The sequence below is a fragment of the Serratia proteamaculans genome, from assembly GCF_004684015.1.
Classification (GTDB): domain Bacteria; phylum Pseudomonadota; class Gammaproteobacteria; order Enterobacterales; family Enterobacteriaceae; genus Serratia; species Serratia proteamaculans_F.
In genome coordinates, this window is record NZ_SRIA01000018.1 from 1 (window position 1) to 56,825 (window position 56,825).

Annotated in this window: 55 protein-coding genes, 2 tRNA genes, 2 other RNA genes and 1 pseudogene (1 of these 60 running past the window's edge); 31 read left to right on the forward strand and 29 right to left on the reverse strand. The window is 51.8% G+C overall.

What is annotated here, in order from left to right; all coding sequences use genetic code 11:
- Window positions 1–135 precede the first annotated feature (135 nt).
- On the reverse strand, window positions 136–720 hold the full coding sequence (locus E5C26_RS13780; RefSeq protein WP_135316825.1) for a thymidine kinase: 585 nt from the start codon (window positions 718–720) through the stop codon (window positions 136–138).
- A 700-nt stretch (window positions 721–1,420) separates the two neighbouring features.
- Between E5C26_RS13780 and hns the strand changes: the two genes are divergently transcribed.
- Window positions 1,421–1,828 carry a histone-like nucleoid-structuring protein H-NS gene (gene hns / locus E5C26_RS13785; protein ID WP_135316826.1) on the forward strand — a complete coding sequence of 136 codons (408 nt, stop codon included), beginning with the start codon at window positions 1,421–1,423 and terminating at the stop codon, window positions 1,826–1,828.
- A 207-nt stretch (window positions 1,829–2,035) separates the two neighbouring features.
- Here hns and E5C26_RS13790 read toward each other — a convergent pair whose 3' ends face one another.
- The 5 genes from E5C26_RS13790 to rssA all read right to left on the reverse strand — a co-directional run bounded on the left by E5C26_RS13790 (window position 2,036) and on the right by rssA (window position 7,583).
- Window positions 2,036–3,046: an NAD-dependent epimerase gene (locus tag E5C26_RS13790; RefSeq protein WP_135316827.1), complete on the reverse strand. Its 1,011-nt coding sequence runs from the start codon at window positions 3,044–3,046 to the stop codon at window positions 2,036–2,038.
- Window positions 3,047–3,055: 9 nt separating this feature from the next.
- On the reverse strand, window positions 3,056–4,399 hold the full coding sequence (locus E5C26_RS13795; protein WP_135316828.1) for a UDP-glucose dehydrogenase family protein: 1,344 nt from the start codon (window positions 4,397–4,399) through the stop codon (window positions 3,056–3,058).
- A 43-nt stretch (window positions 4,400–4,442) separates the two neighbouring features.
- The gene (gene galU, locus E5C26_RS13800) at window positions 4,443–5,360 is read right to left on the reverse strand and encodes a UTP--glucose-1-phosphate uridylyltransferase GalU (protein WP_135316829.1); all 918 of its coding nucleotides are present in this window, start codon (window positions 5,358–5,360) and stop codon (window positions 4,443–4,445) included.
- A gap of 198 nt (window positions 5,361–5,558) precedes the next feature.
- Window positions 5,559–6,572, reverse strand: a complete 1,014-nt coding sequence (rssB, locus tag E5C26_RS13805) for a two-component system response regulator RssB (protein WP_135316830.1) — start codon at window positions 6,570–6,572, stop codon at window positions 5,559–5,561.
- Between the two features lie 105 nt (window positions 6,573–6,677).
- On the reverse strand, window positions 6,678–7,583 hold the full coding sequence (gene rssA, locus E5C26_RS13810; RefSeq protein ID WP_135316831.1) for a patatin-like phospholipase RssA: 906 nt from the start codon (window positions 7,581–7,583) through the stop codon (window positions 6,678–6,680).
- 142 nt (window positions 7,584–7,725) lie between these two features.
- On the opposite strand from rssA, the gene E5C26_RS13815 reads away from it, so the two are divergent.
- The 9 genes from E5C26_RS13815 (at window position 7,726) to E5C26_RS13855 (ending at window position 11,983) form a co-directional block, all read left to right on the forward strand.
- Entirely contained in the window at window positions 7,726–8,190 is a 465-nt protein-coding gene (locus tag E5C26_RS13815; RefSeq protein ID WP_135316832.1) for a YchJ family protein, read from the forward strand.
- Window positions 8,191–8,315: 125 nt separating this feature from the next.
- A complete protein-coding gene (gene purU / locus E5C26_RS13820; protein WP_012145438.1) occupies window positions 8,316–9,164 on the forward strand; it encodes a formyltetrahydrofolate deformylase in 849 nt (282 codons plus the stop codon).
- A gap of 158 nt (window positions 9,165–9,322) precedes the next feature.
- Window positions 9,323–9,407, forward strand: a tRNA-Tyr gene (locus tag E5C26_RS13825).
- A gap of 41 nt (window positions 9,408–9,448) precedes the next feature.
- A non-coding RNA gene (locus tag E5C26_RS13830) (RtT sRNA) lies at window positions 9,449–9,575 on the forward strand.
- Window positions 9,576–9,671: 96 nt separating this feature from the next.
- A tRNA-Tyr gene (locus E5C26_RS13835) sits at window positions 9,672–9,756 on the forward strand.
- A 44-nt stretch (window positions 9,757–9,800) separates the two neighbouring features.
- A non-coding RNA gene (locus E5C26_RS13840) (RtT sRNA) lies at window positions 9,801–9,927 on the forward strand.
- A gap of 126 nt (window positions 9,928–10,053) precedes the next feature.
- The gene (locus E5C26_RS13845; protein ID WP_012145439.1) at window positions 10,054–10,626 is read left to right on the forward strand and encodes a TIGR00730 family Rossman fold protein; all 573 of its coding nucleotides are present in this window, start codon (window positions 10,054–10,056) and stop codon (window positions 10,624–10,626) included.
- Between the two features lie 103 nt (window positions 10,627–10,729).
- Entirely contained in the window at window positions 10,730–11,536 is an 807-nt protein-coding gene (gene xthA / locus E5C26_RS13850) for an exodeoxyribonuclease III (protein WP_115184531.1), read from the forward strand.
- 45 nt (window positions 11,537–11,581) lie between these two features.
- On the forward strand, window positions 11,582–11,983 hold the full coding sequence (locus E5C26_RS13855) for a pyrimidine (deoxy)nucleoside triphosphate diphosphatase (protein ID WP_135316833.1): 402 nt from the start codon (window positions 11,582–11,584) through the stop codon (window positions 11,981–11,983).
- A gap of 9 nt (window positions 11,984–11,992) precedes the next feature.
- On the opposite strand, the gene E5C26_RS13860 is transcribed toward E5C26_RS13855, so the two are convergent.
- The 5 genes from E5C26_RS13860 to E5C26_RS13880 all read right to left on the reverse strand — a co-directional run bounded on the left by E5C26_RS13860 (window position 11,993) and on the right by E5C26_RS13880 (window position 17,078).
- Window positions 11,993–12,286: a DUF1496 domain-containing protein gene (locus E5C26_RS13860; protein ID WP_135316834.1), complete on the reverse strand. Its 294-nt coding sequence runs from the start codon at window positions 12,284–12,286 to the stop codon at window positions 11,993–11,995.
- On the reverse strand, window positions 12,283–14,208 hold the full coding sequence (locus E5C26_RS13865; RefSeq protein ID WP_167796653.1) for a DNA topoisomerase III: 1,926 nt from the start codon (window positions 14,206–14,208) through the stop codon (window positions 12,283–12,285). Before E5C26_RS13865 ends, E5C26_RS13860 begins: the two co-directional genes overlap by 4 nt.
- Window positions 14,208–15,326, reverse strand: a complete 1,119-nt coding sequence (gene mnmH / locus E5C26_RS13870; RefSeq protein WP_135316836.1) for a tRNA 2-selenouridine(34) synthase MnmH — start codon at window positions 15,324–15,326, stop codon at window positions 14,208–14,210. Before mnmH ends, E5C26_RS13865 begins: the two co-directional genes overlap by 1 nt.
- Window positions 15,326–16,369, reverse strand: a complete 1,044-nt coding sequence (gene selD, locus E5C26_RS13875) for a selenide, water dikinase SelD (protein WP_135316837.1) — start codon at window positions 16,367–16,369, stop codon at window positions 15,326–15,328. The genes mnmH and selD overlap by 1 nt, the downstream gene beginning before the upstream one ends.
- A 157-nt stretch (window positions 16,370–16,526) precedes the next feature.
- Entirely contained in the window at window positions 16,527–17,078 is a 552-nt protein-coding gene (locus E5C26_RS13880; protein ID WP_135316838.1) for an NAD(P)H nitroreductase, read from the reverse strand.
- A gap of 160 nt (window positions 17,079–17,238) precedes the next feature.
- On the opposite strand from E5C26_RS13880, the gene sppA reads away from it, so the two are divergent.
- From sppA to E5C26_RS13900, 4 genes are all read left to right on the forward strand, one after another.
- Window positions 17,239–19,095, forward strand: a complete 1,857-nt coding sequence (gene sppA / locus E5C26_RS13885) for a signal peptide peptidase SppA (RefSeq protein WP_012145447.1) — start codon at window positions 17,239–17,241, stop codon at window positions 19,093–19,095.
- Window positions 19,096–19,188: 93 nt separating this feature from the next.
- Window positions 19,189–20,205 carry an asparaginase gene (gene ansA, locus E5C26_RS13890; protein WP_135316839.1) on the forward strand — a complete coding sequence of 339 codons (1,017 nt, stop codon included), beginning with the start codon at window positions 19,189–19,191 and terminating at the stop codon, window positions 20,203–20,205.
- Window positions 20,206–20,227: 22 nt separating this feature from the next.
- Window positions 20,228–20,860, forward strand: a complete 633-nt coding sequence (pncA, locus tag E5C26_RS13895; RefSeq protein ID WP_135316840.1) for a bifunctional nicotinamidase/pyrazinamidase — start codon at window positions 20,228–20,230, stop codon at window positions 20,858–20,860.
- 230 nt (window positions 20,861–21,090) lie between these two features.
- Window positions 21,091–22,371 (forward strand): glycoside hydrolase family 18 protein, encoded by a 1,281-nt coding sequence (locus E5C26_RS13900; RefSeq protein WP_135316841.1) that lies wholly within the window; start codon window positions 21,091–21,093, stop codon window positions 22,369–22,371.
- Between the two features lie 37 nt (window positions 22,372–22,408).
- On the opposite strand, the gene E5C26_RS13905 is transcribed toward E5C26_RS13900, so the two are convergent.
- Both E5C26_RS13905 and msrB read right to left on the reverse strand, forming a co-directional pair.
- Entirely contained in the window at window positions 22,409–22,681 is a 273-nt protein-coding gene (locus tag E5C26_RS13905) for a YeaC family protein (RefSeq protein WP_012145451.1), read from the reverse strand.
- 64 nt (window positions 22,682–22,745) lie between these two features.
- The gene (gene msrB, locus E5C26_RS13910) at window positions 22,746–23,159 is read right to left on the reverse strand and encodes a peptide-methionine (R)-S-oxide reductase MsrB (protein ID WP_135316842.1); all 414 of its coding nucleotides are present in this window, start codon (window positions 23,157–23,159) and stop codon (window positions 22,746–22,748) included.
- 348 nt (window positions 23,160–23,507) lie between these two features.
- Here msrB and gapA point away from each other — a divergent pair, with 348 nt between their 5' ends.
- Together gapA and E5C26_RS13920 are read left to right on the forward strand one after the other, a co-directional pair.
- Window positions 23,508–24,503, forward strand: coding sequence for a glyceraldehyde-3-phosphate dehydrogenase (gene gapA, locus E5C26_RS13915; RefSeq protein ID WP_012145453.1), 996 nt, complete (start codon window positions 23,508–23,510; stop codon window positions 24,501–24,503).
- 80 nt (window positions 24,504–24,583) lie between these two features.
- Complete coding sequence (locus E5C26_RS13920) at window positions 24,584–25,459, forward strand: D-hexose-6-phosphate mutarotase (RefSeq protein WP_135316843.1); 876 nt, start codon at window positions 24,584–24,586, stop codon at window positions 25,457–25,459.
- A gap of 115 nt (window positions 25,460–25,574) precedes the next feature.
- Here the strand turns inward: E5C26_RS13920 and E5C26_RS13925 are convergent, their stop codons facing one another.
- Window positions 25,575–26,339, reverse strand: coding sequence for a MipA/OmpV family protein (locus tag E5C26_RS13925; RefSeq protein ID WP_135316844.1), 765 nt, complete (start codon window positions 26,337–26,339; stop codon window positions 25,575–25,577).
- Between the two features lie 429 nt (window positions 26,340–26,768).
- On the opposite strand from E5C26_RS13925, the gene yeaG reads away from it, so the two are divergent.
- From yeaG to E5C26_RS13940, 3 genes are all read left to right on the forward strand, one after another.
- Window positions 26,769–28,703 (forward strand): protein kinase YeaG, encoded by a 1,935-nt coding sequence (yeaG, locus tag E5C26_RS13930; protein ID WP_135316845.1) that lies wholly within the window; start codon window positions 26,769–26,771, stop codon window positions 28,701–28,703.
- A 64-nt stretch (window positions 28,704–28,767) separates the two neighbouring features.
- Window positions 28,768–30,036, forward strand: a complete 1,269-nt coding sequence (locus E5C26_RS13935; RefSeq protein ID WP_135316846.1) for a YeaH/YhbH family protein — start codon at window positions 28,768–28,770, stop codon at window positions 30,034–30,036.
- Window positions 30,037–30,868: 832 nt separating this feature from the next.
- Complete coding sequence (locus tag E5C26_RS13940) at window positions 30,869–31,441, forward strand: type 1 glutamine amidotransferase family protein (RefSeq protein WP_135316847.1); 573 nt, start codon at window positions 30,869–30,871, stop codon at window positions 31,439–31,441.
- Window positions 31,442–31,453: 12 nt separating this feature from the next.
- Here the strand turns inward: E5C26_RS13940 and E5C26_RS13945 are convergent, their stop codons facing one another.
- The 5 genes from E5C26_RS13945 to E5C26_RS13965 form a co-directional block, all read right to left on the reverse strand.
- Entirely contained in the window at window positions 31,454–32,116 is a 663-nt protein-coding gene (locus E5C26_RS13945) for an anti-sigma factor (RefSeq protein ID WP_135316848.1), read from the reverse strand.
- Window positions 32,113–32,667: an RNA polymerase sigma factor gene (locus E5C26_RS13950; RefSeq protein ID WP_135316849.1), complete on the reverse strand. Its 555-nt coding sequence runs from the start codon at window positions 32,665–32,667 to the stop codon at window positions 32,113–32,115. Before E5C26_RS13950 ends, E5C26_RS13945 begins: the two co-directional genes overlap by 4 nt.
- 65 nt (window positions 32,668–32,732) lie before the next feature.
- The gene (locus tag E5C26_RS13955; RefSeq protein WP_135316850.1) at window positions 32,733–33,293 is read right to left on the reverse strand and encodes a fasciclin domain-containing protein; all 561 of its coding nucleotides are present in this window, start codon (window positions 33,291–33,293) and stop codon (window positions 32,733–32,735) included.
- A 180-nt stretch (window positions 33,294–33,473) separates the two neighbouring features.
- Complete coding sequence (locus E5C26_RS13960; RefSeq protein WP_135316851.1) at window positions 33,474–34,022, reverse strand: GNAT family N-acetyltransferase; 549 nt, start codon at window positions 34,020–34,022, stop codon at window positions 33,474–33,476.
- 335 nt (window positions 34,023–34,357) lie between these two features.
- Entirely contained in the window at window positions 34,358–34,516 is a 159-nt protein-coding gene (locus tag E5C26_RS13965; protein ID WP_006322621.1) for a YqaE/Pmp3 family membrane protein, read from the reverse strand.
- A gap of 222 nt (window positions 34,517–34,738) precedes the next feature.
- On the opposite strand from E5C26_RS13965, the gene E5C26_RS13970 reads away from it, so the two are divergent.
- A complete protein-coding gene (locus tag E5C26_RS13970; protein ID WP_012145459.1) occupies window positions 34,739–34,915 on the forward strand; it encodes a GhoT/OrtT family toxin in 177 nt (58 codons plus the stop codon).
- Window positions 34,916–34,967: 52 nt separating this feature from the next.
- Here the strand turns inward: E5C26_RS13970 and E5C26_RS13975 are convergent, their stop codons facing one another.
- A complete protein-coding gene (locus tag E5C26_RS13975) occupies window positions 34,968–37,085 on the reverse strand; it encodes a TonB-dependent siderophore receptor (protein ID WP_135316852.1) in 2,118 nt (705 codons plus the stop codon).
- A 311-nt stretch (window positions 37,086–37,396) separates the two neighbouring features.
- A complete protein-coding gene (locus tag E5C26_RS13980) occupies window positions 37,397–37,690 on the reverse strand; it encodes a hypothetical protein (protein WP_135316853.1) in 294 nt (97 codons plus the stop codon).
- A gap of 171 nt (window positions 37,691–37,861) precedes the next feature.
- On the opposite strand from E5C26_RS13980, the gene E5C26_RS13985 reads away from it, so the two are divergent.
- Complete coding sequence (locus tag E5C26_RS13985; protein WP_135316854.1) at window positions 37,862–38,344, forward strand: hypothetical protein; 483 nt, start codon at window positions 37,862–37,864, stop codon at window positions 38,342–38,344.
- Between the two features lie 9 nt (window positions 38,345–38,353).
- Here the strand turns inward: E5C26_RS13985 and E5C26_RS24635 are convergent, their stop codons facing one another.
- Window positions 38,354–38,509, reverse strand: coding sequence for a hypothetical protein (locus E5C26_RS24635; RefSeq protein WP_167796654.1), 156 nt, complete (start codon window positions 38,507–38,509; stop codon window positions 38,354–38,356).
- A 331-nt stretch (window positions 38,510–38,840) separates the two neighbouring features.
- Between E5C26_RS24635 and E5C26_RS13995 the strand changes: the two genes are divergently transcribed.
- Together E5C26_RS13995 and E5C26_RS14000 are read left to right on the forward strand one after the other, a co-directional pair.
- Window positions 38,841–39,401 (forward strand): 3'-5' exonuclease, encoded by a 561-nt coding sequence (locus tag E5C26_RS13995; RefSeq protein ID WP_135316855.1) that lies wholly within the window; start codon window positions 38,841–38,843, stop codon window positions 39,399–39,401.
- Window positions 39,402–39,510: 109 nt separating this feature from the next.
- Window positions 39,511–40,704 (forward strand): multidrug effflux MFS transporter, encoded by a 1,194-nt coding sequence (locus tag E5C26_RS14000; RefSeq protein WP_135316856.1) that lies wholly within the window; start codon window positions 39,511–39,513, stop codon window positions 40,702–40,704.
- Between the two features lie 3 nt (window positions 40,705–40,707).
- Here E5C26_RS14000 and dadX read toward each other — a convergent pair whose 3' ends face one another.
- Together dadX and E5C26_RS14010 are read right to left on the reverse strand one after the other, a co-directional pair.
- Complete coding sequence (gene dadX, locus E5C26_RS14005; protein WP_135316857.1) at window positions 40,708–41,781, reverse strand: catabolic alanine racemase DadX; 1,074 nt, start codon at window positions 41,779–41,781, stop codon at window positions 40,708–40,710.
- A 72-nt stretch (window positions 41,782–41,853) separates the two neighbouring features.
- Window positions 41,854–43,158, reverse strand: coding sequence for a D-amino acid dehydrogenase (locus E5C26_RS14010; RefSeq protein WP_135316858.1), 1,305 nt, complete (start codon window positions 43,156–43,158; stop codon window positions 41,854–41,856).
- 538 nt (window positions 43,159–43,696) lie between these two features.
- Between E5C26_RS14010 and E5C26_RS14015 the strand changes: the two genes are divergently transcribed.
- The 3 genes and pseudogenes from E5C26_RS14015 to E5C26_RS14025 all read left to right on the forward strand — a co-directional run.
- Complete coding sequence (locus E5C26_RS14015; protein WP_135316859.1) at window positions 43,697–45,232, forward strand: SpoVR family protein; 1,536 nt, start codon at window positions 43,697–43,699, stop codon at window positions 45,230–45,232.
- A gap of 262 nt (window positions 45,233–45,494) precedes the next feature.
- Window positions 45,495–47,459, forward strand: coding sequence for an acyltransferase family protein (locus E5C26_RS14020; protein WP_135316860.1), 1,965 nt, complete (start codon window positions 45,495–45,497; stop codon window positions 47,457–47,459).
- 247 nt (window positions 47,460–47,706) lie between these two features.
- Window positions 47,707–48,108: pseudogene (locus E5C26_RS14025) on the forward strand (transposase); the annotation flags it as partial.
- Between the two features lie 80 nt (window positions 48,109–48,188).
- Here the strand turns inward: E5C26_RS14025 and fadR are convergent.
- Window positions 48,189–48,908 carry a fatty acid metabolism transcriptional regulator FadR gene (gene fadR, locus E5C26_RS14030; RefSeq protein WP_012145472.1) on the reverse strand — a complete coding sequence of 240 codons (720 nt, stop codon included), beginning with the start codon at window positions 48,906–48,908 and terminating at the stop codon, window positions 48,189–48,191.
- A 242-nt stretch (window positions 48,909–49,150) separates the two neighbouring features.
- Here fadR and nhaB point away from each other — a divergent pair, with 242 nt between their 5' ends.
- From nhaB to E5C26_RS14045, 3 genes are all read left to right on the forward strand, one after another.
- Window positions 49,151–50,722, forward strand: coding sequence for a sodium/proton antiporter NhaB (gene nhaB, locus E5C26_RS14035; protein WP_135316861.1), 1,572 nt, complete (start codon window positions 49,151–49,153; stop codon window positions 50,720–50,722).
- Window positions 50,723–50,846: 124 nt separating this feature from the next.
- On the forward strand, window positions 50,847–51,377 hold the full coding sequence (gene dsbB, locus E5C26_RS14040; protein WP_135316862.1) for a disulfide bond formation protein DsbB: 531 nt from the start codon (window positions 50,847–50,849) through the stop codon (window positions 51,375–51,377).
- Between the two features lie 103 nt (window positions 51,378–51,480).
- Window positions 51,481–52,700, forward strand: a protein-coding gene (locus E5C26_RS14045; RefSeq protein ID WP_206194278.1) for an IS3 family transposase whose coding sequence is annotated in 2 segments (ribosomal slippage) — window positions 51,481–51,823 and window positions 51,823–52,700 — 1,221 coding nt in all. Because the reading frame shifts where the segments join, the coding sequence is not laid out codon by codon here.
- A 488-nt stretch (window positions 52,701–53,188) separates the two neighbouring features.
- Here the strand turns inward: E5C26_RS14045 and E5C26_RS14050 are convergent.
- On the reverse strand, window positions 53,189–53,635 hold the full coding sequence (locus E5C26_RS14050; protein WP_012145475.1) for a YcgN family cysteine cluster protein: 447 nt from the start codon (window positions 53,633–53,635) through the stop codon (window positions 53,189–53,191).
- A 410-nt stretch (window positions 53,636–54,045) separates the two neighbouring features.
- Here E5C26_RS14050 and E5C26_RS14055 point away from each other — a divergent pair, with 410 nt between their 5' ends.
- Complete coding sequence (locus tag E5C26_RS14055) at window positions 54,046–54,294, forward strand: CsbD family protein (RefSeq protein ID WP_012145476.1); 249 nt, start codon at window positions 54,046–54,048, stop codon at window positions 54,292–54,294.
- 75 nt (window positions 54,295–54,369) lie between these two features.
- On the opposite strand, the gene E5C26_RS14060 is transcribed toward E5C26_RS14055, so the two are convergent.
- From E5C26_RS14060 to E5C26_RS14070, 3 genes are all read right to left on the reverse strand, one after another.
- Window positions 54,370–55,026 (reverse strand): fumarylacetoacetate hydrolase family protein, encoded by a 657-nt coding sequence (locus tag E5C26_RS14060; protein ID WP_012145477.1) that lies wholly within the window; start codon window positions 55,024–55,026, stop codon window positions 54,370–54,372.
- Window positions 55,027–55,109: 83 nt separating this feature from the next.
- Window positions 55,110–56,156 carry a lytic murein transglycosylase gene (locus E5C26_RS14065; RefSeq protein WP_135316863.1) on the reverse strand — a complete coding sequence of 349 codons (1,047 nt, stop codon included), beginning with the start codon at window positions 56,154–56,156 and terminating at the stop codon, window positions 55,110–55,112.
- A 63-nt stretch (window positions 56,157–56,219) separates the two neighbouring features.
- Window positions 56,220–56,492: a YcgL domain-containing protein gene (locus E5C26_RS14070; RefSeq protein ID WP_135316864.1), complete on the reverse strand. Its 273-nt coding sequence runs from the start codon at window positions 56,490–56,492 to the stop codon at window positions 56,220–56,222.
- A 136-nt stretch (window positions 56,493–56,628) separates the two neighbouring features.
- On the opposite strand from E5C26_RS14070, the gene minC reads away from it, so the two are divergent.
- Window positions 56,629–56,825: the start of a septum site-determining protein MinC gene (minC, locus tag E5C26_RS14075; protein WP_135316865.1), read on the forward strand. It continues 505 nt past the right edge of the window; the window shows 197 of its 702 coding nt (coding positions 1–197); the start codon lies at window positions 56,629–56,631; its stop codon lies beyond the right edge, outside the window.

A 56,825-nucleotide genomic window follows, 5' to 3' on the forward strand; every position in this document is an offset into this window, starting at 1 on the left:
CCGCCAGGCAAAGTGTCCAATAAACGGGGTTCACTTCAGAAAGGCGGTTTTTTTATGCGGCACGTTGACCAGTACATCCCTGAGTGCGCAATAGCGCTCAAACACGCCATAGGGCTCCCTGTGGCGTTCTAAACGCTACTCCAGTGCCTGTATGGCTTCTTTGTAATGCTTACGGCAAACGGAAACGTAGCTCTCGTTGCCGCCTATCACTACCTGCTCACCAGCATGCATCGCCTGCCCGCTCTCATCCAGCCGTAACACCATATTGGCCTTGCGACCGCAATGGCAGATAGTTTTCAGCTCTACCAGTTTATCTGCCCAGGCCAGCAAGTATTGGCTGCCAATGAACAGTTCTCCCAGGAAGTCAGTGCGCAAGCCGTAACACAAAACCGGAATATCCAGTTGGTCGACGACATCACACAATTGCTCAACCTGCTGCTTCGTCAGGAACTGGCTTTCATCCAACAACACGCAATGTATTGGTTGCTGTTGATGTTCCTGTGCAATCATCGCATAGAGCATCGAGTCATTATTATAGAGCTGTGCCTGCGACGACAGCCCGATTCGCGAGCTGACCTTACCGACACCAAACCGATGATCTATTTCGGCAGTAAACACCAGCGTACGCATACCACGCTCTTGATAATTATATGAAGATTGCAACAACGCGGTAGATTTCCCTGCGTTCATCGCAGAGTAATAAAAATAAAGTTGAGCCATGGGCCCGCAACTCCAATGGTATAAGAAATATTCAAAGGTTGATTCAGACGCAAAGTGTACCATAACCTGCCGGCCTGCTCACGCCTCGGACGTTAATCAACATTGCGCAAAACGAATGCCAACTTTCAAGTGAAACATTCCGTTTTCTACATCTCATACCTTTACATCTATTTACAGGATAATTTCTGTCTGACATCACATTTAATTACTGCTAATGATTAGCGTCCGGCATTAATGGTTATGCCAACACAGGAAAGCCCCGCAGCCCCCGAGGTAGGGGTGGAATTAAATCTATTAACACTACTCAGCGCTACGCCCAAGTATTTAATGACACCAAACAGCCAAAGGTACAGTTCTTGACGTTATCTTTACTCGTATACCCCCATTGTTTACAGTGTTTGCATACTAAGTCGCGTGATTTAACCCACAGAATTCAGCGTAATATTGATATAAAACACAATTATAACTTAGCCATGAATGTCTTCCCGGCATAGCAAACATACCGTCGCTGTTGAAAATTTGACTTAAAAATGACAGTTGTAATACTTACCTCCCCCACCTATATTAGCCAGAGTGTTCTGGTTTAGTGTTTTAAAAGGTAAATTTGAGCCTTCCTTTTCAATTTGGCTATTGCAGAAAAGAAAAGAGCACTCTATTATTATCCAGACGCCCCCCACCAATATAATTTGAGACTAGGACAATGAGCGAAGCATTAAAGATTTTGAACAACATCCGTACTCTACGCGCCCAGGCAAGAGAATGCACACTGGAAACGCTGGAAGAAATGCTTGAAAAACTGGAAGTTGTTGTGAACGAACGTCGCGAAGAAGACAGCCAGGCTCAAGCAGAAGTTGAAGAACGCACCCGTAAACTGCAGCAATATCGTGAAATGCTGATTGCTGACGGTATTGATCCTAATGAACTGCTGCAAACTATGGCTGCAACTAAAGCCGCTGGTAAAGCTAAACGTGCTGCACGTCCGGCTAAATACCAATATAAAGACGAAAACGGTGAACTGAAAACCTGGACTGGCCAGGGCCGTACCCCAGCAGTGATTAAGAAAGCTATCGAAGAGCAAGGTAAATCTCTGGACGATTTCCTGCTGTAATAGCATTCCGCTGCAAGTTAAAAAGGCTCCCTTGGGAGCCTTTTTGTTATGCTTATTTTCAGAGGTAGTAGAATCCAAGCCAAGCTTTGCGTAATTATCCTATGTAGGTAACCTTCTACCTCATTGGCCTTGTCTCTTGGCTACCTGACCTTTCCTGAAGCATAAAAAAGGGGCCATGGCCCCTTATAGCATTTACACGCTGCTCAATTACTGAACTTTATAAAAAGACTTATACCATTCAACAAAGCGTTTCACACCTTCTTCAACGCTGGTTTCTGGCTTGAAGCCAATCACACGATAAAGCTCCGCAGTATCGGCACTGGTATCTAACACGTCGCCAGGTTGCATCGGCAACATATTCTTGTGTGCCTCAATCCCCAGCGCCTGTTCCAATGCGCTGATATATTCCATCAACTTAACCGGATTGCTGTTGCCGATATTATAGACATGGTACGGCGCAGAACTGCTTGCCGGAGAACCCTGTTCCACCGTCCAGGCTGCATTCGGCTGTGGAATAATCGCCTGCAACCGCACAATAGCCTCAGCGATGTCGTCGATGTAAGTAAAGTCACGGTGCATCTCCCCGTGGTTATATACATCGATGTTCTCACCCGCCAATATGGCCTTGGTAAATTTAAACAGCGCCATATCCGGACGCCCCCACGGGCCATAAACGGTAAAGAAACGCAGACCGGTGGTTGGAAGACCATATAAATGGGAGTAGCTGTGTGACATCAGCTCATTGGCTTTCTTGGTCGCTGCATACAAAGATATCGGGTGATCAACAGAATCTTCAGTCGCAAAGGGTAACTTACGATTCAGGCCATATACCGAACTGGAAGAAGCATATAACAAATGCTCAACTTTATTGTGTCGGCACCCTTCCAGCACATTTATATGCCCGATGAGATTTGAGTCAGCATACGCCAGCGGGTTCTCCAATGAATAACGCACCCCGGCTTGTGCGCCAAGGTGAATCACCCGTTGGAACTTATGCTCGGCAAACAGCTGCGCCATGCCCTCACGATCGGCCAAATCCAGCTTAATAAACTGGAAAGCCGGTTTATCCGCCAGCAGATCAAGACGAGCCATTTTCAGGCCCACATCGTAATAATCATTCAGGTTGTCAATACCGACAACCTGATGCCCAGCGGCCAACAGACGCTCAGCGGTGTAGTAACCAATAAACCCTGCCGCGCCTGTAACCAGGAATTTCATATTTATCCCTTAAATAACCGGCTGAATGGACGCACCGCGACCAATCGCATAATAGGTAAAGCCACGATTTTCCAAACGTTCAGGATCAAACAGGTTGCGACCATCAAAGATTACCGGTTGCTTTAACGAACCTTTAATCACGTCGAAATCCGGTGCACGGAAGTTCTGCCATTCGGTACAAATAACCAACGCGTCAGCACCCTGCAGCGCCGCTTCTTTGGTACCGACCAGCTTCAGATCGTCGCGCTGACCGTAGATGCGCTGTACTTCGTTCATGGCCTCAGGATCGTACGCCTGAACGGTAGCGCCCGCTTCCCACAGTTGCTCCATCAACACCCGGCTGGAAGCCTCACGCATGTCGTCGGTATTCGGCTTGAATGCCAATCCCCACAGCGCAAAGGTTTTGCCTTTCAGATCTTCACCAAAGTGATGTTTGATGAACTTGGTCAGCTTATATTTCTGCTGATAGTTAACCTGCTCTACCGCTTGCAACAGTTTTGGCTGGTAGCCAATATGTTCAGCAGTGCGGATCAGGGCCTGAACGTCCTTCGGGAAACAGGAGCCACCATAACCACAGCCTGGGTAGATAAAGTGGTAACCGATACGGGAATCAGAACCGATACCCTGACGCACTTTCTCAATGTCTGCACCCAGCATTTCGGCCAGATTAGACATTTCATTCATAAAGCTGATTTTGGTCGCCAGCATACAGTTGGCAGCATACTTGGTCAGTTCAGCACTGCGAATATCCATCATGATCATGCGATCGTGATTGCGGTTGAACGGCTCATACAGCTCGCGAATAGGTTCAATCACATCTTTGTTATCGGTACCGATAACGATGCGCTCAGGACGCATACAGTCCGCTACTGCCGCACCTTCCTTCAGGAACTCGGGGTTGGAAACCACATCGAAAGGAATCTGGCTGCCGCGTTTGCGCAGCGTTTCTTCCATAACCTGACGGACTTTATCTGCAGTACCTACCGGCACGGTAGATTTATCGATCACCACTTTATGGTCGGTCATGTGTTCCGCAATGGTACGGGCCACAGCCGTTACATACTTCAAGTCGGCAGAGCCGTCTTCATCTGGTGGCGTCCCCACGGCGATGAACTGAATGGTGCCATGTTCAACCCCGGCTTTAGCATCGGTGGTGAACTGCAGGCGACCTGCTTCATAGTTTTGCTGCACCAACGGCGTCAAGCCTGGCTCAAAAATAGGGATATTCCCTTTCTTCAGGTTTTCGACTTTACGCTCGTCTATATCAATACACATAACGTCGTGGCCGACTTCAGCCAACACCGCAGCCTGCACCAGGCCAACATAGCCAATACCAAAAACTGTTACTTTCATGGGAAAATCCTAGTTTTTCAAATTAAGACGAAAGATGAATAAATTATTTCTTGTCAGCGGCCAATAACTGTTTCAGCCACTGAGTAAACTCTTGGCCCAGCCCGGCATGACGCATGCCATATTCGACAAATGCCTGCATATAACCCAGCTTGTTGCCGCAATCGTGGCTGATCCCTTTCAGGTGATACGCCTCTACCGTCTCTTGCTGCATCAGCATTTCAATGCTGTCAGTCAACTGGATTTCACCACCGGCGCCCGGAGGGGTTTTCGACAGCAGCGGCCAGATATCGGCAGAGAGTACATAGCGGCCTACAATGGCCAGGTTGGAAGGGGCTTCATCCGGCGAAGGTTTCTCGACTACGCTGACCATCGGGGCGCTTTCACCCGGCTTCAGCTCATACCCTTTGCAATCGGCCACGCCATAGTTGCCAACATCTTTATGTGGCACAGGTTCAACCATAATCTGACTGATACCCGTTTGTTCAAAACGCTGCAGCATTTCGTGCAGATTGTCTTTTTTCAGATCGGAGCTGTACTCATCGAGGATCACGTCCGGCAAAATCACCGCCACCGGTTCGTCACCGACCAGTGGATAGGCACACATAATCGCGTGCCCCAGCCCTTTAGCCACGCCTTGACGCACCTGCATCACGGTAACGCCCTTGGGACAGATAGACTGCACTTCATCGAGCAACTGACGCTTAACGCGTTTTTCCAGCATCGCTTCCAGTTCAAAACTGGTATCGAAATGGTTTTCGATCGAATTCTTGGAGGAATGGGTAACCAGCACAATTTCGTTAATCCCTGCTGCAATACACTCATTCACAACGTATTGGATCAAGGGCTTGTCAACCAGCGGCAGCATTTCTTTAGGAATGGCTTTTGTCGCCGGTAACATCCGTGTTCCCAAGCCTGCAACCGGGATCACCGCCTTTCTGACTTTACGATTTACAGCAGGCATTATTTCCTCTCTTAATAGCGCTCAGTTTATGAGCTTTATCCGCCATACAAAACCCTCGGAGTATACCAGCTTATGACTGACTGGCATTAACCGCAGCACAAATAGAAAAACTTTAGGACAATTACCCAATGGACTAACTGAGGTAAAAATAAGCATCTCAAATATATAAATTTCAAATACTATTTTGACCCAGGAGGATTATTCAGCACTGAGCATCAAGCGTAGCCTGCCACCCGAGCCCCAAACCTGGCACTGCCAGGCAGCACAGTGCTGACTGATTTGATTCATGTAAGTCGCACCCAGCGTGCCCAATGGCACACCGTTGCTCAGTTGAATTTGATTATCACCGGTATTCACATTGGCATGCAGACCGGCGGAGACCAGGATCAGGTTCTTATATTCGGCGTGATAATAACCAACCAGCAGCGGAAATTGCCCTTCCAGCTTGCCTTGTCGTAATAATTGATTAACTTGCTTTAACAATGCACTCATTTGCGGCAGCCGATGGCGCTGATTAGCTAAATGATCTTGCAGCAATCCATTAAATAATGCGCGCAGCAGCAGTGCCGCCAATACGCCATTATCTCCTGCGCGGGTCACATCCAGACAATAGAACGCCAGATCCTTATCCGAGAGTGCCGCAATATCCAACACCAATCCCGGGTTCTCGCCAGTGGTTAATTGGCGATAATTAATTCGGCAATTAGCAACGGTCTGCTGCACCGGCGGCTGTAGCTGTTTGAGCAACTTCACCGCTTCGGAAGGATTTTTACTTAGCGCGTCCCAGTCCTGGAACAGTTCCACTTCCTCAATGGCCTGTGAAGTGAACATATTGGGATACAGACACCCCAGCACCGCTTCACGCAGACGATTAAGGTCGGTCACCGGCTTTAACAACACGTCCTGGACGCCTAATCGCAACATTTTGGCGATATCCGCCATTTTATCGGTAGCCGAGATCACCAACACCGGGGTTTGCACGCCTTGTAACCGCAGGTGTTCGACAAACTCAATCCCATCCATTTCCGGCATCGCCAGATCGCACAGGATTAAATCGGGATGAACATCATCCACCAGACTCAACGCCTGCAAACCATTGGGAGCCTCACTGGTTTCTGCTCCCAACGATTTCAAATAGCCAACAAGCACGGAACGAAAAACCAGTTCGTCCTCAACGACCAAAATGCGCTTGTGAGTCAATGGTAATGCCATCAGTCGAGCCTCTTCCCTTTTCATAGTGTAATAGTGGCTCAAAAAGACCTTTTATGCCTGTCGGAAATTGCTCCCATCGCAGGTTATGCAGTCAAGAACCGTAAATTATTTGTTTTTTATCAAGGGCAACAGTTTATCCAGCTGTTTTTCAACCGCCAATCTGCCGGCTTCAATCGCCTCTTCGGCGCGATGAAAATCCAACGTCGAAATCTGTGGGCAATAGGGTTGGATCAACACATCTGGCGGATCGCCAGCCATGCGGTTGCGTTTCAGGCGATTTTCCAGCACCTGAATAGAAGTTCCCATGATTTCCATCGCCGTCGGTGTGAGATTAGGCTTTCTGGTGGTCATTTTGCTGATGCGTTCCCTTAAACGACCTCGCCAGTTACGGGCGGCGAGATCTTTTGGCACATCCATCTCAGGGCTTTGCACCGAGAACAAATCCTGCTGCATCAGATGAGCATCGTGTTGCAAGTCAACGGCGATAACAATGTCGGCACCCAGGGCCCGGGTCAATGAGATAGGTACCGGATTCACCACAGCGCCATCCACCAGCCAATAACCGTCAAACCACACCGGTGCCAACAGACCGGGCATGCTGCACGACGCTCGCACCGCCTGATGAATATCACCTTCGGTCAGCCACAGTTCCCGCCCGGTACTCAGATTGGTCGCCACAGCACCAAACTTCAATGAACACTCGGCGATATCATCGATCTTCAGCAACTGCCCTACCGCATTAAACACCCGTTCACCACGCAGCAGCCCACCGCGCTGCCAGGACAAATCCATCAAACGGATCACATCCCAATAACTGAATGATCGCACCCAGGTTTCCATGGCCGGCAGACGATGGCTGGCAAAAGCAGCCCCCACCAGTGCGCCAACCGAACAACCGGCTACTATATCGACTTCAACCCCCAACTTCTTTAGTGCATTGATCACACCAATATGTGCCCAGCCTTTAGCCGACCCTGCACCCAATGCCAATCCAACCTTGATTTTCCGCATAATTACCGCCTTTTTCCGGTGAATTGTTTCGATCCTGCCGTCAGCGTAGATTGTCAGGGTCGAATGATGTTAGGTAACATATGCGCTAAATCACTTTCGGCATCGGCCCGTTCATTTCGTTCCGGCCATTTTAGGAGTCACCTTGCCCGAATTATGCCCCTGCGGTAGCGGACTGGAGTATAGCGCATGCTGCGAACCCTACGTCAACGGCACCCAAACACCGGCCACACCCGGACAATTAATGCGTTCGCGCTTTAGCGCATACGTAAAACACAACGTGGATTATCTGATTGCCACCTGGCATCCCGACTGTCATGCCACGGAATGGCGCAACGCGATCGCCGAAAGTTTCAAGAATACCGAATGGCTGGGTCTGACGGTGGTTGAAGAAAAACAGGGCCATGAAGCCGGGGAAGGTTTTGTCGAGTTCATTGCCCGATTTATCGACGGCAACACCGGTGAACATCAGGCGATGCACGAGCGTTCTCGCTTCCTTCAACTTGACCAACGCTGGTATTATATAGACGGCACCAAACCCCAACCCGGCAGAAATGCAATTTGCCCCTGCGGCTCAGGGAAAAAATATAAAAAATGCTGTGGGCGTTAGCCAACAGTCAGGGTACCCATAAACGTCAAGTCGCTGCCCATCGTGCTGCCGCTTGAAAATACAGATGATAAAAACTTTCGCCTGCCATGACAGGGCGTTCAGTATCAGACAGGATCCTCACTCCCATGCCACACCAAAATGTACAAAGAAAAGTTTTGCGCACCATTTGCCCGGATGCCAAAGGCCTGATCGCCAAGATCACCAACATTTGCTACAAGCATGAGCTCAACATTGTTCAAAACAATGAATTTGTTGATCACCGTACCGGCCGTTTCTTTATGCGTACTGAATTGGAAGGCATTTTCAACGACACGACGCTGCTGGCAGATCTCGATAGCGCACTGCCGGTGGGTTCGGTTCGCGAACTGCATAACTCCGGCCGTCGTCGTATTGTGGTGTTGGTGACCAAAGAAGCGCATTGCCTGGGTGACTTGCTGATGAAAAGCGCCTACGGCGGTCTGGATGTAGAAATTGCGGCAGTTATCGGTAATCACGATACGCTGCAAACGCTGGTAGAGCGTTTCGATATCCCGTTCCACCTGGTTAGCCATGAAGGCCTGACACGCGATCAACACGATCAGAAAATGATGGCCCAGATCGATCAGTATCAGCCGGATTACGTGGTGCTGGCCAAATATATGCGCGTGCTGACACCAGCATTCGTGCAGCACTATCCAAACCAGGTGATCAATATCCACCACTCATTCCTGCCGGCCTTTATCGGTGCCCGCCCTTACCACCAGGCTTACGAACGCGGAGTGAAAATCATCGGTGCTACGGCCCATTACGTTAACGATAATCTGGACGAAGGCCCAATCATCATGCAGGACGTGATCCATGTTGATCACACCTATTCGGCTGAAGATATGATGCGTGCCGGACGAGACGTTGAGAAAAATGCCCTTAGCCGCGCACTGTACCATGTGTTGGCGCAACGGGTATTTGTCTACGGCAACCGGACAGTTATCCTGTAATTGCTCAATAAAGCGGTGCCTTTCGTTCAGGGATGCGCCGCCACGAGTAAAAAATCGGCAAACGATTCATTTTCTGCATTTCAATGCTTTACACGCCCGTTTCATTTGATATGATGCGCCCCGCTTACCGAGACAGACGTTTCGCAAGCAAGGCCAGTGGTGGGGTTCCCGAGCGGCCAAAGGGAGCAGACTGTAAATCTGCCGTCACAGACTTCGAAGGTTCGAATCCTTCCCCCACCACCATCTTCTCTCTGTTGATGAGAGCACAGCGAAAGCTGAAGCTACATAAAACACTGAGGGGGAGGATGAGAAGCTTCGCCAAGGTTCGAGTCTCACGCAGTGAGACAACGCGCTTTAGCGCGGCCCGCAGGGTGAGGAACGAAGAGACGAATAATCCTTCCCCCACCACCATCTTCTCTCTGCAACGAGTGAAGACGCAGTAAAGAAACCGGCCAGGTTTCTTCCGGATAAAACCGGAACTACAATTTGTAAAACCATGAATACCATGGTGGGGTTCCCGAGCGGCCAAAGGGAGCAGACTGTAAATCTGCCGTCACAGACTTCGAAGGTTCGAATCCTTCCCCCACCACCATCCTTGTATACCCTTCAGAATCAAATCAAACCTGACAGCCCCCAGATCACTCCTTACCGGGAGGGATGAGAAGCTTCGACAAGGTTCGAGTCTCACGCAGTGAGACAACGCACTTCAGCGCGGCCCGCAGGGTGAGTCGCACAGCGACGAATAATCCTTCCCCCACCACCATCCTTGTATACCTCTCAGATAGACCATTTATCAATTCCCTTAACCATTCAGTGCATCCTCAACTTGAACTCCGGTCAACAATTCGCTATACCACTGACTTCTTTAATGCAGTAAGGAAGAAAGTGCATGCGTAACAATATCTGCGTTTTTTGTGGTGCCAGCGAAGGCGTTAATCCTGCTTATGCCGAGAACGCGCGGCAATTGGGGCAAACGCTTGCCGCTCAGGGCCGACGCCTAATCTATGGCGGCGGCAAAAAAGGGTTGATGGGCATTGTGGCTGATGCCGTGCTTGCCGCCGGTGGTGAGGCCGTGGGCATTATTCCCGAGCGGCTGGTAGAAGCAGAAACCGCACACCGTGGCCTGACTGAACTGGAAGTGGTTCCGGACATGCACACCCGCAAGGCGCGCATGGCGGCTCTGGCAGACGGTTTTATCGCGCTGCCTGGCGGCATAGGTACCCTCGAGGAGTTGTTTGAAATCTGGACCTGGGGTCAGATCGGTTATCACAGCAAACCGGTTGGCTTGCTGGACGTGAATGGGTTCTATCGCCCACTGAACAGTTTCCTGCAGCACGTGGCCGATCAGGGCTTTATGCGCCATGACTATCTGGGCACCATGCACATCAGTGAGTCAGCGCAAACCTTGCTGCAACAATTTGACGACTACCAGCCCAAGACTTACGACCGCTGGGCAAAATAATTCAGCTTGCCGCCGGCGGCCTGATGCCGCTGGCCTGCGTTACATTTCTGGCCAAACTCTGCTACTATCTCAACACATTTTTCTTGTAAAAACGGCACCGCTCATGAAGTTTGTCTCTTTTAATATCAATGGACTGCGTGCGCGTCCGCACCAACTGGCCGCGATCATCGAACAGCACCAGCCCGACGTGATCGGCCTGCAGGAAACGAAAGTTCACGATGACATGTTCCCGCTGGAAGAAGTCAGCCAGCATGGTTATCACGTGTTCTATCATGGCCAAAAAGGTCACTATGGCGTGGCACTGCTAACCAAAGAGAAGCCGCTTGCCGTACGCCGTGGTTTCCCTACCGATGATGAAGACGCACAGCGCCGCATCATCATGGCTGACCTGGCGACGCCACAAGGCACGCTGACGGTGATCAATGGCTACTTCCCGCAGGGGGAAAGCCGTGACCATCCGATCAAATTCCCCGCCAAGACCCGCTTCTATCAGGATTTGCAAAATTACCTGGAGCAGCAAATGTCGGTGGACTCACCGGTATTGGTGATGGGTGACGTGAATATCAGCCCAAGCGATTACGATATCGGCATCGGCGAGGAAAGCCGTAAACGCTGGCTGCGTACCGGTAAGTGTTCCTTCCTGCCGGAAGAGCGCGAATGGATGGATCGCCTGATGAACTGGGGCCTGGTCGATACCTACCGCCACGCCAACCCGGAACGTAACGATCAATTCTCGTGGTTCGACTACCGTTCACGTGGCTTCGATGAAAACCGGGGTCTGCGAATCGATCTGCTGCTGGCCAGCACGCCATTGGCCGCACGCTGCACCGCCACCGGCATCGATTATCAGATCCGCGGGATGGAAAAGCCGTCGGATCACGCGCCAGTCTGGGCGGAATTCTCACTGTAATTGTCCCAACCCCGGCCATCGCCGGGGTTACTTTATGTGGTACCTATGAAAATTATCGATGTCGTCGCCGCCATCATTGAAAGAAATGGTCAGATCCTTTTGGCGCAGCGCGATGCAGGCAGCGATCAGGCCGGACTGTGGGAGTTCCCCGGCGGCAAGGTAGAGGCAGGCGAGAGCCAGCCGCAAGCACTGGCACGTGAACTGGACGAAGAGTTGGGAATTGTAGCCAGTGTCGGTCGCTATGTCGCCAGCAACCAGTGGCAGCAAAGTGAGCGTATCATCCGGCTGCATGCCTGGCAGGTTGAAACCTTCAGCGGCGAATTACAAAACCGCTGCCATTCAGATTTTGTCTGGTTGGCGCCGGAGCAGGCTTTTGACTATCCCCTGGCTCCGGCGGATGTCCCGCTATTAACCGCCTATATTAGCGCACTGCAGGCGCAAGGCTAAGTGACAGCGTCACTTCTTCAGACGCACCCAAATTAACGGATTGGTCCCCACCACGTTGGGGTCGCGTACGCACTGCAACGCTTCCCCTTCCACCTTGAGTATCGCCCCTTCAGAATAGTTTTGATCCTGATAGATACAGCAGCGACTGCAAGGTTGTGCTGTCGGCTGAGCAGCAGCATTTTTGGCCGCCCCCCAGATTTCCGGTGACACTGGCACCACCACATCGACATCGCCACGGTTGGCCATCGCCGTGGAACAAAACAGCAGTGCGCTACCGGCCAGCAACAGTAAGCAGTGATTCATTCGCTCTTCTCCCGCGCCTTACCGGCGCTTTTCTTGCGTTTTTTCGCCCCGCCAGAAGGTGACGGCGGCAACCCGCGAAACGCCATACTCGCCCGGCTCTGCTTGGCCTGATAAATCAGTTCCTGCAGAGTGCCTACCAGAGGTTGCATAAAGTCCTGATAACGGCAGGATTTCTCACTGATTTGCGTCAGCGTGGCTTCCCAGTTGGCGGTCATATCAGGACGGGCAGCAATATCCGGCAGCGAATGGATCAACGCCCGGCCAGTTTCACTGGAGTGAATATAGCGCCCTTTCTTATACAAAAACGCCCGCTTGAACAGCAACTCAATGATGCCCGCGCGCGTAGCCTCGGTCCCTAAACCATCGGTCGCTCGCAGGATTTTCTTTAGTGCTTTATCCTGAACGAAACGTGCAATCCCGGTCATGGCGGAAAGCAGGCTGGCATCGGTAAACGGACGTGGCGGTTGGGTCTGGCGTTCTACCACCTCCCCACGCTCACAAAGTAGCTCATCATCCTTCGCCACTACAGGCAGCGGAGCGCCTTCGTTTTCTTCATCGCGCTCTTTACTGCCCAACAGTGTCCGCCATCCTGCCTCAGCAAGAAAACGTGCCTTGGCGATAAACTTGCCGCCGGCGATATCCAGCTCAATCACGCATTTGCGGAACATGGCGTCCGGGCAAAACTGCATCAGGTATTGCCGTGCAACCAAGCCATAAACGTTTAGCTCGTCCTGACTGAGACTAACCTTACTGGCTCGGGCGGTAGGAATAATGGCGTGGTGGGCATCCACCTTTTTATCGTCCCAGCAACGGTTACGACGATCGCTGTCGATCACCGGCTGCGGATAAAGATCCGGCTGGTGAACGCTAATGGCGTTCAACACCGAATGCCGCCCGGCAAAATGCTCTTCCGGCAGATAGCGACAGTCGGAACGCGGATAGGTAATCAATTTATGGGTTTCATACAGCCGCTGGCACACGTCCAGCACCTGTTGCGCGCTCAGGTTAAAACGCTTGGAAGCCTCAATCTGTAAGGTCGACAGTGAAAACGGCAAGGGGGCAGTATCTGATTCCCGTTTATCATTATAAGAGGTGACCAGCGCCGGCTGCCCCTCGATGCGCTTGAGCACGTGTTCTGCCAACGATCGGTGCAGCAAGCGCCCTTCTTCGTCCTGATAAGGCTCGCAGGAGTCACTCGGTTGCCACAGGGCGACAAAACGCTCATCTTTGGGCGTCACGATGTGCGCTTTAACTTCGAAAAAGTCCTTCGAGACAAAATTTTCAATATCTTCGTCACGCCTGACTACCAACCCCAACACCGGCGTTTGCACCCGGCCCACCGACAGCACGCCATCATAACCGGCATTACGCCCCAAAATGGTGTAGGCGCGGGTCATATTGATGCCATACAGCCAGTCGGCACGGGAGCGCGCCAGGGCGGAAACACAAAGTGGGATAAAGTCGCGGTTGTCACGCAGCCGTTCAATCGCGCGTTCCACCGCCTGCGGGTTGAGATCGTTGATCAGGCAACGGCGGACGCTGTGACGTTTTTCCGGCGATAACGCCAGATAGTCCAGCACCTCGTCCACCAGCAATTGGCCTTCCCTGTCCGGGTCACCGGCATGCACCACTTCATCGGCCTCGTGCAGCAGCTTTTTAATGGCATTAAGCTGTTTGCTGACCGAAGGCCGTGGCTGCAATTGCCACTTTTCAGGGATGATCGGCAGGTCTGCCAGCGACCAGCGTGCATAACGGCTGTCGTAGGCATCCGGCTGCGCCTGTTCTAACAGGTGACCCACACACCAGGTCACCACATCATTGTTACCGCAGGCAATAAACCCGTCGCCACGGCGATGCGGCTTGGGAAGTACGTCGGCAATGGCGCGCGCCAAACTCGGTTTCTCGGCAATAAACAGTCGCATTATTCACCGTTATTCTGGCTGTACGTCATCAGGAATTCTCTTACTTCAGCATAATTCCCGCGGAACACAATCCGCTGGGATTTCTTTTCCAATTGGTAGTGATACATCGGATCGTAGTAGTGCTGCAACAACGGCACCAGCCACTGCTGATGCTCGTCACTATTTCCACTGGCCTGCTGATACTGCAGTGCCCATTCCAGGTGCTGCGTCAGCTGTTGGAAACGCTCCAGACCCAAGCGGCGGCGAATGGCAAACAGGCCGTGATGCAGATATTCATCGTACTTCTGCCAGCCCAGCTGCGCACCGTAGGCCTGTTCAAACTCAATACGCATCCGGTCGATATATTCATGCTGCAGCCGTGCCAGACGCACTTCAAAAGGATCGTCTATCACCGCCACCGGTGCCTGCTGCATGCGGTTGAAGATCGGTAATGGCAAATTGTTGCTGCCGATAATCCGCCCTTCATCTTCCAGTACCCAGCGGCGGCAGCCACCATGCTGTTTTTTCAGCAATAACACAGCCAGACGATTCTCAAAATCAATCTGGCCGCTTTGACTCACCAGCGTTCGACCAAAAGATGACCCGCGGTGGTGCGCCGCCCCCTCCAGATCAACGCCGTCGACCCGCTCATTGACCAACAGAGTTTTACCGCTGCCGGTATTGCCGCCGATCAGCACCATCGGCAGCTCGGCGCTCTGCTCCAGCGTGGTGAGCAAAAAATTGCGCAGAGCTTTGTAACCGCCGGTAATACGCGGATAGGCGATACCGGCCTCACGCAGCCACTGCTGCACCAGTTGAGAACGCAAACCGCCGCGAAAACAGTAAATATAACCTTCCGGCGATTGGGCACATTGCGCCAGCCAGGCCGCCGTGCGTTGCTCACGCAACCTGCCATTGACCAGACTATGGCCCAGCGCAATCGCTGCCTGCTGGCCCTGCTGTTTGTAACAGATACCAACCGCCTGTCGCTCATCGTCGTTCATTAGCGGTAGATTGATGGCATTGGCGAAAGCGCCCTGTTGAAACTCAACCGGCGCGCGCACGTCAATCAGCGGGATATCCTGCAAAAAAATACGGCGATAATCCTGGGTGTCTTCTCGTTCCCTGCTGGTTGACACTAGACAACCTCGATCAAGGGTTTGGACGACTCGGCCGCATGCAGCTCACCAATCGCCTGGAGTTGAATGCCGTGGCGCTCGGCAATCGCCTGTACCTGCTGCTCCGCTTCAGGCAGAACTGCCAGCAGCAAGCCGCCGGAGGTCTGCGGATCGCACAGCAATTGGCGCTGCAGGTCGGTCATTTCACCCACCAGATGGCCGTAACTCTCAAAGTTGCGCCCGGTACCGCCGGGTACGCAGCCTTCGGCAATATAACGCTCGATGTCAGGCAGTTTAGGCACCTGATCAAACCATACCGTCGCCTGCAGCCCTGAGCCCTGGCAAACCTCGCTCAGATGGCCCAGCAGACCGAAGCCGGTGACATCGGTCATCGCCGTCACGCCGTCGACTTCGGCAAAATCCGTGCCCGGTTTATTCAGTTGGCACATCACTTCGGTCGCCAGGCCTTCATGCTCTGGCAACAGCTTGCTTTTCTTCTCGGCGGTGGTCAGCACGCCAATGCCCAACGGCTTGGTCAGGTACAATTTGGCCCCGGCCTGCGCCGCGCTGTTTTTCTTCACCCGCTCGGTATTGACGATGCCGGTCACCGCCAGGCCAAAAATAGGCTCTGGCGCATCGATAGAATGGCCGCCTGCCAGGGCGATACCCGCCTGCTGACAGGCATAGCGCCCGCCGTCGATCACCTGCTGCGCCACTTCCGGTGCCAGCTTGGCAATCGGCCATCCCAGGATGGCAATCGCCATGATAGGTTTACCGCCCATGGCATACACGTCGCTGATGGCGTTGGTGGCGGCAATGCGCCCGAAATCGAACGGGTTATCGACGATCGGCATAAAGAAGTCGGTAGTGCTGATAATGCCCACGCCGTTGCCGATGTCATACACCGCCGCATCGTCACGGGTTTCATTACCTACCAGCAAGCGCGAGTCGACAAATTTCTCCCGCTCGCTGTGCAGAATAGTTTCGAGAACTTTCGGTGAGATTTTACAACCGCAGCCGGCGCCATGGCTGTACTGGGTTAAACGGATCGCTGGCGATGTCATATACCACTCCCTTCGGTTAACGGCATTCAAGATATCATAGGGTAGCGCTTGCCGACGGGAATGGTAAGAGCGGGCTGCCGATAACCGAACGGCCTGCTCATAAACAACACAGAATGGCGGGATTTAGCGCATTTTTGCCGCAATCCCGCCGGTGGGATCAGAAATAGCTGACGAAAGGCGTGCTGTCCGGGGCGATCACTTTGGTGGAAGCTTTCAACTGTGGGGTCCCCAGATACAGGAAGCCGACAATTTCGTCCTGCTCGCGGCAGCCAAAGGCTTCACGAACCAGTGGGTGCTCGGTCCAGGCGCCGGTGCGCCAGATACCGTTATAGCCCTGCGCCAGTGCAGCCATCTGCATCGCCTGGACCGCACAACCGGCAGAAACCACCTGTTCCCAGCGCGGCACCTTGGTTTCTTCGGTGCAATGCGCCACCACGGTGATGATCAGTGGCGCGCGGAATGGCGCTTTGGTCGCCTTTTCTAGCGCGGCTTCATCCATCTCGTCCTGCTTTGCAGCAGCTTGTAACAATTGGCTAAAGCGCTCCAGCCCCTGGTTTTCAATCATCACAAAACGCCATGGCTGCAAGGCACCATGATCAGGCGCTCGCAGGCCCGCGTTGATGATATTCTGACGCGCCTCACCCGTCGGCGCAGGGGCCGCGAGGCGTGACGCAGAGCGGCGATTCAGTAAAAGATCCAGTGCATCCATCGTAAACTCCTGATAACAATTTTCATTCAAATCACGGTAACATAGCTAAACGGCGAGTGACAGCCTCGGCATTAGCCTCTGTGACCCACGATTTAAAGCTGACATTTCTTTGGCCGCTCATTAGGATAGCGGAACATTCTCGACTCTTGCTGGAGAGCACATGCGCACATTGTGGCAAATCATTGCCGGCGTTTTCAGGTGGACATGGCGTCTGCTGAACTTTATCAGGGAACTGATCCTCAATTTGTTCCTGGTGTTGCTGATCCTGGTCGGGGTCGGTATCTATCTTTCATTCCAGAGTGCTACCACCCCTGCCGTCCCTACTCGCGGTGCATTGCTGGTAGATTTGAGCGGTGTGGTGGTTGACCAACCGTCGATGAACAACAAGGTTCGCCAATGGGGTCGTGAACTGTTGGGCGCTTCCAGCAACCGCCTGCAGGAAAACTCCCTGTTTGACGTGGTTGATAGCATCCGCAAGGCCAAAGACGACAAAAACATTACCGGCATGGTATTGCAGTTGAATGACTTTGCCGGTGCCGATCAGCCTTCGCTGCAGTACATCGGCAAGGCGCTGCGTGAATTCCGTGACAGTGGCAAACCGATCTTTGCCATTGGCGACAGCTATAACCAGACACAATATTATCTGGCCAGCTACGCCAACAAGGTTTACCTGTCGCCACAGGGTGCGGTCGACCTGCACGGTTTCGCCACCAACAACCTTTACTACAAATCTTTGTTGGAAAAACTCAAGGTCACCACCAACATCTTCCGCGTCGGTACCTATAAATCCGCCGTGGAACCCTTGATCCGTGACGATATGTCACCGGCCGCCCGCGAAGCAGACAGCCGCTGGATTGGCGGATTGTGGCAAAACTATCTGGATACCGTAGCGGCTAACCGCCAGATCACGGCGCAACAGCTGTTCCCAGGGGCCGCAGGCGTGCTGAGCGGTATGCAGGCTGCCGGGGGGGATACGGCGAAGTATGCGCTGGATAACAAACTGGTCGATGAACTGGCATCGCGCACCGTTATCGAAAACCAACTGATCAAGACTTTCGGTTGGGACAAACAGGCCAATGATTTCAACGCTACCAGCATCTACGACTACCAGCCGAAGCCGACGCCGGATCAGGGCGGTAAAATCGCCGTGATCTTCGCTAACGGCGCGATCATGGACGGCCCGCAAACACCAGGCACCGTTGGCGGCGATACCACTGCCGCAGAACTGCGTCAGGCGCGACTGGATCCGGCCATCAAGGCGGTGATCTTCCGGGTCAACAGCCCAGGCGGCAGCGTCAGTGCCTCTGAAGTGATTCGCTCCGAGTTGGCTGCGGTACGGGCTGCGGGCAAACCTGTGGTGGTTTCCATGGGGGGCATGGCGGCTTCGGGCGGTTATTGGGTCTCTACCCCGGCGGACTACATTATCGCCAGCCCGAGCACCCTCACCGGCTCCATCGGCATCTTCGGGGTGATTAACACCTACGAACAGACGCTGGACAGCATCGGCGTGCATACCGACGGCGTGGCAACCTCACCGCTGGCGGATCTGGCTGTTACCAAGGCGCTACCGCCAGAGTTCTCGCAGATGATGCAATTGAACATTGAAAAAGGTTATCAAAACTTTATCGATCTGGTCGCCAAGTCACGCAAAATGACACCGCAGCAGGTTGATCAGATTGCTCAGGGTCACGTGTGGCTGGGCAGCGATGCCAAGACCAATGGTCTGGTCGATCAGTTGGGTGACTTCGATGACGCGGTGAAGAAAGCAGCCGAACTGGCGCAATTGAAACAGTGGCAGCTCAACTGGTTTGTCGATACGCCAAGCCTGACCGATATGGTTCTCAGCCAATTTGGCGTTTCCATTCACGCCATGCTGCCGGCAGCCATCCAGTCGATGCTGCCTGCACCCTTGGCGTCGGTCGCCATGGCGGTCAAAGAGCAACCGGGTTTGTTCAATAACCTCAACGATCCGCAAAACCGCTATGCCATCTGTTTGACCTGCGGAGAAGTCCGCTAACAAATTAATCCTCAGCCCGGCACCCACCGGGCTTTTTTTCTGCGCTTATCCCCCTATAATTCAGCCCATCTTATTTCTGTTAAAACAATCACTATGCAAAAGAAATCGATTTACGTCGCCTACACTGGCGGGACCATCGGCATGCAGCGTTCTGAGCACGGCTATATTCCCGTCTCCGGCCACCTGCAACGGCAACTGGCGCTGATGCCGGAATTCCACCGACCGGAAATGCCGGACTTCACCATTCATGAATATGCGCCGCTGATCGACTCCTCCGACATGACGCCGGAAGACTGGCAGCATATCGCCGACGATATCAAACTGAACTATGACCGCTATGACGGCTTTGTGATCCTGCACGGAACCGACACCATGGCATTTACCGCCTCGGCACTGTCGTTCATGCTGGAAAACCTGGCCAAGCCGGTGATTGTCACCGGTTCTCAGATCCCCCTGGCGGAACTGCGTTCCGATGGCCAGACCAACCTGCTGAACGCGCTGTATCTGGCGGCCAATCATCCGGTGAATGAAGTCAGCCTGTTCTTCAATAACAAGCTGTTCCGCGGCAACCGTACCACCAAAGCGCATGCTGACGGTTTCGACGCCTTTGCTTCACCCAATCTGCCGCCGCTGCTGGAGGCCGGTATTCATATTCGCCGCCAGAACGGCATCGACAGCCCGGTCTGCAATGGCGAACTCAGGGTGCATGACATTACGCCACAACCGATCGGTGTGGTGACCATTTACCCAGGTATCTCCGGCGCGGTAGTGCGCAATTTCCTGCTACAACCGGTGAAAGCCTTGATCCTGCGCTCTTACGGGGTAGGCAACGCACCGCAAAAAGCAGAGTTGGTGGATGAATTGCGCGATGCGTCTGAACGCGGCATTGTGGTGGTAAACCTGACGCAATGTATCTCCGGGCGGGTCAATATGGAAGGTTACGCCACCGGTAACGCACTGGCCCATGCCGGCGTCATCAGTGGGTTTGACATGACGGTCGAGGCCGCATTGACCAAGCTGCATTACCTGCTGAGCCAACCCCTGACGCCGGAACAAATCCGCAGCCTGATGCAACAAGATCTGCGCGGCGAACTGAGCATTAGCGGTTAACCCTAGACACCATGGAGTTGCGATGAAAACGGCCCTGTTGCTTATCGATTTGCAAAACGACTTTTGCCCCGGCGGCGCATTAGCGGTGACTGACGGTGATGCCGTCATTAGCATTGCCAATCAGGCTATAGCGGCCTGCAACGCGCGCGGTGAACCGGTGGTCGCCAGCCAGGACTGGCACCCCGCCAATCACCGCAGCTTTGCGGTAAATGCCAACGCACCGGTAGGCACCCTGGGTGAGCTTGAAGGCTTGCCACAGGTTTGGTGGCCGGTGCACTGCGTACAGGAAAGTCAGGGTGCTGAGTTTCATCCGCAATTGCACCAGAGGGACATCATCGCGGTGTTCCGTAAAGGGCAAAATACGGCTATCGACAGCTATAGCGCCTTCTTCGACAACGGTCATCGCTCGCACACCGAGTTGGACGCCTGGCTGAAAGCGCAGAACGTTAGTCATTTGGCGATTATGGGTTTAGCGACCGACTACTGCGTAAAATTCAGCGTGCTGGATGCGCTCGAGTTGGGTTACAAAACCACGGTGATTACCGACGGCTGCCGCGGGGTTAATTTGCAGCCTGGCGACAGTCAGGAAGCCCTCCGGGTGATGCAACAGGCCGGAGCGCAACTCGTTACCCTGTCACAATTTATCACCCACTGATACTCTTGGGCGCTTTTTGCGCCCCTTCTCTCCCCTGACCCAAACCTCGACATCGCTCACATTCCGACCATTCTCCTGTGATTACATCTTGTTCGCGTGCGGCCCTTTTGCTGTTATGACCGCTGATGCATTGGCATCAGTAAGTTATACGCATCCGGGGCCCATTGAGCCCGGCTTTATGTTACCGCCAGAGGCGGTTTCGGTCGGCCTTGCCGACCAAAGGAGATGACATGGTATTAACCCGTAAACTGCTGCCTTTGCTGGTAGCGGTGCAGCTTGGTATGGCTGGTGCCGGCATGGCTCATGCCGCTTCTTACCTTTCCGTCGGTTATTTCAACGGTGGCGGTGATGTTACCGCCGGCCCTGGCGGCGATATCAACAAGCTGGACGTCACACAAATTACCCACCTCAATTACTCTTTCGGTCTGATCTACAACGACGAAAAACAGGAAACCAACCCGGCGCTAAAAGATCCGTCCCGCCTGCACCAAATTTATCTGTCACCCAAGGTGATGGCGGATTTGCAACTGTTGCCGATTCTGCGTAAACAGAACCCGGAGCTGAAAGTCTTGCTGTCCGTCGGTGGCTGGGGAGCGCGCGGGTTCTCAGGCGCGGCCGCCACAGCGGAAAGCCGGGCGGTGTTTATCCGCTCGGTACAACAGGTCATTAAGCAATATCATTTGGACGGCATCGATCTCGACTGGGAATACCCGGTTAACGGTGCCTGGGGGCTGGTCGAAAGCCAACCGGCAGATCGTGCCAACTTCACGCTGTTGCTGGCGGAACTGCATAAAGCGCTGGATAAAGGCAAGCTACTGACCATCGCCGTCGGTGCCAACGTGAAAAGCCCACAGGAATGGGTCGATGTTAAAGGCATTGCGCCCTACCTCGATTACATCAATCTGATGACTTACGACATGGCGTACGGCACCCAATACTTCAACTCCAACCTGTATGACTCCAAACAGTGGCCAACCGTCGCCGCCGCCGATCGTTACAGTGCCAATTTTGTGGTGGATAACTATTTGGCCGCCGGGTTAAAGCCGGCTCAGTTGAACCTGGGCATTGGTTTCTATGGCCGGGTGCCAAAACGGGCTACCGAGCCGGGCATAGATTGGGACAAAGCGGACGCGGCCAAAAACCCGGTCACCCAGCCCTACTTCACCGCTCGCGAAATTGCCGTGTTCAAATCAATGGGGTTGGATCTGACCAAGGACAGCTATTTCAAATACAACGATATCGTCAGCAAGCTGCTAAACGATCCACAACGGCGCTTCACCGCCCATTGGGACAATGACGCCCAGGTGCCTTACCTGACGATGAAATCCGCCGAGGGCAAGCCGCTGTTCGCTATTTCCTACGAGAACCCTCGCTCGGTTGAACTCAAGGCTGACTACATCAAAAGCAAGGGATTGGGCGGTGCAATGTTCTGGGAATATGGCGCAGACGACAATAACCGGTTAGCGCATCAACTGGCGGAGTCGTTGGGGATTAACGGCGGGAAACGGTAACGCAGCGGGCGATGCGAGCATCGCCCAGCTGTCAGAGTTACTGTGGCTTTAACTTGACCAGCGGTTCAGCAATGAACTGCTGTTTCAGCTCCTGCTTACTCTTCATCACTATCTGCCCGTCGGTGCCAATACTCATATGCTGCGGGTCAGCGTTGTGTAATGACTGCCACAGCATCACCGCTTGCAGACTGTTTTCTTTCTGTTCCGGCGTCAGTGCCACGCCGTCCGGCCACTTGCCCAACTCCACGGCCAGCACCAGTCGCTGATAGATTTCCGGCGTCATGGCGGCAATCAGATCTTTTACGTCCATCAGAGCATTTCCTCACTCGTGGAAGAATAATTAGCTGAATCGATTTTTCTTACGGAATAATCCGTCAGCCGGCCGTTTTTTCGCCGTTCTCATCGTCGGTAAAGCTCAGCGACGCCGAGTTAACGCAAAAACGCTCGCCGGTAGGCTGTGGCCCATCGGGGAAAACATGCCCCAGGTGGGCGTCGCAATGCCCACAGCGGATCTCAACGCGATGCATATTATGCGTATTATCATCAAGATAACGAATAGCATCGTCGGAAACCGGCTGATAGAAACTCGGCCAGCCGCAGCCGGAGTCATACTTGCTGTCGGAGTAGAACAGCGGATGGTTGCAGCACAGGCAATGATACACGCCCTCACGTTTGTTGTGCAGCAATTTGCCGGAATACGGCGCTTCGGTACCACGTTCCTGAGTCACATAACGTTGGATTTCATTCAGTTCCGTGGCCGGATGGTCAGGGGTTGTCTCTTTAGCCATTTGTGCGTTTCTCTGAATGTGGATAATGTCAACGAAAACAATGAGTAATAATAACAAAAAATTAACAACACTGCAGCGCTTTTTGGCCTAAACTGTAGCCCATAAAGGTCACGCCATGGCAATTTGTGATACCGATCACATATCTAGAACAGGCTGACTTTATACTTAGCGGTTTGACCCCATATAACGGATGAGGCCGAACGCAAACGGAATGTGCAATAAGCACTCAAACCCGGCTTCCAGGTTTGATTTGCAGCAAGAATTGACACGATTCCGCTTGACGCTTGGTAAGGTTTTTGTAATTTTACAGGCAACCTTTTATTCACTAACAAATAGCTGGTGGAATATATGACTATCAAAGTAGGTATCAACGGTTTTGGCCGTATCGGTCGCATTGTTTTTCGTGCTGCTCAAGAACGTTCTGACATCGAAATCGTTGCAATCAACGACCTGTTAGACGCAGAGTACATGGCTTACATGCTGAAATATGACTCTACTCACGGCCGCTTCAACGGCACTGTAGAAGTTAAAGACGGCCACCTGGTTGTTAACGGCAAAACCATCCGTTGTACCTCAGAAAGAGATCCGGCTAACCTGAAGTGGAACGAAGTCAACGTTGACGTCGTTGCTGAAGCAACTGGCCTGTTCCTGACTGACGAAACTGCACGTAAACACATCGCTGCAGGCGCTAAGAAAGTTGTTCTGACTGGCCCATCCAAAGACGACACCCCAATGTTCGTTATGGGTGTTAACCACAAATCTTACGCGGGTCAGGAAATCGTTTCTAACGCTTCTTGTACCACCAACTGCCTGGCACCACTGGCTAAAGTTATCAACGACAAGTTCGGTATCGTTGAAGCTCTGATGACCACTGTGCATGCAACTACCGCAACTCAGAAAACTGTTGATGGCCCGTCTCACAAAGACTGGCGCGGCGGTCGCGGCGCATCCCAGAACATCATCCCTTCTTCTACCGGTGCTGCTAAAGCAGTAGGTAAAGTTATCCCAGAACTGAACGGCAAACTGACCGGTATGGCGTTCCGCGTTCCAACTCCGAACGTGTCTGTGGTTGACCTGACTGCTCGTCTGGCAAAACCAGCTTCTTACAAAGAAATCTGTGCTGCTATCAAAGCCGCTTCTGAAGGCGAGCTGAAAGGCGTGCTGGGCTACACCGAAGACGAAGTAGTTTCTACCGATTTCAACGGCGAAACTCTGACTTCCGTATTCGATGCCAAAGCCGGTATCGCTCTGAGCGACACCTTCGTGAAACTGGTTTCCTGGTACGACAACGAAACTGGCTATTCCAACAAGGTTCTGGATCTGATCGCTCACATCTCCAAATAATGGATTGATGTTAAGCTGATGATGAGGGCGACATTTTTGTCGCCCTTTTTTTGTTTCTACGGCGAACAAAAGGCAACCCGATGAACGAAAAGATTTTCACCCTACCCGTTACCGAACAAATTTCCCCTTTTATCAGTCAGCGCCAGCTCGATGAGCTGCCTGTCGTGGTGGTTTCCCATCCGAAAGTGCGTGCTGCCATCTCACTTCAGGGCGCGCATCTGTTAGCCTGGCAACCTAGCGGTGAGAAGCCGGTTATTTGGCTGAGCAACAACACACCGTTTAAAAAAGGCAATGCCATCCGTGGCGGCGTACCTATCTGCTGGCCCTGGTTCGGTCCAGTGGCAAAACCTTCGCACGGTTTCGCCCGCAATCAGCCGTGGAGCCTGACGGCGCATGATGAAGACGACAACGGCGTTATTTTGACCTTCACGTTGAAAGACAATGAGCAGACCCGCAGCCTGTGGCCACATGCCTTTACGCTGATTGCCCGGTTCAAATTGGGTGAGGAATGTGAAATCGAGCTGGAGTCCCACGGCGACTATCAGGCGACCGCAGCCCTGCACTCTTACTTCCAGATTGGTGATATTGCGCAGGTCAAGGTAGCCGGTCTCGGCGAGCCTTACATTGATAAAGTGGCCGCTGGTGCACAAGCTCGTCAGGTCGGTGACGTGACCTTCGTCGGCCAGACCGACCGGGTTTATACTCAACCGGACGCGTTCAGCCTGATCAAGGATGCATCATTACAGCGCACCATTGAGGTTCATCACCATCACATGAGTGATGTGATTGCCTGGAACCCGGGCGTGGAACTTTCTTGCAGCATGGCGGATATGCCGAATGACGGTTATAAAACCATGGTTTGTGTGGAAACCGGTCGCGTAAGTAAGCCCTTGGTGGCTGCAGGTGAACAGCCGGCTCGGCTGGCCGTGACCTTCCGTATTCGTAACAACGCCTGATCCCGTTAAGGGCGGTGAACAGTGCCGCCCAGTAACCACGCACTACAGATGTGCAAAAGGGGCGCTAACGCCCCCTTATGATGCATACATTGCCCGATACTGGTGCAACCCTCGATTAGAAGGTGTATTTCACACCCGTCATCAACACCCCGGTGTAAGATTTATCCACCATTGGGCTGTCTTTCACTTCGCTGGACAGGCTGATGTAGCGCCCGAGGAAGAATGCGTCCCAGTCTTTGTTGATCTTATAGTTGGCGCTCAGCTCAACATAAGGTGCCCAGCTATCGCTCGGCGTGTAGCTGTCCAGGCCGCTGCGGCGGGACTCTTCGCCACTGACACCATAGTAGTATTTGTTCTGGTTTTTGCTGCTCCACGCCAAGCCCACGCCAGGCACCAGAGTGAAATCGCCCAGATCAAATTTGTACAGATAAGCAACGTCGCCCACCATACCGTTACTGTAGTTCAGCGTATCACCGGTAAAGGTGGTGCGCAGAATACCCCACTCGGCAAAATGCGAATAGGCCAGACCGGCCATCAGGGTACCGCGACGCTTGTTCAACTGCTTCATGCGGTCGTCGTCACTGTCACCCGGGCGATAGCCCAGCGGTGAGAAGTAGCCCATCAGACTCAGTTGGTTTTGCTGATCTTTCCACAGGTAATAACCGGCGGTCAGCGTGCGGAAGTAGAAGTCGTCACCTTCATAGTTAATGACGGGTACCGGATAAACGCGGTCCTGATAACCACGATACGGGTCCGGGCTAACCAGCGCGGAAGCGCCGAGTGACCAAGTTCCTGCCTGAGCACTTTGCGCACAAACCATTGCGGAAGCGATAATTGCTAGCGTTTTGAGTTTAAAAATCTTCACTGGTTCTTTTTCCATAAATAACAGAGTTAATAGCGTGCTTAGTTTATGTGAGAATTCCGTGACGCGCTGAATCTTTACAATAGAAAACAACCAAGATCGAATAACTTAGAACCTTAATATGAATTAATCATGGCAGAACCATGACGTTTTTTGCCGCAGGCCGCGCCAGACAAGGCATATGGCTATCCCTGTAATAACTGAGTCATTGATATGACTTAAAAAAAGCTTTTTACCACGCAGGAAATTTTCTGGTATGCAAACTAAGCTTAAATCAGAAGGTGAATAAATCCTGAGCCAGTGGCAATACAGCGCAACTCGCGATAATAAGCGCACCAAGTTGGCATACGAGTTGCTGTACTCAGGGATAACTTCTTCTTTCGGGAGCCAAAACACTATCACCAGCTCCCTTTAACCTGTGCTAATAACGAAAGGACGGGCATCGCCATGAACATATTTGACCACTATCGCCAGCGCTACGAAGCTGCCAAGGACGAAGAGTTCACACTGCAGGACTTTCTTACCATTTGCCGGCAAGATCGCAGTGCATATGCCAATGCGGCCGAACGTCTGCTGATGGCTATCGGTGAACCAGTAATGGTCGACACTGCGCTTGAGTCGCGCATGTCTCGCCTGTTCTCCAACCGCGTGATCGCACGCTATCCGGCATTCGAAGAGTTCTACGGCATGGAGGAAGCTATCGAGCAGATAGTCTCTTACCTGAAACACGCCGCTCAGGGGCTCGAAGAGAAGAAACAAATCCTTTATCTGTTGGGCCCGGTGGGCGGCGGGAAATCATCGCTGGCGGAACGCCTGAAAGCGCTGATGCAACTGGTGCCGATTTACACCCTGAGCGCCAACGGCGAACGCAGCCCGGTTAACGACCACCCGCTGTGCCTGTTCAACCCGCAGGAGGATGCCAATATTCTGGAAAAAGAATATAACATCCCGAATCGCTACCTCGGCACCATCATGTCACCGTGGGCGGCCAAACGCCTGCATGAGTTTGGCGGCGACATCACCAAATTCAAAGTAGTCAAAGTACGCCCTTCTATTCTGGAACAGATTGCCATCGCCAAAACCGAACCGGGTGATGAAAACAACCAGGATATTTCTGCGCTGGTCGGTAAGGTCGATATCCGCAAGCTGGAGAACCATGCACAGAACGATCCGGATGCCTACGGTTACTCCGGAGCCCTGTGCCGCGCCAACCAGGGGATCATGGAGTTCGTGGAGATGTTTAAAGCGCCAATCAAGGTGCTGCACCCTCTGCTGACCGCCACCCAGGAAGGTAACTATAACGGCACCGAGGGCATTTCCGCCCTGCCGTTCAGCGGTATTATTCTGGCTCACTCCAACGAATCCGAATGGGTGACCTTCCGTAACAACAAAAACAACGAGGCCTTCCTCGACCGCGTTTATATCGTCAAGGTGCCTTACTGCCTGCGGGTTTCAGAAGAGATAAAAATCTACGACAAACTGCTGGATCACAGCGAACTGACCCATGCGCCATGCGCACCGGGCACTCTGGAAACGCTGGCCCGCTTTACCGTGCTCTCTCGTATGAAAGAGCCGGAAAACTCGAGCATTTACTCGAAAATGCGCGTCTATGACGGTGAGAGCCTCAAGGACACCGATCCTAAAGCCAAGTCGTATCAGGAATACCGCGACTATGCCGGGGTCGATGAAGGCATGAACGGCCTGTCCACCCGTTTCGCGTTTAAAATTCTGTCGCGGGTGTTCAACTTCGATCACGCAGAGGTCGCCGCTAACCCGGTACACCTGTTCTACGTGTTGGAACAGCAAATCGAACGTGAGCAGTTCCCTCAGGATCAGGCAGAGAAATACCTGGAACACCTGAAAGGTTATCTGATCCCGAAATACGCCGAATTTATCGGTAAAGAGATCCAGACGGCTTATCTGGAGTCTTACTCGGAATACGGCCAGAACATTTTTGACCGCTACGTGACCTATGCAGATTTCTGGATCCAGGATCAAGAGTACCGTGATCCGGATACCGGCCAACTGTTCGATCGCGAATCTCTGAACGCCGAACTGGAAAAAATCGAGAAGCCGGCCGGCATCAGCAACCCGAAAGATTTCCGCAACGAAATAGTCAACTTCGTGCTGCGCGCCCGGGCGAATAACAGTGGCCGCAACCCTAACTGGACCAGCTATGAGAAGCTGCGTACCGTGATCGAGAAGAAAATGTTCTCGAACACCGAAGAATTGCTGCCGGTCATTTCGTTTAACGCTAAAACCTCAACGGACGAGCAGAAGAAACACGACGACTTCGTCGATCGCATGATGGAGAAAGGCTACACCCGCAAACAGGTTCGCCTGCTGTGTGAATGGTATCTGCGGGTCAGAAAGTCTTCATAACGTCTAATGAGAATTAGCGTCATGGAGATGGCGTAGACAGTTGGCAACGTCGTTTGGGGGAAGTATGGCTTATTTTATTGACCGACGGCTGAACGGTAAAAACAAGAGCATGGTGAACCGCCAACGCTTCTTGCGTCGTTACAAGTCGCAAATCAAACAGTCGATTGCCGAAGCCATCAACAAGCGTTCGGTCACCGACGTAGACAGCGGGGAGTCAGTCTCGATCCCCAATGGCGATATCAACGAACCGATGTTTCATCAGGGTCGCGGTGGCACACGCCACCGCGTTCATCCCGGTAATGACCACTTTGTCCAGAATGACCGCGTTGAGCGCCCACAGGGTGGCGGCGGTGGTGGTAGCGGCCAGGGTAACGCCAGCCAGGACGGCGAAGGCGAGGACGAGTTCGTCTTCCAGATCTCCAAAGACGAATATCTCGACCTGCTGTTTGAGGATCTGGCGCTGCCAAATCTGAAAAAGAATCAGTACAAGCAGCTCACCGAGTACAAGACCCATAGAGCCGGTTACACCGCCAACGGCGTGCCGGCTAACATTAGCGTAGTGCGTTCGCTGCAAAATTCACTGGCGCGGCGAACCGCCATGACCGCCGGCAAACGGCGCGCCTTGCATGAGCTGGAAGACGAACTCACCCAGATGGAAAACACCGAGCCGGTGCAACTGCTGGAAGAGGAACGGCTGCGTAAGGAAATTGCCGAGCTGCGCAAAAAAATCGAAAGCGTGCCCTTTATCGACACCTTTGATTTACGTTACAAGAACTATGAGCGGCGGCCCGAGCCTTCCAGCCAGGCGGTGATGTTCTGCCTGATGGACGTTTCCGGTTCGATGGATCAGGCCACCAAAGACATGGCCAAACGCTTCTATATTCTGCTCTATCTGTTCCTGAGCAGAACCTATAAAAACGTCGACGTGGTGTACATTCGTCATCATACCCAGGCGAAGGAAGTGGATGAACAGGAGTTCTTCTACTCGCAGGAAACTGGCGGCACCATAGTTTCCAGCGCGCTGAAACTGATGAATGAAGTGGTTGAAGAGCGTTACGACCCGGCACAATGGAATATCTACGCCGCGCAGGCGTCGGATGGCGACAACTGGGCCGATGACTCACCGCTGTGTCACGAACTGCTGGCGAAGAAGCTGCTGCCGATGGTGCGTTACTATAGCTACATTGAAATCACCCGCCGCGCCCATCAAACACTGTGGCGTGAGTATGAAGACCTGCAGGCGAAATTCGAAAACTTTGCCATGCAACATATCCGCGAACCGGACGATATCTACCCGGTTTTCCGGGAACTTTTTCACAAGCAAACCGTATAATTGACATCTTTATCAACGGCCGGTTAATCAGACTAATCGGCCGTTTTCTTTTACAAAAAGAATGCAAACTGCCACAGGAAAGTTTTAATTCAGGGTTTACTTAACGTCATGGTCAATTAAATCACTCCCCCACCAGTCTTACCTCGTAGATAAATCTGTAAGTTACTGTTCATATAAAAGTTTTTTCTCCTGAACAGGCTCGATGGTCACCAGCTAAGGTAATTCCTAATTACGCTTCCCTGACAAAATGCTCATTGCGCAGCTTAGGAAAAGTCCTATTTAATGGGGTGCCAAATTGCCATCTCAGGTGAGTGCTATGGAATACCTTCCCGTTGCAATCATCGTCGTTTTGATCGCAGTTGTCGTATTTTCCTTTGTCATGTATTTGCGGCAAAGAAGGGTAAGTACTTTCAACACCAAGCGGAAACGACGCTAGGACGCCTCTCCACAAGGAAGTGGTTCAATAATCGCTATCAGGCTATGCCCCTTCCCATTGAGTTAACCATTTAGCAAACAATTTCAGTTTCTTATGAGGATATTCTGATACCTGCGCTATTACAGTTTTTCGTCTTGTCGCCGAAATGCAGGTGCGCTACTGTCGTCGTCTGGAAACACACAACACCGCATAATCAGAACAACATCCAGTTTGTCGCTATCATCCCTTAATCCCGCCGCTGCGCGGGATTTTTTTGATATCAACCGTGCTACTGAACACAATGATCGGTCGTAAACCCTACTGACAGAAATTGGCAGTCCTCACCCTTAGACTGGGTATTCCTGCGGGAGAAAATCTCCACGCGCCCTGACCAAATGCACAAGGAAATACACGCCAATGACACGAGTTATCACCATTCTTACCGAAAATTTCTCCGACTGGGAAACCGCACTGATCAACTCCACCGGCCGTGGTTATTATGGCTTCGACACCCTTTTTGCCTCACCCAAAGGGCTTCAGGTTACCTCTTCCGGTGGCATGCTGGTGACTCCGCAGTTGTCGATCGAATCCATCCAGCTTGATGAAATCGACCTGCTGATCGTTTGTGGCGGCACCGCATGGCAAACAGAACACGCGCCCAATATCACCGAGCTGGTTGCACAGGCACATGAGAAAAACATCGTTGTCGCCGGCATTTGCGATGGAACCCGCGTATTGGCACAAGCGGGCGTGCTGGATAACCTCCTTCATACTTCCAATTCGCCGGAAAACCTGTCGCAACTCAATTATCGTGGGGCTGCGTACTATCAGGATGTGCCTTACGCCGTGGCCGATCGACGCGTGATCACCGCCCCCGGTAGCGCTCCGGTCAGCTTTATGGCCGAGATTTTAGCGACTCTGGAGATTAGTGACGATAATCTCAAAACCTATCTGGCGATGCATGCGGCCGAACATCGTAAGTCGGTTTAGCGCTATAGGCTATTACAACGAGGCTAACAGCCCACTGTACAGTACCGGTCCCGTCGGTTGTCCGGTTGGCGAGCCGCCAGCCGGTTCCAGGCTAATAGCGATGGTCATCCCCCTGGACAACTGGATCTGCTCCAGTGGCAATCGGGTAGCCTGTTGGGTCGCAATCAGCCCCAATGACACAGGTTTCCCTCCGGCAGGTATGGCCCAGAGCTGCAAACTGTTTGCCGCAGCGATTGACGGCGGATTAACCGGTGTTAATTGCAGATGACTTTGCGCCTTGTCCAGACTCACAATCCACTGGCCGCTGCCGGTTTGGCTGCTGGTGAGCACCACTGCCGGACTAAACTCCTGCGGCGGTGTGATAAAACGCGGCACTAATATTACAGCCGCTAAACCGGCTGCCAGTGCCCAGCCGAGATAGTCCCAACGCCAGCGTCGTTGGCTTGCCACAGATGGCAGGCTAAGTTGGATTTTCTTCCACACTCGCTCCGGCGGCACTACGGGTATCAACCCATCGTCGAGTGGAGCCAATAATCGCTGCCACTGTGCCACCATAGCAGCCAGTTCCGGCTCGCGGCGGATCCGCTGTTCCAGCTTGAATCTCGCCGGGCCACGCAGCGTGCCTAGCGCATACTCCGCGGCCAGGGCTGAGTCGTACTCACCCCGGTTTTTCATAATCCCACGCAGTCTTTTAGATGGTCGAGAGCTCGGCGGATCCAGCTTTTAACCGTGCCAAGCGGTTGTTGCAGATAAATGGAAACTTCACCGTGCGACATACCCTGATAGTAAGCCAGCACAATGCTTTGCCGTTGATCGACGGGTAAATTATCTAAACACGCCGTCAGCTTTCGTCCCTCCTGCGAGCGCTGTAACTCTTCAACCGGTTCAATGAGGCTGACGCCGTCAAGATCCCCCCACTCATCCTCACGTTCTGCCGCCCTACCGCCAGCGCCGCGTAACCAGTCGATGGCACGGTTACGCACGATGTGCGTCAACCAGGTCTGAGGTGAACTGAGTTGTGGATCATAGCTGGAAGCTCGATTCCACACGCTGATAAAGCTCTCATGCAACACTTCTTCTGCCCAGGATTGTCGCCGAAGTATGCGCAAAGCAACGGCATACAAACGCGGTGACGTCTGGCGATAGAGCTGTTCAAAGGCCTGACGATCGCCAAGCCCTATAGCCTTCATCATCGCCACATCATCTTCTGGCAAGGGTGCTGTCATGTCCCATCCTGATTAAGCCGCGGGTGACTGACACTCAGAACACCCGCAACAAGTATAGTCCCAATTTATTTAGGCATCAGAACGGTATCAATAACATCAATCACCCCATTTTTTTGGAAGACATCATAGGTGCTTATATTGGCAATATTGCCCTTCCCGTCTTTAAGCTGAATATTATGTGGCCCGTTACTCATGATCCACAAAGGCTGTCCGTTCACCGTTTTCAATTCAGCAGACCCCTTACCGTCATGGATTTTCTTTTCCAACTGCTTCATATCATATCTGCCTGCCACCACGTGGTAGGTCAGCACGCTGGTCAACAAAGCCTTATTTTCAGGTTTCAACAAGCTGTCTACGGTGCCGGCCGGTAATTTGGCAAAGGCCGCGTTGGTCGGTGCAAATACGGTAAACGGCCCCTTGCCTTGTAGGGTATCTACCAGCCCCGCCGCCTTGACCGCCGCCACCAGAGTCGAATGATCTTTAGAATTAACGGCGTTTTCGACAATATTTTTACCTGGGTACATGGCGGCACCACCCACCATGACTTGATCAGACATCATGGCAGCGGCAGACACGCCACTGAACAGCACCGATGCATATATAACGCCAGTAATGAGCTTTTTCATGACCAATTCCTCGAAGGTAAGAGAGGTGAAGTTTTGCCTCACATTCGGATATACGTACGAGGAGATGTTTTTGGATGCAGTGGCAGCGAAATATTTTCAACGGCTATTATGTAGACATAAAACGCCATAGTTGCAGAGCCTGAGCGAGGATGGCTCACGAGCTATTGACGGCGTTATCTATCAACATCCCCTTCTGATATTCCATTCCTCTCGGGTGATCTGCCAGATTTCCGTCTGCATGCGTCCGCCAATATAATCACTTTCTTGCGTGGCAACCACGCGCATGCCGTTATGCTCGGAAATGCGTCGTGACGCCTGATTTTCCTTCGATTTTGGCACCCTCATCACCTCCTGCCCCAGTATATTGAACCAAAAATCCGTAACGCTTTGACTGGCTTCAGTCATCAATCCCTGGCGTTGCCATTGCTGTGCTAACCAAAAACCACGATTGCTGTTGCCACCCAGGCTAAGGTTAATCACACCAATCAAATGTCGTTGATCTTCCAAACGTCGGATAGACCAAAACCACCCGTTACCCGCAGCCATCGCCGGTAATGCGACATTATTTATAAACTCAAGTGCAGCCCCCTCAGGATATGGCCAGGGAATTTGGCTGGTCATCAGACGCACAATTTCCCAGTGCGGAAACATACGCTGAATATCTTCGGCATCATCAGCCTGTAGCGGGCGCAATACCAGCCGGCGGCTGTTTAAAACAGGGATTTCCAAGGGGCAAACCTCCTATGCAAATGCTGTATTTTGGTCGATGAACAGTCACACCACCACATTAAAACTAGGATTTTTACCTATTACGATCTAAAATCCCATGAAAAAACAATGAGAAGTAATTTCAACGAAATCAAAAGGGAATTTCTAAGTGAAAGAAATGATCTCCATTCTTTTTATCGCAGGCCTGCTGGCGATGCTTTTTTCATGGTTGTTTGTCTACGGCCTCAATATTCATTAGCCCCTTCAAAGATAAAAACCCCGGCATGTGCCCATACCAGGGTTGATAGCGTTACGCTGAACAAACCGCTTCCCTGGGCGATATGCCCGTAAAACCCCTACTGTTTGGTCTGGATCCAGAATGCGTGGATCAGACCGGGGAAATAGCCAAGCAGAGTCAGAATAATGTTGAGGATAAACGCCCCGCCGATCCCTTTATCCAGCAGTACACCCAAAGGGGGCAAGATGATGGTAAATACGATTCTCCAAAAGCTCATAATAACGCCTCATTTTGCTTTATAAGACACCAATATATTACATATGCTTAACATTTTCAAATTTCGATCTCTCCAGAGAGTCTTATAAAACCGTTAAATTGGTATATATCTACAAACACTGTGGTTATATATCGTCAGTAAAAGAAAGAATTAATAAGCATTGATTATGTGGGATTGAGCCCTTAAAATTTAAGGCTTAAAAATACAACTGGGATTGGTTTCATGTCGTCGCTGTGGGTAGCAACTCAATACTTTTATTTAATTGGCCTGTTAGTTTCTATGATTTTTACCTATCTGGTCAGCCGGGATACCATTAAGATTCGTTTTATCAGTGCGTTAACCATTGGCCTGACCTGGCCATTGAGCCTACCGGTAGTGTTGATGTTCTCCTTGTTCTAACGCTTGAGAAACCGCCCCGCCAAAGACCGACGGGGCAGTCATGAGCCTTCCCTTAAAAATCGTACCCTACCGTCGCCAGCACGGAGCGTTCTGCCCCCCAATAGCAATAACCGGTGCCATAACAGGCCGCGACGTATTTTCGATCGGTCAGGTTATTCACGTTTAACTGCACATAAGCGCCTTTCAACGATGAGTTAACCGCATCCAAATTCATCCGCACCGAAGCATCCACCAGCGTCACGGAAGGAATACGTAGCGTATTTTCGTTATCCGCCCACTGCTTGCCGATATAACGCACCCCGGCTCCCAGATCCACGCCGTAGGTGGTGGCGTATTTGCCCCACAGGGAAGCCATTTGCTCCGGCGCCAGATACGGCGTATTACCGTTGTTGCCATCAATCGCATCTTTGAACTTCACCTTGTTGTAGGTGTAGCCCGCGATCAGATCGAAATGTTCGGTTAACTTGCTGCGAGCCTCCAGCTCAATCCCTTGAGAATGTACTTTTCCGGCAGGCACATAATAACTCTGCTGCACTACACGGTTAGCTACGTCTTTTTGTGTCAGGTCATACAGCGCTACGCTGTAAATTGATGAACTGCCCGGCGGCTGATATTTCAGGCCCAGCTCGTACTGTTCGCTGGTGCTCGGCTTGAGCATATGACCGTTTTGGTCGGATAGCGCCTCTGGTGTCACCGCCGTGCTGTAGCTGGCGTAAGGTGAAAAACCGCTGTCAAAGCGGTACAGCAACGAGGCGCGGCCGCTAAAGTTATCATCACGACGTTCATCGCTGGTGCCAGTGTTGAGCACCGTGTTTTTTGACTCTATACGGTCAAAACGACCAGACAGATTCAGATACCAGTTCTGCAGGCTGATTTCGTCCTGCAGATAAACACCACTTTGTTCATAGTGGCGTCGGGAATCGGTATGCGTCAGATTGGTCAACCCCGCGCCACCCGACACACCGGTATAAGGGTTCAATTGAGAGGCGCCAGCAGACTCATCCCACAGGTTATTACGAAAACGCTGGTAATCCAGGCCCAACATCACTCGGTGATCCAGCGGCCCGGTAGCAAAGTCGGCCTCCAGTTGGTTGTCGACGGCGAATGCGTCCAGTGAGGTTGCCGAGCCACTGTAATAGCGGTTCAGCAACTGGTGATCCTGATCCCAACCAATCTGATAAACCTGCTGCAGTTCAACGTTAGAATGGGTATAGCTGGCATTCTGGCGGAATGACCAAACGTCATTAAAACTGTGCGAGAAGGCGTAGCTGTAAATCTGCTCCCAACGTTTGAAGACGTTACGGCTGCTCTCTCCGTCAAAGAATCCACGCCCCAGTTTGTCACCTGAGCTGGAATAGAGGCTGCCATCTGCCGGTACTGCACTGTGATAACCGCCGGACGGATCCTTTTGCAGGTAAGCTTTCAGTAACAATGAAGTATTTTCATCCGGTTGCCACAGCAATGACGGCGAAATTGCATAGCGTTCTTCGCGCTGATGGTCATACATGGTATCGCTGCTGCGCGTCATTCCGGTCAGCCGATAAGCCCACTGATCCGACAAAGGACCGGTCACATCGAAAGCCGCGCCCTTGGTGCTGTTATTACCCGCCGAAAGATTAACCTTTCCCTGCGTAGCAAACTGCGGACGCTTGGAGGTCAAGGCCACCAGCCCGCCCGGAATGCTCTGCCCATACATCACGGAAGAAGGGCCCTTGATGACGTCAATACGCTCCAGGAACCAGGGATCAACCTGCAAGGCATTATAGCTGCCGCCGTCACTTAACAGGCGCAGGCCATCGAGGAAGGTGTTATTGACATCACCGCCGTGAAAACCGCGCAATGCAATGGTGTCATAGCGTGTCGCACCACCGGCGAAGTTGGTGAAAACGCCCGGGGTATATTTCAGTGCATCATTAACCGTTTGGGTATTCTGGTCGCTCATTTGTTGGCGTGTCACCACAGAAACAGACTGCGCCGTCAGGATCAGCGGCTGGTCGGTTTTGGTCGCCCCCAGGCTGGTGGTCGCCTGATAGCCCTGAGTCGCAGACTCGGCGGTATCCGCAGGTCTGGCGGTAACCACCAGGGTATCTTCGGCAAGCGAGGTCAGCGGCAGGAACATCGCGAGCGCACACAAAACACGCGACCGTTTGACAGGAAAAATCATCTGCATATTGGTAATCCCCGGAAAGTATCATTAAGTCACCCCCGACCCGCCCCCATCAGCAGCGCTGGCTGACAAGAGTGCAAAAGTTCTATCGGTGGGCTGTATGTAAAGAAAAGGAAATATTAATGATAATTATTATCTTTATCGATAAGGAATTACAAGCATGAGGATACTTTTTATCAGCAGGCGAACTAACTTGTCGCAGGTAAAAACCCTGGACTGATTGCGGAAATTTCGGGGTCTTGGTCATCAAACTAATGCCAGCATTTGGCTGGCATACCAATTGGAAGCAATTTGGATCTATCTGGTGCCCGTGCTCAACGAGTGCTTCTGACTAACCGGACATAGAGACGTCGAGCCAGCAGCAAAATAAGCGCCAGCAGAATATTCGCTATAACCCATAAGATTAATATGTATATAAAGGTTTGATAGAGAGGAATGCCGCGGTCGGCGGAAAACGGATTAAAATGCCAGAAGCGAATAATGCTAAAGGGGTTGAGGTTTAACCAATCAAAGAAGAAAGCGACCAGCGCCGGTGGCAGGAAAAAATAGAGGCCCAGGGTGATAATCAGCAGATACACGGCGGAGCTATCGCTTTTATAATCTTTCATATCAATGAATTACCATTATGGAGCACATAAAAACACCTTACGTGTTGCAACGTTCAACAGACCTGGCGAATGCGGCTTAGTTCCAGGTCAGGGGTAAAATAAAGCCTGTTTGGCGTTTAATTTTCATTTAGTTTTTAGGTGGTATAACGCTAGTCAGCTCAGGAGGCTCCAATGATATCGGATTATTGCCCAACCCCGCCAACCCCAAAAAAGCTCAAAATCATCTATGGCTGGTATATCTATACCCTCTATGCCCAGTTGGTGTTTAATATCTATCTGGCAGTCTATAACGGCTGCGTCAGGCGCCCCATTGAAGCGCCACTGATCTCCGTGTGCCACAGCGTTTTCATCGCATTTCTACTTTATCAGGTGTTGAAAAAACGCACCCATTTCGCCTGGGTAATGCTGGCCTATTATATTTTGATGCGGCTGTACTACGCCAATGTATTGCACATCGAGTTCAATGCCTGGAGCCGTGGGTTGGTATTCATTTTTCTGACGTTGCTGCTGGCCGGTACGGTTGCGGTGGGTCAGCTTGCGACACCGCCACTGCGCCAGGATTGGTTGGCACGCCTTGGGTGGCGACAGTGGGCAACGCTGGCCGCATTATCAGGGCTGATGACGCCGCTTATCACCGCTGACTATTTGAGCTGACAGCCGAATTTACTTTGGAATATGCGGCTCCGAAATATCGACCAGGCGGCACACCTTGGTGTAGTTATTGGATTTCTCACATATTTTATCCGTGACGAAAACACCAAGGTAACTCAACACCAGCAGATAACCCGCCATACACAAAATAAAAATAAGCGTTCTCACCGATAAGACCAACCTGACAACAAAACCCTCAGCATCATACCTTGCTTACCCCGCTTTAGACTATTTCAAAGTATTTCATAAATCCGCTGGTTATTTCGAACACGTAAATGTTGTGTTATTACATAACAAATAGACCCAAGAAAAATGCATCAATGGATAACCAAACCTCGCCGTTACTCACCGCAGAACACCTGACGTTGTCACTTGACGAAGACGTCAAAATCTACGACTTGAATTTTACTCTGCATGCCGGCACCCGTCGGGGCTGACGGCGCATCCTGACCCGGTTTGTAGTAATATTATGCGGTACCTCAACCGGCCGGGAGACCCAATGCACCATCTGATGTTAGATATTGAAACGCTGGATATAAAACCCAGTGCGGTGATCCTGGTGGTCGCCGCGGTATTTTTCGATCCCCAAACCGGGCAGCTCGGCGCGGAGTTTGAAAACGCCGTCAGCAGCCAAAAAGATCAGCCCGGCAGAACCATCAGCCTGGATACCGTCGCCTGGTGGGCGAAACAGTCGGATGAAGCGCGCAAGCTGGCTTTCGGCGGTACAGAAAGCCTCAAACGTGCGCTGACCAACCTGAGCCGATTTATCCATATGAACAGCACCGAGAAGGTCAAGGTCTGGGGCAACGGCAAGGAGTTCGATTGCGCTATCCTCGAACATGCCTTCCAGCAGCTGGAGATGCCCTGTCCGTGGAAGTTTTGGGACACGCAAGATGTGCGCACGGTGATCACCCTGGCAGAAATGCTGGGCTTTAACCCGAAGAAAGAACGGGCATTTGAAGGCACGCCCCATCGGGCATTGGATGACGCCAAACACCAGGCACGTTACGTGGCGGATACGGTATCAGCACTTTACTACCGCAAAGCCGCTGCGTCATAAATAGAACAGGACTGGCGTACCGGCGGCGGGCCTGGGCTTTGCCTCTTTCCATTTAGCGCCAGAATCTCTACTCTAGCCCTCTTTGTCACTCGGATGTGCTGTTTTTGTTATGCAAAAATTTCTGTTTCTGCTTCTTAGCCTGGTGCTACTCGGCCCGCTGGGTATCGATCTCTATCTGCCGACCATTCCCGCCATCGCCGCTGGCCTTAACAGCAGTGAAGCGCTGATTCAGTCCACTATTTCTCTGTTCATTCTGGTGTTGGGCCTCGGGCAGGTTATTGCCGGCCCGCTGGTGGATAACTACGGCCGTAAGCCGGTGGCTCTGGCCGGTATTGTGATTTACATGATTGGCGCGGCAATGGCGGCGCTGGCCACCACGCCAACGATGTTTGTCGCCTCTCGCCTGTTGCAGGGTGTGGCGGTCTGTTGTACCGCAGTGGTGGCATTCAGCGGCGTGCGCGATCGGATGAACGGCGACGATGCGGCCCGTGCCTTCGGTTTTCTCAACGGTACGCTGAATATTATTCCTGCTCTGGCCCCCTTGCTGGGTGGACTGCTGGCAGAAGCCTATGGCTGGCGCGCCCCATTCTGGTTCCTGGTGTGTTACGCGTTGGCGGTACTGGTACTGATCGCCCTTCGCCTACCGGAAACCCGTCCGGCGGACACCGTGCGCGTCAAAGGATTGCCGGTGCGACAATATGCCCGCATCGCCCGCGACCGCCGCTTTCTGTCCTTCGCCGTGGTCAACTCCGGTGCCATGGGCATGGCGCTGACCTACGTCTCGCTGGCCCCTAACGTGCTAATGAGCACCGCCGGGCTGACGCCGTTGCAATTCTCGCTGGTGTTTGGCGCCAACGGCTTTTGGATCATGCTGGTGAGTTTTTTCGCCAACCGCATCATTCACAAGGTCGGGCGTCCCGTCTGTCTGGCGACCGGCGGCATATTGATGGGTATCGGGGCTATTGGGCTACTGATTGGCGTCTCCTTACTGTCCGGTGCGGCACAAAGTCACTGGCTGGCCTATATGCTGCCGGTCGCTTTTGCCTGCGCTGGGCTGGCCTTTGTGATGGGCCCGGCAACCAGCTACGCGCTGGAGCCATATTCCAATGAAGCAGGAGTAGCTTCTGCCTTGGTCGGTTTTGTGCAGATGGCCGGCGGTGCCGCTCTGGGCTTATTGGCGATGGCGCTGCCGTTGCCGCCCAAGCTGTCACTGGCGCTGGTAATGCTGGTGGGTTGCCTGCTGGCGCTGCACGCACGGCAGCGCAGCAAGCAAATTAAAGGTCAGTTGAAAAAAATTGCCTGAGGCTTATGCCTCGGTGATGATGGGCACTCTGGCGGCCAACGCCGTCAGGAGTTCATAACCCAGCGTGCCTGCCGCGGCGGCGACATTGTCAACCGGCAGGTGTCGCCCCCACAGCTCCACCTCTGTCCCAATACCCGCATGCGGGCAAGGCGTCAGATCGACCACCAGCATATCCATTGAAACCGTGCCCAGCGTTCGTGTCAGCACACCATCCACCCAGACTGGCGTACCGGTTTGCGCATGACGCGGATAGCCATCTGCATAACCACAGGCCACCACGCCGATGCGTTGTGCTCCCTCGGCGCGGTAACGCCAGCCATAACCCACCTGATCACCGGATTTCAACGTTTGAACACCGATAATTTCGCTACTCAGCGTCATGGTGGGTTGCAGACCGCTGTCGGCAATATCGCTCCACTGGCCGCTAGGCGAAGCACCATAGAGCACAATGCCTGGCCGCACCCAACTGCCGTGGGTTTGCGGATGCCACAAGGTGGCGGCAGAGTTGGCCAGACAGCGCGGTGAAGTGATACCCGTCGCCGCCTGCTCAATGGCGGCCATTTGCGCCTCGACGCCCTGTGGACCGTCAGCGGTGGCGAAATGACTCATCAGCGTCAGGCTGGCTATGTTGCCGATCTCCTGGGCCTTCATCCAGACAGCGTGAAAACGTTCCGGCGTAAACCCCAGACGATTCATGCCGCTGTTCACTTTCAGATAAACATCCAGCGGTGCCGACAATTTGGCCTCGGCTATCGCCGCCAGTTGCCAGTCGCTGTGTACCGAGGTCGTCAAACGATAGTGGTCCAGCAGGGCCAAATCCTGTGGTTTGAAAAAGCCTTCCAGCAGCAAAATCGGTCCTTGCCAGCCTGACTCACGCAACAAAATGGCTTCGGCCAGATCCAGCAAGGCAAAACCGTCGGTCTGCGCCATACTGCGCCAGACATGTTTGATACCGTGACCATAGGCATTGGCCTTGACCACCGACCAGACTTTGGCTTTGGGGGCGAAACGACGAACCACCTGCAGGTTATTATCAAAAGCGCCAAGGTGTAACGTGGCGGAAATCGGGCGAGGCATGGGCACTCCTAGGGGCCGGCGAATGCGGTCACGGGCCAACGCCCGTGACAATAACATTATAAATTAGGGTTTTTAACGCGCGGGATGCACATCGTTCAAGGGGCCGGTGTAGAGGCTGCGAAATCCGGCGCTGTAGCGTGCCACACCCAGGTCATCAGATGGAATGGCCGGTGTGATACCGGACATCAAATCGGAGAGCAGTTGGCCGGAACCACAAGCCATGGTCCAGCCCAGGGTGCCGTGACCGGTATTCAGGAACAGATTTTTCAGCGAGGTCTTGCCGACAATCGGCGTGCCGTCCGGCGTCATCGGCCGCAAACCGGTCCAGAAGGTCGCGTCTTCTACCCTTCCACCGTTAGGGTAAAGGTCGCGAACCACCATCTCCAGCGTCTCTCTGCGCTTTTGTTCAAGCTGAGTATTGAAGCCCACGATTTCCGCCATGCCGCCGACGCGGATACGCTGGTCAAAACGGGTAATGGCAATTTTGTAGGTTTCATCCAGCACGGTTGAGAACGGCGCGGCAGACTCATCGGTAATAGGAATGGTCAGCGAGTAGCCTTTCAGCGGATAGACAGGGATCGACACCAGATCGCGCAACAGCGCGGTGGAATAAGAACCAAAGGCCACCACATAGCTGTCGGCTTTGAAGATTTCCTCACCACACTGCACACCGCTGATCTTGTCCCCTTCCACCAGCAGGCGATCGACGCTGCGGTTATACAGGAAGGTCACCCCGGCCTGCTGTGCCAGTTTGGCCAGTTGCTGGGTAAAGAGTTGGCAGTCGCCGGTTTCATCGTTAGGCAGTTGCAGCCCGCCGGTCAGTTTATGTGCCACCTGCGCCAGCGCAGGTTCAACGCTGGCCAACTGACTGGCTTCCAGCAGTTTGTAGGGCACGCCGGCATCTTCCAACACCGCGATGTCCTTGGCCGCACTTTCGAACTGTTGCTGGGTACGGAACAGCTGCAGCGTCCCACCCTGACGGCCTTCGTATTGGATGCCGGTTTCCTGGCGCAGCGCCTTGATACAGTCACGACTGTATTCCGCCAGCCGCACCATACGCCCTTTATTGGTCATGTAGTGTTCGGTATTGCAGTTTTTGAGCATCTGCCACATCCAGCTCAATTGGAAGCTGCTGCCATCCAAACGAACCGCCAAAGGCGCATGGCGCTGGAACATCCATTTGACCGCCTTCAAAGGCACGCCAGGCGCAGCCCACGGAGCCGCATAGCCCGGTGAGATCTGACCGGCATTCGCCGCACTGGTTTCCATCGCCGGACCGGGTTGACGATCGATCACCGTCACCTCATGTCCCGCTTTCGCCAAATACCAGGCGCTGGCAACACCCACCACTCCACTACCTAAAATTACCACTCGCATCGCTGACTCCAGCTTAAGGCTTCACAAAGCATAATCTTCTGCTCACAGGAAATTAACTCAGTGGAAAAATCCGTCCAACATCTTCGTCATCAAACGTGACAACATTCACAATTAATTTATCGTTCATGGCCGTCTCTTTTGCAATAGCTACCTATAAATAGCGATAAGATGTGGTGAAAGGAGGATTTCAGAGCGAAACACGGGCTGTTATGCAGTCAATGACTGCATTGATAGCGCCAAGGAAAAGCCAAGAAAGCAACAAGGATTTAACAGAATATAAAAATGAAACAGCGCCAATAAAACAGAACAATAAACTACAAAATTGCAACTTTACTAATATAACGCTTTGCCGTAGTGAGATCCTGCTCCAGCAGAAAAAACTCAGGGTAAAACCTCTCTGCCAGCTCTATCGGTGGGTTCCCTGCGACAGATCGTTGAATTTTTAAGCTTTATATCATTATTACCTCTGCGTAGATTGAGCTACGATTGATACAGGGTCTGCCGTTCGAGCAAGGTCCGTAATAACGAGGGTGCGCTGATGACTACTTCAACACATGATAAGGTCAAGGAAGATAAACGTCTGAGCGATGGACCGGACTGGACGTTCGAGTTGCTGCAGGTGTATCTGGAGCACATCGACCGCGTAGCCAAACATTACAAGCTCGACACCTACCCACATCAAATCGAGGTCATTACCTCAGAGCAGATGATGGACGCTTATTCGAGCGTCGGCATGCCGATTAACTACACCCATTGGTCATTCGGTAAAAAATTCATTGAGACCGAGCAGCGCTATAAGCATGGGCAGCAAGGCCTGGCCTATGAGATCGTGATCAACTCCAATCCCTGTATCGCCTACTTGATGGAAGAAAACACCATCACCATGCAGGCTTTGGTGATGGCGCACGCCTGCTATGGACACAATTCATTCTTCAAGAATAACTACCTGTTCCGCAGTTGGACCGACGCCAGTTCAATTGTCGATTACCTGCTGTTCGCCCGCCACTACATCAGCCAGTGCGAAGAGCGTTACGGCGTTGAAGAAGTAGAGAAGCTGCTCGACTCTTGCCATGCATTGATGAACTACGGTGTGGACCGTTACAAACGGCCGCAGAAAATTTCACTGATCGAAGAAACAGCCCGGCAAAAAAGCCGCGAAGAGTACCTGCAAAGCCAGGTGAACACGCTGTGGAAGACCCTGCCACGGGTTGAACGTGAAGAGGCGCCTGAGCAGGCGCGCCGCTATCCAAGCGAACCGCAGGAAAACATCCTCTACTTTATGGAAAAGAATGCGCCGCTGTTGGAGCCCTGGCAGCGTGAAGTTCTGCGTATTGTGCGCAAAGTGAGTCAGTATTTTTACCCGCAGAAACAAACCCAGGTGATGAACGAAGGCTGGGCGACATTCTGGCACTACACCATCCTCAATCATTTGTACGACGAGGGCCGGGTAACCGAACGTTTTATGCTGGAGTTTTTGCACAGCCATACCAACGTGGTGTATCAACCGCCTTACAACAGCCCTTATTACAACGGCATTAACCCGTACGCACTGGGCTTTGCCATGTTCCAGGACATCAAGCGCATCTGCCAATCGCCGACGGAAGAAGATCGTTACTGGTTCCCGGACATCGCCGGTAAAGACTGGCTGGAAACACTCCACTTCGCCATGCGTGACTTCAAGGATGAAAGCTTTATCAGCCAGTTCCTGTCACCGAAGATCATGCGTGATTTCCGGCTGTTCACCGTGCTGGATGACGATCGCAATAACTACCTGGAAATAGCCGCGATCCATGATGAAGCCGGTTACCGCGCAATCCGTCAGGAGCTGTCGGCGCAATATAATCTGAGCGACCACGAGCCGAACATACAGATCTGGAATGTGGATTTACGCGGTGACCGTTCATTAACGTTGCGTTATATCCCGCAGGATCGCGCACCGCTGGATAAAAGTCGACGTGAAGTGATGAAACACCTGCATCGTCTGTGGGGCTTCGACATTATTTTGGAGCAACAGAACGAGGACGGCAGCGTCGAGCTGCTGGAGCGTTGCCCACCACGGCCGACACCGCTGTAATTAAGTAAGCCTCAGTTTCGGCCACGTTGTGAATACAATGTGGCCGATCATCTCTTCTGTTCCCATATGTCTTCTACTTGTGGGTATTTTGCTTGTCTCAGTATAGAGAAACTGTGTATCTGAGGGTAAAAATCCGAAATTACGAGTTGAATGTGTTTTTCCTTTACAAACCCAGAAAGCGCTTGCACTATCTTTGCGAGTTCAATACGAGTAACACTCGTTTGTAATATTTTATAAATCATGTGGTTAGCTAGGTGAATCGATGGAAAACGTAGTAAAAGAAAGGGTCAAAAATTATAGACGAGACATTGATGGCTTGCGTGCCGTAGCTATACTTTTAGTCATTCTTTATCATTCTGGCGTTACTTTTTTAAGTGGCGGGTTTATAGGCGTTGACGTTTTCTTTGTCATATCCGGCTTTTTGATTGGCGGAATTATCTACACAGAGCTTAGCAATAAAACGTTCTCCTACAGTCGTTTTTACACACGCCGAATAAAACGAATTGCACCAGCATTGCTGGTCATGCTATTAACTTGTTCAATTTTCTCCTTCTTTTACTTATCCCCTCTCGAACTTAAAGATTTTAGTCTTTTTTCAGGTTCAACGATATTATCAGTTCCCAACATTATGCTTTGGCATAAAACAAACTATTTCTCACCCAATGCCGAGCTAAACCCTTTACTAATGACCTGGTCCTTAGGGGTTGAAGAACAATTTTATATTTTCCTACCAATTATTCTTTCCATTGTAATAAAATTCAATAAGAAAATCGTGGCCTCGGTTGCAGTAATTTCCACCATCTCATTCATACTTTGCGTTATTTTAACGAAAACTAACCCGCTGTTCTCTTTCTTTATGTTACCAACCAGGGCCTGGGAACTTGGCATGGGCGTTATATTATCTATAATGCATAGGGAAGGACGGTTCAACAGTTTATCTTTAAAGATAAAAGAGATTATTTTTATTGTTGGCATCGTGTTAATTTTATTCGCCGCCGTCAATTTCGATAAACATACAAGTTTTCCAGGTTACGCGGCAACCTTGCCGGTGTTAGGTTCATTGCTTATCATCCTTGGTAATGGCCGTATTAGCTCAATTATATTGGGAAACCGTATCATGGTCTTTATCGGCCTGGTTTCTTATTCTTGGTACCTATGGCATTGGCCATTACTATCCTTTGCGCGCTTAGCCATTGATAGCAAGCTATCCGTTTATAATGGATTAATCATTTCATCGATTGCTTTATTTATTGCTTACCTCTCTTATTTATTTGTCGAAACACCATTTAGAAAAGGGTTTAAACTTGAAAATAAAAAAATCATTCTAGGATATATGATAATATCAGCGCTATTGATTTTACCTGGCTCATTCGGCTACTTATTACAAGGTGTTCCTCAACGAGTCAACACTGCGGTGGCACAAGCGGAAATTGATAAATTAGATCGCGTTGCCGATCGTTGCCTCGTTGGTTATGGTTCAACCTCCTATTCCAAAGACAAATCCTGCTTAGCTAATGCTCAGCAAGACGCTGTTGCGTTAGTTGGTGACAGTCATGCAGCAGCTTTACGAGGTGGGGTTGAACAATATGCGAAAAAATCCAATATGGGCGTTTATCAATTAACCAAAGCTTCATGCCCTATGCTATTAGGGGCAACAAGAGTGATAAGCAGTTACCCTTCTCATGCTAGTGAATGTGAAGCCTATAATGAAAAAGTAATGAAACTCATCACCAGCAATGAAAAAATCAAAACTGTCATCATTTCCGCGTTTTGGGACTCCGGAGTTGATGATATTGATGGCGGTTACACTGTCATTAATACGGGCCAGAATGGACTCAACGCGTTGGAGTCAGGGTTAAATAATGTCATCCAAATGCTGACCGACTCTGATAAAAAAGTCATTTTGGTTAAGGATGTCCCTTTCCTGAACTTCAACGTTGTCAGAGCCATCGACAATCAGCAAATCCCTCTACGTCGAGTCGCTAATCAGCTTATTCAACCGACATCACTGGATAACGAAGCTACAAACGACTATCGTTTACCAAAGAAGGAGGTCAATATACTGCTGACATCAGTTGCAAAGAATCACCATATTGAAGTGTTTAATCCAGCAAAAAATTTGTGTGATACTTTGGGTTGTAAATTTAAAAGCAACAATCGGCCACTTTACTATGACGATCAGCATCTGACCTATTTAGGTAGCGCGCAGGCTTTAAATGGTATGTAAGTGTTAGTCTTCAGATAGATTGATGAACGCCCGATAAGTTTGATCGGGCGTTTTGCATTTTAGAGAGTAGATAACCCGATTAGAACATGAATATGAACCGTATTTCAGCCCTCGGTATTACTCCATAATAAATATCCTCCGCCATAGTCGGAGGTTTTTCATATGCGCCTATAAGACTCTCTTACCAGCCGCGCCCTAACAGGCGCATTTGCGCTTTTCCCCGTAGAACACCTGTCTTCGGGAAGGATACCCGAAAGCCGATATCGTTGACCTTTACGGGCAGCGTTGGGAAATCGAACATGGCTTCAGAGAAATGATACAACATCTGTTACAGAATGAACTGACGTTACGAAGCAGGAAGCCAGAGCTGGTAAGGCAGGAACTCTGGGGCATAGCCCTAGCCTATAACTTGCTGAGGTTCATGATGGCTCAGATGGCGTACAGTCTTAAACACGTGGAGCCTTACCAGATAGGTTTTAAGCAGGCAGCGCTGTATCTGACAGCCCAACTGAGCATACTGCCGGCGGTGGCACCAGGAAGTGTCCCGAAGGTAACGAATGAAATACTGGCGATGGCGAGAAGCTTCGTCCTACCAACGCGACGGCAAAGGCATTCTTCAAGAGCGGTAAAAAAGAATCCGCAACGTTAACCGTTGCGGCATCCTCAAAAAAGCTTAACTGACAAGCATTACGCCATTTGGCGCCCCTTTTACGTAATGCGGTGTTGACGTTAGCGACGGGCTTCGGTCAGATCGCTTGGCATAGTGCCTTGCATACTTTGCCAAATGGCACCGCTATCTTTACCGTAGTTACGCACGCAGTCCATTACCTGATCGTATGACTTCTCATGGCACAGGGTCGACAGCTTGCTATAGAAAGTCAGCGCCAGCTTGCGAGACTCCGGGTTTGAGAAGTAATAACGGCCAACGCGGGTGTACAAGCCTTTCAGACCGTTGAAGATCAGACCGTAAATCGGGTTGCCGGAGGCAAACGCCAGACCACGGAAAATTTCGTAGTCCAACAGATTGAAAGCATCCGCCTGGTCTTCCACCTGGGTGGCTTTTGCCAACACTTCCTGAGCAGCTTCTGGATGGTTACGCACCGCTGCGCGAATAAAGATCGCCGCAATATTGGTACGCACTGACAGCAGGTTGTCGATCAATTGTGGGACGCTCTGATGGTCGAGGCGTGCCACCGTCTCAAGAATATTGAGGCCGGATGTTTCCCAGAAATTATTTACTTTGGTCGGTTTGCCATGCTGAATGGTCAACCAGCCATCACGGGCCAGGCGTTGTAAAACTTCACGTAACGTGGTGCGCGTGACACCAATCAGTTCTGAAAGCTCACGCTCCGCGGGCAAAATAGTGCCAGGAGGGAAGCGATTATTCCAGATACTCTCGATAATGTATTCTTCCGCGAAACCGGCAGGACTCTGCGCCTTTATGACCATGTGTTTGACGTTCCGTAGCGACGATAATCAGTAATAGTAGTCGGCTGATCATACCAGATCGCTATTGCATGACCTAGCGTGAGCGAAAAACATTGAACGAAACTGTGCATAAAGTGGCAAAAAACCTGCAAAAACACCGCTTAGAGAAATTTCTCATCGTAAAGCAAGCCCTTATTGCATCTGCCCCGGCGGCATTGTTAGGCTAGTATGAGACAACTTCTTTTCAGGACGTGTAATACATAATGGAAACGACTTTACGCAGTGCCCTGGTGAAAAACTTCCTCGGGCAATCACCAGACTGGTACAAACTGGCGATTCTTATTTTCCTGGTGGTCAACCCACTGGTTTTCTTCCTGGTCGATCCGTTCATTGCGGGTTGGCTGTTTGTGGTCGAATTTATCTTTACCCTGGCAATGGCGCTAAAGTGCTACCCGCTGCTGCCGGGTGGCCTGCTGGCCATTGAGTCGGTGCTGATTGGCATGACCAGCCCCGAGCGGGTGGGTAAAGAGATTGCCCATAATCTGGAAGTGTTGCTGTTGCTGATCTTTATGGTGGCGGGCATCTACTTTATGAAGCAGTTGCTGCTGTTCGTCTTCACCAAGCTACTGCTCAATATCCGCTCAAAAATGCTGCTTTCGTTGGCGTTCTGCTTTGCAGCCGCGCTATTGTCAGCTTTCCTCGATGCGCTGACGGTAGTGGCCGTAGTTATCAGCGTCGCAACCGGGTTTTATTCCATCTACCACAACGTGGCCTCAAACCGTCCTGACGGTAATGTTGATGTCGGTGATGACAGTACCCTGGCCAGTGACGACCACAAACAGACGCTCGAGCAGTTCCGCGCCTTCCTGCGCAGCCTGCTGATGCATGCCGGAGTCGGTACCGCGCTGGGTGGCGTGATGACCATGGTAGGCGAACCGCAGAACCTGATTATTGCCAAAAGCGCTGACTGGGGATTTGTCGACTTCTTCCTACGCATGGCGCCGGTGACCCTGCCGGTGTTTGCGTGCGGTCTGGTGGTTTGCTTACTGCTCGAGCGCTTCGGCATCTTCGGCTACGGAGCAAAATTGCCGGACCGCGTACGGGAAGTGCTGACCGAATTTGACCGTCAGGCCACCGCTGGACGCAGTAAACAAGAACAGGTCAGATTGGTCATTCAGGCGCTGATCGGCATTTGGTTGGTGGTTGCACTGGCCTTTCACCTGGCGGAAGTGGGCCTGATTGGTTTGTCAGTGATTATCCTCGCGACTTCTCTGTGCGGCGTCACCGATGAACACGCCATCGGTAAGGCATTCCAGGAGGCGCTGCCTTTTACCGCGCTGCTGACGGTATTTTTCACCGTGGTGGCGGTGATTATTGAGCAACACCTGTTTACGCCGATTATCCAGTTTGTACTGCAGGCGCAACCCTCTTCACAACTGGCGCTGTTTTATCTGTTTAATGGCCTGCTGTCTTCGGTATCTGACAACGTGTTCGTCGGGACGGTCTACATCAATGAAGCACGTGCTGCGTTTGAAAACGGTGCGATTTCCCTGAAGCAGTTCGAAATGCTGGCGGTCGCCATTAATACCGGCACCAATCTGCCGTCGGTTGCCACGCCGAATGGTCAGGCGGCCTTCTTGTTCCTGCTGACCTCTGCACTGGCACCGCTGGTGCGTTTGTCTTACGGGCGAATGGTATGGATGGCTTTGCCCTATACTGTGGTATTAACCCTGGTGGGTCTGCTGTGCGTCCAGTTTACTCTGGCCCCTATGACTGACCTGCTGACCCAGTGGCATTGGCTGACGCTGCCATCGATTGAAGCCGCTGCACACTGATCCTGTAAACCCACTCCGCTGTCAGCGACTATTTTTGTGCTGAATCAGGCTCAGGTAGCTGGCAGCAGAGTTGAATTGGTTTACACTGCCAGTTCAATTGCTTACTGCATGGAAGAATAAATATATGTTGCAATTCTTTAACCGTTGCTCGCAGGGGCGCGGTGCTTGGCTGTTGATGGCCCTGACTGCGCTGGTGCTGGAATTGGTTGCTCTCTACTTTCAGCACGTAATGCTGCTGCAACCCTGTGTGATGTGCATTTACGAACGCTGCGCGCTGTTTGGTATTCTGGGCGCCTCGCTGCTTGGCGCCATCGCACCGAAAACGCCACTGCGTTATATCGCTATTCTGCTGTGGATTTACAGTGCCTGGGAAGGCCTGCAACTGGCATGGAAACACACCATGATCCAACTGCATCCTTCACCGTTCAATACCTGTGATTTCTTCGTTAGCTTCCCATCCTGGCTACCGCTGGACAAATGGCTGCCTGCAGTGTTTCACGCGTCAGGTGACTGTTCCGTACGCCAATGGGAGTTTCTGACGCTGGAAATGCCACAGTGGCTGGTAGGTATCTTCACGGCCTATCTGATGTTCGCCGTCATCGTATTGGCTGCGCAGTTTGTTCGCCCGCGTCGCCGTGACCTGTTTGGTCGTTAAGCATGACCGAATAAAAAACGGCGCCTCAGGGCGCCGTTTTTTATGGATTTGACCCGTCCTAAATAGCGTTGACACATTTTACTCACGCACAGAGGAAAATGTGATGAACCAGTATGTTAAACGCACGCAACGCGATTACTCTCTATCCTTTAAATTAGCCGTCGTCGAACAGGTCGAAAAAGGTGAAATGACCTACCGCCAGGCACAAGACTGCTACGGTATTCAGGGAAACGCAACGGTGTTGAACTGGCTACGCAAGCACAGTCAACTCGACTGGCGCTCATCTTCCCCCACAAGAACGTGCGGAGTCACCATGCCCAAAATGCCGCTTACGCCCGAACAACGCATTAAAGAACTGGAGCAGCAACTGGCTGAATCAGAAGTCAAAGCCCAGTTTTTTGAAGCTGTTGTGAAAGTGATGAATACCGAGTTCGGAGCCACACTGACAAAAAAGCAGTTGGCCGTCTTATCACGCAAACACAAACGCCGAGACTCACAATAACGCGCGTCTGCCGGTATATGGGTATCAGTCGGCAGGCGTGGTATCAGTCATTGCAACGTGAATGCGGGAAAGAAAGACAGGCCCGGCACATCGTTGAGCAAGTGACCGCCCTTCGGTTGCACCAGCCCCAGTTGGGCACGCGCAAACTGCATTACTTGTTGCGACAGCAGCCAGAGCCCGCGTTGCACGTTGGCCGGGACCGTCTGTTCCAGATACTGCGCTGTTCACGGTTGCTGGTGATGCCCAAACGGGCCTATCACAAGACAACACACAGCCACCATCGTTTTTACCGTCATCCCAACTTGTTAAAGCCGGGTGTAAATCAGGTGATTGCCCATCGCCCGGAACAGGTGTGGGTAGCGGATATCACCTACCTTCCGCTGAGGACAGGGACGGCGTATCTGAGTCTGGTAACCGATGCCTGGTCGAGAAAAATCGTGGGTTATCATGTTCATGATAGCTTGCATACCCGGCATGTGGTCAACGCGTTCAAAATGGCGCTGGCCGGCAGGCACACAACCCATGCGCTGGTTCATCACTCAGACCGGGGTATCCAGTACTGTTCGAAGGAATATCAGGAATTACATCAACGCCATGGGGTCACCTGTTCAATGACGGATGGGTATGACTGTTACCAGAATGCCCTGGCGGAACGGGTAAACGGGATATTAAAAATGGAGTATCTGTTCGGCAGACCGGAAGATATCGGGCAGGCCAGGAAGATGGTCAGGCAGTCAGTGGAAATCTACAACACACGACGGCCACATCTGTCGCTACAATACAAAACGCCCGATGAAGTACATCGGGCGTTAGACGGCTGAAAAGTGTCAACCTATAGCAGGACTAGTCAATTTACGAATATTTTTCAGAGATAAAGCGACATTAAGTGTGCGTAAGGTAATAAACGAGCACTATCAGCGCCCCAGCCACGGCAAACAGACGTATCATTTTCATTATTTTACTCTCGGAACTTAGCGTGAGAGCGGTCAAACTACCTAACCTTCTGTATAAAAAGAAGCATCCGGGCGAGATTTGGCACGTAATTTACATAACATTAAGTTAGAGGGGGAAAAACCTTATTCGCGGAATGACAACCTCACTTTCCCGGTCTGAAATCGTCCCATAACAGAACGATTTATTTGCTCTCACTCGCTTTGTACAAAAAAACTCATCATAGTGATGCATTATTGCATCGATATTTTGATGAAGTTTTGCCGCGAAAACCTTATAGTATCCGCAAGTTAGTATTAACGATTTCCCTGGTGTTGTTGTGTGTCTTGCCCCTCTTCTTTGCAGGGGCTTTTTTCTTTTATCTCGCCCAGCTTGGTTTATTCATGATGTGGTCCTGCCAGTCCACCACTTCACTTTCACGTACCGCAATATGTCGCACCGTAATGCGTTCACCGTGCATCGCCGCCTTGGAACCGCTAACCAGTGGGTGCCAGGAGAATAGAGGTTTGCCTTCGCCAATCAGGCGATATGCACAGGTCGGTGGCAGCCAGTCAAATGTCGTGAGATTCTCACGCGTCAACTTGATACAGTCCTCTTCCAGCTCAAAGCGACGTTCATAGTTGCGGCACTGGCACGACTTAATATTCAGCTGGTCACAGGCTACGTTGGTGAAATAAATCTCGTCGGTATCTTCGTCGATCAGCTTATTCAGACAGCATTGCCCACAACCGTCGCACAGCGATTCCCACTCTTGTTCTGACATTTCCGCCAGCGTTTTTTGTTGCCAAAAAGGGGTTTGTGACATGTTCGCGTCCGGTATAGGTAAATGAATAGATAACCTGCGTACAGGTTTTGAGGGTGCACTATATAGAGATCCCAGCCAAATAGAAAGACTGAAAACACAATATAATCATAGCGATAACAACATAAACGCTTAAAAAAAATGCTATTTAAAACAACGATATTCAACATTCAGCACCGTGACTATCAGCCGATTGTTGCTTGATCCTTGCAGATAAAAACACGGTTCGTATCGCCTAATTATACGTACAAATCACAGGCCTATCACCTTTTCGTTTTGCCCCAGGATTATTGCCTGGCAACTCTGCAACTTACCGCTAAGATTCATCTTATAACGCACGATTTGCCGCCAAACACGACATAATCCTGCTATGTTTAATGTTCGCCTTTGATAACCGAGATAGGGAGCCAAGTATGTTTGGAAAAGCAGAAGACAAGGTCAATGAAGCTGCCGGTGCCGTTGAGGAAGCCTTTGGTAAGGCAACGGACTCGCCGGATCATCAGGTTAAAGGCGCAGCCCGTAAATATGCCTCCCAGGCCAGCTACGCGGCTCGCGATGCGGCTGATACGGTGCGGACTCAGGTTGAATCCAACCCGCTTGCCGGTGTGGCTATCGCCGCTGCGGTGGGGATTGTTTTCGGTTTCTTGCTGGGCCGTAAATAAGCACTTTGCCCAACCCAAACCGAAGAAAAAGACAAAAGGCCCCGCGGGGCCTTTTTTAGTGGGTCTTACCTGGTTTTAAATAACGCGAGTCGTTAATGATTTACCGTTGAGCGTGATTTTCAGCATGTCGCCTGAGCTCATCGGGCCAACGCCTTGCGGAGTACCGGTAAGAATAATGTCACCTGCGCGCAGCGTGAAGAAGCGGCTCATATAACTGATCAGCGGCAGGATCGGGGTGATCATATCGCGAGTATTGCCCTGCTGACGCACCTGGTCATTGACCGTCAGGGACAGCTCGGCATTTTGCGGATCGCCAAATTCCGCCACCGGAATAAAACCGGAGATCGGGCAGGAGCCGTCAAACCCCTTGGCTTTTTCCCAGGGCTGCCCCGCCTTCTTGAAGCCCGCCTGCAGTTCACGCAGCGTCAAATCCAGCGCCACACCGTACCCGGCGATGGCTCGAGCAACCCGATCTTCATTAGCCTGTTTTAACGGCGTACCGATTAACACCGCCAGTTCCACTTCATGATGTACCGAACCAAACTCTTTGGGGATCGCCACCGGCTGGCGGATATCGCACAGCGCCGTTTCAGGCTTGATAAACACTACCGGCTCTGCCGAGGTCGCACTACCCATTTCCTTAATATGATCGGCGTAGTTACTGCCTACACAAACCACTTTGTTTACCGGAAAATCAAGTAATGAACCCTGCCAGTCTCTATGTTGATACATACCGCTTCTCCCTACAATCATGTAGGGGCTTAGCTTGCTAAGCCCGTTATCCCACACGCGGGTGGAGGTACTCTGGCCCTGATTTATTGGCCGATACCGTCAGCCATCATACCCACACCGATGGCAAAATAGTAAGAGCGATTCCAGTGCATGATGGTGCGGAAATTGTCATAAACCATGAACGCCCGGCCCTGCATGTCATCCGGCGTAATCACCCAACTGCGCAAGGTAGAATGCGGCAAGGCTGAACCATCCGCACGGCGCACGCCACGCTTTTGCCATTCATTGACGCTGTGGGCCTGGCTGACTTTCAGCCCCAGGTTCTCGCTGCTGAAACCGGCAGGCAGTTTAACTTCCCTGCCCCAGCCCACGCCCGGTTGCCAACCTTCACGCGACAGATAACGGGCCGTAGAGGCAAACACGTCGTCAACGTTGTTCCAGATATCAATACGGCCATCGCCATCACCATCCGCCGCATAGTTCAGGAATGAAGTCGGCATAAACTGGCACTGGCCCATCGCACCAGCCCAGGAGCCTTTCAGTTGTTCGCGACTGACATGCCCCTGTTCGAGGATCCGCAGTGCCGCAATGAGCTGTTGGCTGAAGAAAGCTTCACGACGACCTTCAAAGGCCAGCGTAGCCAGCGCAGAGATCACATCCTCACGCCCCTGGATTTTGCCGAAGGCGCTTTCCATCCCCCACAGCGCCACCACATAACGCCCAGGAACACCGTAGTGAGCGGTAACACGAGACAACTTGGGCTGATATTGCCGGTAAAGAGCACGGTCCTGCGCGATTTTGGCCGGAGGCAATACGCGTTTTAGATAATCATCCAACGTGATTTTCTTTTCCGGCTGATTGCGGTCTGCCTTGATCACTCGGTCGACAAAATGCACGTTGGCAAAAGCGCTTTCGACGATAGCCGGGCTAATGCCCTGCGCCAGCGCCTGACGTTTCAGTTGCTCAATATAGGCGGGAAACTGTGCCGGATCGCGACCGGTTTCAGCCAACGTGCTTTGTGCTGGCGCAGCAGTTGTGGCCGGTGAAGCGACCTGCGCCAGCAGTTGCGGACAGACGCCAATTCCCAGCGCCAGCAGAGCCACTATCGCTGTCTTCGCTGACCCTCTCATCACCCAGCTCCTTTATCAGTTTGGGGTTACTGATCCAGCGTAGCCCCTGCACGCCAGCGACGGTTATTTTTTGTCGTCAGACAAGTGCTGTTTTAATAAATTTTCCAACGGCGGGGGCACCTGCAGATAAAACCCTTCTTCTTTCAGGGCCTCTTTCACTTTCTCAATATCTGCCGAGGCTAATTTCTCCCGACCTTCAAGAGAAAGCATCATTGCCAATTGCGGGGTGCCGAAACTTTTCATCAGATCTTCCGGCACTCGGGAGAAATCGTCTTTTTTTTCGACATAAAGATAAGTTTGATCGCGTTTCGAGCTTCTATAGATCACACAAAGCATGTTTTTAACTCTATTTAATTGGGGCAGCGTCTTGCCTGGATATAACTCTGACTATAACATGCTTATAGTACTTCGGAATATCGCACCCCGATTGGTATTCCGGGGATTTAAAGTTGCTGAGACTGAGTCAGGATAGATGTCACAATCGCCAATTGAGCTAAAAGGCAGCAGTTTTACCCTATCGGTTGTTCATTTGTATAATTCGGAACCCGAGGTAATACGTCAGGCGTTACAAGAAAAAGTCGAGCAAGCACCCGCTTTTTTGAAAAATGCCCCTGTTGTTATCAACGTTGCAACGCTGAACGGCGACGCAAACTGGAAAGAACTTCAACA

Excerpts from the sequence above, each read along its gene's own strand:
- E5C26_RS13780 (WP_135316825.1), bottom strand. The coding sequence starts at position 720 with ATGGCTCAACTTTATTTTTATTACTCTGCGATGAACGCAGGGAAATCT.
- hns (WP_135316826.1), top strand. The coding sequence starts at position 1,421 with ATGAGCGAAGCATTAAAGATTTTGAACAACATCCGTACTCTACGCGCC.
- E5C26_RS13790 (WP_135316827.1), bottom strand. The coding sequence starts at position 3,046 with ATGAAATTCCTGGTTACAGGCGCGGCAGGGTTTATTGGTTACTACACC.
- E5C26_RS13795 (WP_135316828.1), bottom strand. The coding sequence starts at position 4,399 with ATGAAAGTAACAGTTTTTGGTATTGGCTATGTTGGCCTGGTGCAGGCT.
- galU (WP_135316829.1), bottom strand. The coding sequence starts at position 5,360 with ATGCCTGCTGTAAATCGTAAAGTCAGAAAGGCGGTGATCCCGGTTGCA.
- rssB (WP_135316830.1), bottom strand. The coding sequence starts at position 6,572 with ATGGCATTACCATTGACTCACAAGCGCATTTTGGTCGTTGAGGACGAA.
- rssA (WP_135316831.1), bottom strand. The coding sequence starts at position 7,583 with ATGCGGAAAATCAAGGTTGGATTGGCATTGGGTGCAGGGTCGGCTAAA.
- purU (WP_012145438.1), top strand. The coding sequence starts at position 8,316 with ATGCCACACCAAAATGTACAAAGAAAAGTTTTGCGCACCATTTGCCCG.
- E5C26_RS13845 (WP_012145439.1), top strand. The coding sequence starts at position 10,054 with ATGCGTAACAATATCTGCGTTTTTTGTGGTGCCAGCGAAGGCGTTAAT.
- xthA (WP_115184531.1), top strand. The coding sequence starts at position 10,730 with ATGAAGTTTGTCTCTTTTAATATCAATGGACTGCGTGCGCGTCCGCAC.
- E5C26_RS13855 (WP_135316833.1), top strand. The coding sequence starts at position 11,582 with ATGAAAATTATCGATGTCGTCGCCGCCATCATTGAAAGAAATGGTCAG.
- E5C26_RS13860 (WP_135316834.1), bottom strand. The coding sequence starts at position 12,286 with ATGAATCACTGCTTACTGTTGCTGGCCGGTAGCGCACTGCTGTTTTGT.
- E5C26_RS13865 (WP_167796653.1), bottom strand. The coding sequence starts at position 14,208 with ATGCGACTGTTTATTGCCGAGAAACCGAGTTTGGCGCGCGCCATTGCC.
- selD (WP_135316837.1), bottom strand. The coding sequence starts at position 16,369 with ATGACATCGCCAGCGATCCGTTTAACCCAGTACAGCCATGGCGCCGGC.
- E5C26_RS13880 (WP_135316838.1), bottom strand. The coding sequence starts at position 17,078 with ATGGATGCACTGGATCTTTTACTGAATCGCCGCTCTGCGTCACGCCTC.
- sppA (WP_012145447.1), top strand. The coding sequence starts at position 17,239 with ATGCGCACATTGTGGCAAATCATTGCCGGCGTTTTCAGGTGGACATGG.
- ansA (WP_135316839.1), top strand. The coding sequence starts at position 19,189 with ATGCAAAAGAAATCGATTTACGTCGCCTACACTGGCGGGACCATCGGC.
- pncA (WP_135316840.1), top strand. The coding sequence starts at position 20,228 with ATGAAAACGGCCCTGTTGCTTATCGATTTGCAAAACGACTTTTGCCCC.
- E5C26_RS13900 (WP_135316841.1), top strand. The coding sequence starts at position 21,091 with ATGGTATTAACCCGTAAACTGCTGCCTTTGCTGGTAGCGGTGCAGCTT.
- E5C26_RS13905 (WP_012145451.1), bottom strand. The coding sequence starts at position 22,681 with ATGGACGTAAAAGATCTGATTGCCGCCATGACGCCGGAAATCTATCAG.
- msrB (WP_135316842.1), bottom strand. The coding sequence starts at position 23,159 with ATGGCTAAAGAGACAACCCCTGACCATCCGGCCACGGAACTGAATGAA.
- gapA (WP_012145453.1), top strand. The coding sequence starts at position 23,508 with ATGACTATCAAAGTAGGTATCAACGGTTTTGGCCGTATCGGTCGCATT.
- E5C26_RS13920 (WP_135316843.1), top strand. The coding sequence starts at position 24,584 with ATGAACGAAAAGATTTTCACCCTACCCGTTACCGAACAAATTTCCCCT.
- E5C26_RS13925 (WP_135316844.1), bottom strand. The coding sequence starts at position 26,339 with ATGGAAAAAGAACCAGTGAAGATTTTTAAACTCAAAACGCTAGCAATT.
- yeaG (WP_135316845.1), top strand. The coding sequence starts at position 26,769 with ATGAACATATTTGACCACTATCGCCAGCGCTACGAAGCTGCCAAGGAC.
- E5C26_RS13935 (WP_135316846.1), top strand. The coding sequence starts at position 28,768 with ATGGCTTATTTTATTGACCGACGGCTGAACGGTAAAAACAAGAGCATG.
- E5C26_RS13940 (WP_135316847.1), top strand. The coding sequence starts at position 30,869 with ATGACACGAGTTATCACCATTCTTACCGAAAATTTCTCCGACTGGGAA.
- E5C26_RS13945 (WP_135316848.1), bottom strand. The coding sequence starts at position 32,116 with ATGAAAAACCGGGGTGAGTACGACTCAGCCCTGGCCGCGGAGTATGCG.
- E5C26_RS13950 (WP_135316849.1), bottom strand. The coding sequence starts at position 32,667 with ATGACAGCACCCTTGCCAGAAGATGATGTGGCGATGATGAAGGCTATA.
- E5C26_RS13955 (WP_135316850.1), bottom strand. The coding sequence starts at position 33,293 with ATGAAAAAGCTCATTACTGGCGTTATATATGCATCGGTGCTGTTCAGT.
- E5C26_RS13965 (WP_006322621.1), bottom strand. The coding sequence starts at position 34,516 with ATGAGCTTTTGGAGAATCGTATTTACCATCATCTTGCCCCCTTTGGGT.
- E5C26_RS13970 (WP_012145459.1), top strand. The coding sequence starts at position 34,739 with ATGTCGTCGCTGTGGGTAGCAACTCAATACTTTTATTTAATTGGCCTG.
- E5C26_RS13975 (WP_135316852.1), bottom strand. The coding sequence starts at position 37,085 with ATGCAGATGATTTTTCCTGTCAAACGGTCGCGTGTTTTGTGTGCGCTC.
- E5C26_RS13980 (WP_135316853.1), bottom strand. The coding sequence starts at position 37,690 with ATGAAAGATTATAAAAGCGATAGCTCCGCCGTGTATCTGCTGATTATC.
- E5C26_RS13985 (WP_135316854.1), top strand. The coding sequence starts at position 37,862 with ATGATATCGGATTATTGCCCAACCCCGCCAACCCCAAAAAAGCTCAAA.
- E5C26_RS13995 (WP_135316855.1), top strand. The coding sequence starts at position 38,841 with ATGCACCATCTGATGTTAGATATTGAAACGCTGGATATAAAACCCAGT.
- E5C26_RS14000 (WP_135316856.1), top strand. The coding sequence starts at position 39,511 with ATGCAAAAATTTCTGTTTCTGCTTCTTAGCCTGGTGCTACTCGGCCCG.
- dadX (WP_135316857.1), bottom strand. The coding sequence starts at position 41,781 with ATGCCTCGCCCGATTTCCGCCACGTTACACCTTGGCGCTTTTGATAAT.
- E5C26_RS14010 (WP_135316858.1), bottom strand. The coding sequence starts at position 43,158 with ATGCGAGTGGTAATTTTAGGTAGTGGAGTGGTGGGTGTTGCCAGCGCC.
- E5C26_RS14015 (WP_135316859.1), top strand. The coding sequence starts at position 43,697 with ATGACTACTTCAACACATGATAAGGTCAAGGAAGATAAACGTCTGAGC.
- E5C26_RS14020 (WP_135316860.1), top strand. The coding sequence starts at position 45,495 with ATGGAAAACGTAGTAAAAGAAAGGGTCAAAAATTATAGACGAGACATT.
- fadR (WP_012145472.1), bottom strand. The coding sequence starts at position 48,908 with ATGGTCATAAAGGCGCAGAGTCCTGCCGGTTTCGCGGAAGAATACATT.
- nhaB (WP_135316861.1), top strand. The coding sequence starts at position 49,151 with ATGGAAACGACTTTACGCAGTGCCCTGGTGAAAAACTTCCTCGGGCAA.
- dsbB (WP_135316862.1), top strand. The coding sequence starts at position 50,847 with ATGTTGCAATTCTTTAACCGTTGCTCGCAGGGGCGCGGTGCTTGGCTG.
- E5C26_RS14050 (WP_012145475.1), bottom strand. The coding sequence starts at position 53,635 with ATGTCACAAACCCCTTTTTGGCAACAAAAAACGCTGGCGGAAATGTCA.
- E5C26_RS14055 (WP_012145476.1), top strand. The coding sequence starts at position 54,046 with ATGTTTGGAAAAGCAGAAGACAAGGTCAATGAAGCTGCCGGTGCCGTT.
- E5C26_RS14060 (WP_012145477.1), bottom strand. The coding sequence starts at position 55,026 with ATGTATCAACATAGAGACTGGCAGGGTTCATTACTTGATTTTCCGGTA.
- E5C26_RS14065 (WP_135316863.1), bottom strand. The coding sequence starts at position 56,156 with ATGAGAGGGTCAGCGAAGACAGCGATAGTGGCTCTGCTGGCGCTGGGA.
- E5C26_RS14070 (WP_135316864.1), bottom strand. The coding sequence starts at position 56,492 with ATGCTTTGTGTGATCTATAGAAGCTCGAAACGCGATCAAACTTATCTT.